Here is a 56,351-nt window from a genome sequence, read left to right on the forward strand (position 1 = left end):
CGACGAGGTGGTCGCCGAGGTGCTGCCGGAGGGCAAGGTCGAGGCGGTCGAGCGCCTGAAGGCCGCCCACGGCCGCCTGGCCTACGTCGGCGACGGCATCAACGACGCGCCGGCGCTGGCCGCGGCGGACGTCGGGGTGGCCATCGGCAGCGGCACCGACGTGGCCATCGAGGCGGCCGACGTGGTGCTGATGTCCGGCGACCTGGGCGGCGTACCCAAGGCCATCGCCCTGTCCAAGGCGACCATCGGCAACATCCGGCAGAACCTGTTCTGGGCCTTCGCCTACAACACCGCGCTGATCCCGGTGGCCGCCGGCGCGCTCTACCCGCTCAACGGCACCCTGCTGTCGCCGATCTTCGCCGCCGGCGCCATGGCCCTGTCCAGCGTCTTCGTGCTGGGCAACGCCCTGCGCCTGAAGCGCTTCCGGGCGGCCTAGAGGCGGCTCCCCGCCCCGTCGCCCGGATACGCCTCGGGCTCGAGCCCGAGGAAGCGCCGCAGCGGCGGGATGCGCGACAGCAGCCCGCGCTCCAGGAGCAGGAGCAGCAGCATGGACAGCCCGAGCAAGGGCATGTACAGCCCGAGCAGCGCCAGGATGAGCAGCACGAGTGCCGGGTAGCGCGCCTCGGCCTTCGCCGGCGGCGCGCCCAGCACGCCCTGCGGACGACGGCGCCACCAGAGCACCAGGCCGCTGACGGACAGGATCACCAGGCCCAGGGTGACGAATACGCCCAGCAGCTGATTCGCCAGACCGAAGAGCTGCCCTTCGTGGGCCGCCACGCCATAGCCGATGACGCGGTCGAGCAGCGGCCGCTGCGCGAAGTCGACCCGCTTGAGGACGCTGCCGTCGGCCGGGTCGAGCACCAGGTTGACCCGCAGCGGGCGGTTGGCCGCGTCGGAACGGGCGGTCCAGTTCGCGGCCTTGGCCGAGGGCGGCGCCAGCAGGACCGGTGCGGGTAACGCCAGAGCCTGCACCGCCGGGGCCAGGCGATCCAGCGGCCGGTAGTCCAACCGGGCAGCCGGCACCGGCATGTCATGCCGCATCCCCGGCATGCCGGCGTGTTCGTCGTGTATCGCCCCGTTGGCCGCCCGCCGCTCGGCCAGTTCGGAAGCCCGCCCGGTGGTCCAGTCCTGCTGCACCGGCTGGTCGGCCGCCCACTGGCGCAGGTCCCTCAGCGCGCCGCCCCAGAAAGTCGCCCAGGGCAGGCCGGTGAGGATCAGCAGCAGGGCGAAGAGCGAGACCCAGAAACCGACCACCGCATGCAGATCCCGCCAGAACAGCCGGCCGTCTCGGCCCAGCCGGGGATAGACGACGCCGGCCAGACGGTTGCCGCGCGGCCACCACAGGTAGAGGCCGGTGAGCAGCATCACCACCGTCCAGCAGGCCGCCAGCTCGACCAGCGCCGAGCCGGTCTCGCCGAGCAGCAGCTCGCCGTGCAGGTGGAACAACTGGCGGCTGAAGCGCTGGTCCTCGGCCACGCTGTGCAGTACCTCGGCGGTCACCGGATCGACGTAGACCCGGTACAGCTCGTTGCCCTTGCCGACCAGCACCTGAGCGGCATGGGTCGGTCCCTCCGGCAGCTGGTAGGCGTTGAGCACCGTGCCCGGCACTGCCGCCAAGGCCGCCCGGACCTGCTCGCTGACCGGCCGTCTCGGCGCGTCGGCGCCGACATGGTTGTAGGGGGCGTCGAGCCAGGCGTCGATCTGCGGCCGGAACAGATAGACCGAGCCGGTCAGCGACAAGGCCAGGACGAAGGGAATGCAGAACAGGCCCGCATAGAAATGCCAGCGCCAGATCAGCCGGTACAGGACGGCGCGGCGGGCTGCTCCCGATGCATGGGCGCTCGGCGACGGGGCATGGGATTCGTCGGGCCGGCGGGTGGCGGTCGTCGGTTTCATCGGGGAGCCCTCAGTAGTCATAGTTCAGGCCAACGAACGCGGTGCGTTGCGAGTAGGGATGCGGGCTGACGAAGTACTTCTGGTTGCCCAGGTTGTCCACCCCGGCCGAAGCGGTGAAATGCTGGCCGATCCGGTAGCTGGCCTTGGCGTCGAAGACGCTGTAGTGGCTGATGCCGCCATAGGTGTCGTGGTTGCGGTCGGTGTTCAGCAACGTACTGTAGGCGCCGCTGGAATAGCGGTAGCCCAGGGAGTAGGTCAGGCGTTCGTTCTGGTGGTAGGTGACCGTCACGCGGCTACGCCAGCGCGGAATCCGCGGGAAATTCCGGCCCTCGGCGGCGGGCACCTGGCTGTCCTTCTGCACCGTCGAGTCGGCGTAGGTGATGCTGCCGGACAGATCGAGCCCCTCGATGATCACGTCGTGCGCGTCCAGCGCGGTTTCGATGCCGCGGATCCGGGCGCGACCGATGTTCTCGATCTGCGTGAGATTGGGGCTGACCGTGGTGTCGGTCTGCGAGAACAGGGCGTCGCGGCGATTCTCCTGGAACAGCGACAGGCGCAGCAGGTACTGGCGCCAGCTGTACTGGGTGGTCCAGTCGTAGGAAAGCACGTCCTCCGGCTTGAGGTTGGGATTGTTCTGCACCAGCTGGTTGCCGCTGGTGACCTGCTGGTACAGCTCGGTGACGGTCGGATAGCGCACGGCGCGGCCGAAGGAGAAACGCGTCTGCAGGGCGTCGGTGACGTCGAAGGTCAGCGCCGCCTTGGGCGAGAAGTCGATGCGATGCTGGTTCGGGTACTTCGCCAGCGAGGGCGTGGTCTTGTTGTTGTAGTTGAAGCCGTCGAACGCCTGCCAGTGCTCCAGACGCCCGCCCAGGGTCAGGGTCCACTTCTCCGCCAGCGACCAGACGTCCTGCAGGTACAGGGCCTGGGTCCGGGTTTCGCCGCCGGACTGGGCGCTCTTCTGGCCGCTGGAGCCGGATCGCCAGTCGTCCTCCTGGTAGGTGCTCTGCTTCAGCAGGTAGTCGTCGATGTGGTAGCCGAAGGTGATCTCGTGATCCTGGTCGAACAGCGGCTCCGGCCGCCAGATGCCGCGCAGCTCGCCGGTCTGCCAGCCGGTGCCGTCCTGTACCTGTCTGCTCCCCGCCTGGCTCTGGCCGTAGTTGGAGGCCGAGCGCGACACCTCGTTGATGAAGCGGTAGTTGCTGTAGGCCACGTGCCAGTCGAACGGGCCGTGGGTATGGCTATCCAGCGACAGGGCGTTGAGGATGTGCAGCTCGTCGGTCTCGCCCGGGTTGAGGCCGGAAACCGTGTAGGCGTGGCCGCCTATGTTCACCGAGCCGTTGTAGAAGGTCTGGCCGGTCGCGCTGTTCTTCAGGTAGCTGTCGACGTCGGTACGGGACTGGTCCGACCACAGGCCGAGGGTGTAGGTCGCGGTGATGTCCGGGTTGATGTCCCAGCCCAGCTTGATCTTGCCCTGGTCCTGGATGCTGTGGTCGATGGCGTAGGCGCCGAACACCAGGCGCTGCCTGCCGTTCTGGTCGGTGTCCTGGTAGGCGCCGCTGACGGCCGTGGCGCTGGCCCCGGCGGCCTTGCTCGACAGCGCGGCGGTGGAAAAGCTCATCGGGTGTCCCTGGGCGTCCAGGTGGTTGAAGGAGGTCCAGATCGAAAAGGGCCCGCGCCGGTCGCCGCCGGCCAGGCTGATGTTGCCGCTGCCGTAGTGCTCGCCCGTGCCGTAGAGATGGGAGTCCTCCAGCGAGCCGGTGATCGAGGCGTGGAACTCGGGCTTGGTCGGCGTGCGGGTTTCCAGGGTCACCACGCCGCCCATGGAGTTGCCCGGATACAGGGCGCTGAACGGGCCGTACATCACATCGACCCGGGAGATCTCGCTGGGCGACACCAGCCCCCAGCGGGGCGGAAAGCTGTAGCTGTTGCCGAGCAGATTGGACAGCAGCAGGTCGTCGGCATAGAGCAGCGACTGGGCGCTGGAGACGGTGCCGGTGGTGCGGGTGGCGATGATGCCGTTGCGGTCGCCGACATAGCGTTCGCGCACCTCGATGCTGGGAAAGTACTTCAGCGCCGCGGCCGGGGTCATCAGGTTCACGGTGTCGCGGATCTGCTGGGCCGTACGGCTTTCCACCACCGCCGGAGCGCTGGCGATCGCCGGCGGCAGCGGATGGCCTTCTGAGGACTGGCCTTCCGCGGTGATGACATCGCCCGACAGGGTGACCGGTTCCTGCTCGGACTCCGCCAGCGGCGCCTGGTCGGCGGCTTCGCTCGTCGGGCGGGCGGCCTCGGCGCGCACCGGTACGGCGACGGGCAGCAGCATCAGGCCGGTGGCCAGGGCGCAGAGCATCGCCGAGCCGAGCAGCGGCGGCATCGGCGGCCTGCCATGGAGGTTGGCTGTTCGCAGGGGAAGCAAGGGATTCCCCCACGGGATCAAGGGTTCGGGCATGTTGGCGAATCCAGAAATGGCGTACGACAAGGCTCGCCAGACGGCGTGGGTGCTAGAGCATCCCTGGCGACTGGCGTCGATGGACTACAGGTGTCAGCGCTTGCTGGATCAGGCCGTGGGCGGCCCTCTGGAACAGACGTCCAGTGGCCTCAGTTCGGGAGCGGGAGGGGCTCGGCAGGATGGTCGTTCGGGGCGCGGCGGGGGCAGCGGGGGTAGCCCCGCCACGACCCAGGGCAGCGCCGGGTTGTCGTACAGCAGCGTGCAGTAGCCGCAGGCGGCGAACTCGTACGAGCCGGCGTGGCTGGCATGGTCGCCATGGGTCGAGTGCTCCATCCGCCGCAGGCCGTGGACGGCATGCGCCTCCTCCTGCGAGAAGGCCTCCAGCGTGCGGGAAAAGGTCGGCGCGAACAGCAACAACCCCAGGGCGGCCAGGGCCAGCCAAGTGGCGAATGCCAGCCTGGCCTGGCGGCGCGACCGGGGCCTGCCCGCTCGACGTCGGTTCAACGGGGGAACGCCCCGGATGCGGAGCCCATGCCGGACGGACGGGGACCGCCGGTGGCCGGCGACATTGCCGGGAAGGCGGTCGGGGTCCTGCGCGTCGTCTCTCCAGGCACCATGGGAAATTCTCCTGAGCTACCGGTCGCCTCGGCCCGGGGCGGTTTTCTGCTGCGCTCGCCGGCGCTGGGCGGTTGTTTCGCCCGTGCCGGGGATGGCGTCCGTACTTCCTAGATTAGAGCCTTCATGGCGCCAGCACTTGCCAAGGCGTCGAAAGAAGCGGCTCCTGGCGGTGCAGTCCAGTCACTGCATGAATGATATTTTTTACTATATGAAACGAATATTCATTCATGCATGTTTTCGATCAAGTTTTGCAGCCAGGACCAAACAGCCACGATGCGGCTCATAGCGGGCATCGCCCCATCGGGGAGCACTCACTTTTCCCCGCGCCATGTTTTGGCTCAGGCTTGCGCAAAGCGGAGAGTCGCCGTGCTGGCCGCTTTTCCAGCATCCCTGTTTTTCTCACCGAGAATCAGTACGTTATGGACGGCCGATGAAACCGGCAGGAGAAAAAGCTAAGCAAGTGGTCAACTTTTTGCAGAGGCAGGGGCAACCGCCCAGCCAGGCACCGAGCCTGCTGCCGCCCCTGCCGAGGTGACCTCCATGCAAGACCAGTCCCCCGTCGAGCTGCTCTACGGACTCGACGACCGCCCCGCGCCGCTGCCGGCGCTCTTCGCCGCCCTGCAGCACCTGCTCGCCAGCTTCGTCGGGGTGATCACCCCACCCCTCGTGATCGGCGCGGCGCTCGGCCTGGGCGAGCAGCTGCCCTACCTGATCAGCATGGCACTGATGGTCTCCGGCGTCGGCACCTTCATCCAGGCCCGCCGGCCGTTCGGCATCGGCGCCGGGATGATCTGCCTGCAGGGCACCAGCTTCGCCTTCCTCGGCACGGTGCTCTCGGCCGGAATGCTGGTCAAGAGCCGCGGCGGCGGCCCGGAGGAGATCCTGGCGATGATCTTCGGCGTGTGCTTCTTCGGCGCCTTCGTGCAGGTGCTGCTCAGCCGCTGCATCGGCGCGCTGCAACGGCTGGTCACGCCGCTGACCACCGGCATCGTCATCACCCTGATCGGCGTCAGCCTGATCAAGGTCGGCATCACCGACCTCGGCGGCGGCTTCAAGGCCCCGGACTTCGGCGCCCCGCGCAACCTGGCCCTGGGCGCGCTGGTGTTCCTGCTGATCCTCCTGCTGAACCGCTCGCGGCAGCCCTGGCTGCGCCTCTCGGCGATCGTCGTCGGCCTGGCGGTGGGCAGCCTGGCAGCCTGGGTCAGCGGCAAGCTGGTGCCGCAGCCGCTGCCCGACCTGCCGTTGGTCAGCGTGCCGCAGCCGTTCCGCTACGGTTTCGCCTTCGACTGGACGGCCTTCGTGCCGGTGGCGCTGGTCTACGTCATCAGCACCATCGAGACGGTCGGCGACCTCACCGCCAACTGCATGCTATCGCGCCAGCCCATCGAGGGGCCGGGCTACCTCGAGCGGCTCAAGGGCGGCGTGCTCGGCGACGGGATCAGCTGCCTGATCGCCGCCACCTTCAGCGCCTTTCCCAACACCACCTTCGCGCAGAACAACGGGGTGATCCAGATGACCGGCGTGGCCAGCCGCCATGTCGGCCTCTACATCGGCGCCCTGCTCTTCGCCCTCGGCCTGTTCCCGCTGCTCGGCGCGGTGCTGCAGCAGATTCCCAAGCCGGTGCTGGGCGGCGCCACCCTGATCATGTTCGGCAGCGTCGCCGCCGCCGGCATCCGCATCCTCGCCGGCACCCGCCTGGACCGCCGCAGCATGCTGATCATCGCCGCCTCCTTCGGCGTCGGTCTGGGCATCGCCGCGCAGCCGCAACTGCTGCAGCAGATGCCCCGGCTGGTGCAGAACCTGTTCGACTCGGCGATCACCTCGGGCGGCCTGACCGCCATCCTGCTCGACCTGCTGCTGCCGCGGGAGCACGGCGAACCCGCCGCCGTGACCGGTGCGCGACGCGTCTGAGCGCAGGCGCAATCCGCGTATCCGGCGGCCCCGACGATTTCGATGTCTTGACCCGGCCAGCGACGAATCGGCGCCGCCTGGGGCGATGGGGCCACCGGACGGCGGCCCCGGGGAGTCAGAGAGAGCCTTTCCGGCCCGACTGCGAGCGCAGTGCCCGCAGGGAAGCGATGCGCCCGCTCATATAGCGGATCAGCTCGGCGATGGTCTCGTCCCGCGGTGCGAGACGGCCGGCGCCGCGTCCCGCCCCCTCCCGGCGGCAAGTCCGCCGTCTCTGTTCGGCCCTGTAGCGGGCCAGTTGTGCGATGGTCATGGTGTGTTTTTCCTCCAATCGAAAATGCATGCAAGTCTAGGGCCGGTGCGGGCGATGGCCGTGGAGGATGGTCGCGGCGATCTCGCCCAGCGGCAGCACCAGTTGGGCGGCGCCGCGGGCGATGGCCTCCTTGGGCATGCCGAACACCACGCAGGAGGCTTCGTCCTGGGCTGCCGTCACGGCGCCGGCCTGGCGCATCTCCAGCAGCCCGTTGGCGCCGTCGTCGCCCATGCCGGTCATGATGATACCCATGGCGTTGCGGCCCGCGCTGCGAGCTACCGAACGAAACAGGACATCCACCGAGGGCTTGTGACGGTTCACCGGCGGGCCGTCGAGCACTTCCACGTGATACTGCGCCCCGCTGCGCTTGAGCTGCATGTGCCGACCGCCGGGGGCGATCAGCACCCGGCCGGGCCGCACCCGGTCGCCGTTCTTCGCCTCGCGCACCTCGCAGCGGCAGAGGCGGTCGAGCCGGGCGGCGAAGGCGGCGGTGAATTTCTCCGGCATGTGCTGGACCACCACGATGCCCGGGCAGACCGCCGGCAGCGCCCCGAGCACCGCCTCGAGGGCCAGGGTGCCGCCGGTGGAGGTGCCGATGGCGACCACCTGGTCGGTGGTCCTGGCCAGCGCCGCGGGAGCTGCCGGCAGTGCTGCCGGCTGGCGCAGCAGCGGCGCCATGCGCGCCCGGGCCGCTGCCTTGATGGCCTGGACGAATTCCTGGGCCGTATCGTGGAGGAAGCCGCCGAGGCCCAGGCGCGGCTTGGCGATGATGGCGACGGCGCCGGCCTGCAGCGCCGCCACCGTGGTTTCCGCGCCCTGCTCGGTGAGGGTCGAGCAGATCACCACCGGCGTCGGACGCTCGGCCATCAGCTTCTTGAGGAAGGTGATGCCGTCCATGCGCGGCATCTCCACGTCCAGCACGATCACGTCCGGCCAGCCGGCGGCCATCTTCTGCTGGGCGAACAGCGGATCGGCGGCCGAGCCGATCACACGGATGCCGGGGTCGCGTTCCAGCAGCCCGGTGAGCACCTGGCGGACCACGGCGGAGTCGTCGACGATGAAAACGCGGATCGGGCTGTTCACGCCGGGCTCCGCTCGGAACCGGGGATCGACGGCGGGTTGCCGGGGACGGGACGACGCATGGCTAGGGCGTCCCGTGCGGCGCGGGCTCGTGCCCCTGGCGCATCCACAGCGCGCCGCTCTCGAGGTCGAAGACCAGCTGGCGGTAGCCCTCGCCGCCCAGGCTCTGGGCCTTCACCGGCAGCCCGTGCTCATGCATCAGGGCCAGGGCCTCGGCGACGTTGCGCGCCGGCACGTCGTCCGGCCGGCGCTGGCCGGAGGGGAACATGTTGGCCCCGCCGAACAGCTTGAATTCGTAGTCGCCGGGCTGGGTGTGACTGCGCCGGACTTCCCCCAGCAGCAGCTCCAGCGCCTCGTCGGCGTAGCGGCCGTTGAGCGGCTGGCTGCCGCGGTCGCTGCGGTTCGGCAGCATGTAGTGGCACATGCCGCCGAGCTTGAGCCGGGGATGCCAGAGCACGATCGCCACGCAGGAGCCCAGGGTCGTGCGCAGGCGCACGGCGCCGGAGCCGAAGTACCACTCCCCCGGCCGCAGGAAGATGTCGCGGGTGGCAGGGCCGGGGCCGCTCACGCCGCCCTCCGGTAGACCGACGGGCGCACCGGCTGCAGACCGGCGGCGATGCCGTTGAGGCTCTCGGAGTGGCCGACGAACAGATAGCCGCCCGGCCTCAGTTGCTGGACGATGCGCTGCACTACTTGGCGCCGGGTCTCCTGCTGGAAATAGATCATCACGTTGCGCAGCAGGATCAGGTCGAAGTTCCCCAGCCCGCCGGGCAGGGCGGCGTTCAGGTTGATCTGGCGGAACTGCACGCGGGAGCGCAGGGACTGCTGCAACAGCAGCAGCCCCTCCTGGGCGCCGATGCCCCGCAGGCAGTAGCGGCGCAGGTACTCGCCCGGCATCAGCTCGATGCGGTTGACGCCGTAGAGCCCGCGCCGGGCCTTGTCCAGCACCTGGGTGCTGATGTCCGAGGCCAGCACCTCCCAGCCGGCGTCGCCGAGCCGGTCGTCCAGCAGCATCGCCAGGCTGTAGGGCTCCTCGCCGCTGGAGCAGGCCGCGCTCCACACCCGGAACGGCCGGCCGCGCGGGTGCCCGGGCAGGATCTGCTCCTGGAGGAACTCGAAGTGCTTGGGCTCGCGGAAGAAGTAGGTCTCGTTGGTGGTCAGCAGGTCCACCGCCAGCTGCCGCTCCTCCTGGCGCTGCTGCAGCAGCTGGAAGTAGTCGCCGAAGCTGGCCAGGCCGAGGTCGCGAACCCGCCGCCCGAGCCGGCCGGCGAGCATCAGCTTCTTCGCCGGGGCCAGATGGATGCCGGCGACTTCGCAGAGCATCCGCTGGAACTGGGCGAATTCCTTTTCGGTCAGGGATTGCGCAAGCACGGTCGAATGCCCCTCAGTCCTCGGCTTCCGCCGGCTGCCGCTCGGGCTCGTCGAGCTGCGCCAGCATCGCCATCTCGTCCACCGCCAGCACGTTCTGGGTGTTGAGCAGGATCACGAAGCGCTCGTCGACCTTGCCCATGCCGGCGATGAAGTCGGTGCGGATCCGCGCGCCGAAGGCCGGCGCCGGCTCGATCTGCGAATCCGGGATCTCCAGCACCGCGGACACCGCGTCCACCACGATGCCCAGCACCTGCTGCTCGCCCTCGTTGTCCAGCTCGATGATGACGATGCAGGTACGCCGGGTGATCTCGCTGGACGGGCGGCCGAAGCGCGCGGCCAGGTCGATCACCGGCACCACCGCGCCGCGCAGGTTGATCACCCCGCGGACGAAGGCCGGAACCATGGGCACCGTGGTGATGCCGCGGTATTCGATGATCTCGCGGATGTCGAGGATGCCGATGGCGAACATTTCCTGCCCCAGGGAGAAGGTCAGGTACTGGCGCGGCTCCCGCCCGACCTGGGCATCCTCGGGCGTCTGGCGTTTGCTTGCTTTGTTCATGTGTACTCCTGGGAGCGCCGCACGGTCCGGCTCCTGCGGCGGCTCGCGGCCCCGGCCGGGCGCAAGCGGCTATTACCGTGACAGTACGGCCGTGCCGACGGAAAGTCGATGCGAAAGCGGCCCGGCGAGCGCGCCGCGGGATTCGCGGCCGCTCGCCGGACGGCTGGGGACGGCCTAGTAACGCACGAAGCTGGCTTCGTCCACTGTCTCCGGCGCCGTCAGCGCGCGCCGGCCCTCGGCCCGGACCAGCCGGCCCGAGGTCTGGGGCTGGGCGCCGGGGGTGGCGCCGCCGTTGCCGGAGGTCTCCAGGCGGAAGAAGCCCATCAGCTGCTGCAGCTGCTCGGCCTGGGCCGACATTTCCTCGGCGGTGGCGGCCAGTTCCTCGGAAGACGAGGCGTTCTGCTGGGTCAGCTGGTTGAGCTGCTCGATCGCCGCGTTGATCTGGCCGACCCCGGCCGACTGCTCGCTGGAAGCGGCGGCGATTTCCTGAACCAGATCCGAGGTTTTCTGGATCGCCGGGACGATCTCGTCGAGCCGCTGGCCGGCCCGGGCCGCCAGTTCCACCGAGGAGCCGGCCACCTCGCCGATCTCCTGGGCCGCCACCTGGGAGCGTTCGGCCAGCTTGCGCACCTCGTCCGCCACCACGGCGAAGCCCTTGCCGTGTTCGCCGGCGCGCGCCGCCTCGATGGCCGCGTTCAGCGCCAGCAGGTTGGTCTGGTAGGCGATGTCGTCGATGATGGAGATCTTCTGGGCGATGGACTTCATCGCCGTCGAGGTCTGCGTCACCGCCTGGCCGCCTTCCACGGCGTCCTTGGCGGCACGGCCGGCCATGCCGTCGGTGACCTTAGCGTTCTCGGTGTTCTGCTGGATCGAGGCAGTCATCTGCTCCATAGAGGCGGAAGTCTCCTCGACCGAGGCCGCCTGCTCGCTGGAGGCCTGCGACAGGCTCTGGCTGGTCGCCGCCACTTCCTCGGCGGCCGAGGCCAGGTTGTCCGCGCCGCGGCGCACCTCGCCGATGATCTGCGAGAGCTTCTCGACCATGCGCTGCATCGCCGAGAGCAGGATGCCGACCTCGTCGCGGGAGGTCGATTCGATGCGCACCGAGAGATCGCCGTCGGCCAGCGAGTTGGCCACCCGCAGGGCCTGCCCCACCGGGCGGGTCAGGCTGCGGGTGATCCAGAAGGCGATGGCGCCGGCGAGCAGGAAGGACACCGCGCCGAGGATCAGGATCAGGCGCTCGGCCTGCACGGCGACCTGTTCGACCGTGTCGGCCGCGTCGTTCATCATGCCGGACTGGAAGTCGATCATTTCCTTGACCGCCGCCAGCGCGGCCAGGTTGAGCGGACGCACTTCGTTCAGTCCGAATTCTATGGCGCGCTGACGGTCGCTGCGCAGCATCTCCAGCACCTGGTCGACGCCCCGGCCGAACTTGGCGCGGCTTTCCTTCATCTGTGCCAGCAGCACCTTGCCGCGCTCGGTATGGATGGACTGGTCCAGCCAGGCGCTTCGCTCGTCGATCCGCTTACGCACGGCGGCGATGCGGTTCATCTCGCTTTCCTGGAAGGCGGGATCGCTGCTCAGCATGATGTTGCGCAGCGCCAGGGAGATCTCGTTGATACCGTCGATGAAGTCGTTGCTGGCCACGGTGTTGGGCCAGCGCTCCCGGGTGATGGTTTCGGTGGACTCGGCGACGCTCTTCACCTCGAGGATGCCGATGGCGCCGACGGTGGCCATCATCGCCAGCACGATGGCGAACCCCAGGGTTAGCCTGATACCGATGCGCATGTTGCGGAACATGGTGACTCCTTCTTCCTCGAGGTGTTGCGTCGTTGCACCCGTCCGGAGCATGACGGCCGTCGCCATGAGCGAAGGCGAGGCGCTCCGCGCGCCGGAAAGCCCGACGCGGCGCGGCGCCCATGGCACCAGCCAGGACTGCTTGATAAGGGTGCGACATAATGTCCATATGCCCCATTTCTGAACATCGGTGCCAACCCAAATCGCTGTCGGAGCGCCGGCAGCGGGACTAGGACGATTCCTAGGCGATGGGTAAGAAAGCCTCGGCCGCGGCACGGAGCGGCCGCGGCCGGCACGGGCGGACGGGATGGAGTCAGGACGCCCTCAGGCGTCCGGGGAAGGCAGCACCGCCTCGACACGGTTGCGCCCGGCGCGCTTGGCCTTGTAGAGCGCCTGATCGGCCTCGCCGAGCAGGCGGTCGAGGTTCAGGTCGGCGGCGCTGCCGGCGGCGACGCCGAAACTGGCGGTGAAGCGGATCGGTTCGGGCTCCTGCTCGACGGCCATGGCCTCGACGACCCGGCGCAGGCGCTCGGCGATGGCCGTGGCCGGGCCCAGCCCGGTATCGCTGAGGACCACCGCGAACTCCTCGCCGCCCAAGCGCCCGAGGATGTCCGCCTCCCGTAGCAGCGGCCGCAGGGTGTCGGCCAGGGCCTGCAGCGCCCGGTCGCCGACCTGGTGGCCGTGGGTGTCGTTGATCCGCTTGAAGTGGTCGATGTCGAGCATGATCACCGCCATGGAGCGGCCGGAACGCCTGGCCTGCCTGAAGCTCTGCTCGCCCAGCTCGAAGAAGGCCCGGCGGTTGTTCAGGCCGGTCAGCTCGTCGGTGCTGGCCATCTCCCGGGCCCGCCCCAGCGCGGCCTGCAGCTCCTGCTCCAGGCGCTTGCGCTCGGTGATGTCGGTGGCGATCTCCAGGCGCACCAGGCGGCCGTCCCACCAGCGGATGGCCTGGTCCCGGCACTCGTACCAGCGGCCGTTGACGGTGTTGCGCATCTCCCAGACCCAGACCCCGGTCGGCTCGCCGCGCTCGTCGAGCAGCTTGGGGTTGCTGCAGAAGCGGCAGGGGCCGGTCTGCTCCGACTGCAGCAACTGCCAGCAGAGCTTGTCCTTGAAGTCGCCCCAGACTTCCTTGCCGTAGCGGTTGAGGAACAGCACCTCGTGGGTGTTCATGTCGGCCACGTAGACCAGGGCATCCAGGCTGTCGAGGATGGTGGCGATGCTGCGGTAGTGCTCGGCACCGCCTTCGAGGCCGGTGTCCTGGGGTACTGCGTTCTGTTGCGAGATGGACAAGGTGCTTCCCTTCCGAAGTGACTGGGCCTCTGGGTGTGCGCTCAGGACCGGTCGTAGCCGGCGCTGCAGGACACCCAGGGAATGTCGACGGTGATGATCGTACCCGCTCCGGGGCGGCTGTCGACCCTGAATTCGCCGTTCAGGGCGAATACCCGCTCGCGCATGCCGAGAATGCCGAAGGAGCGGGTGCGCAGCGCATCGACCGGGAAACCGATGCCGTCGTCCCCGACCACCAGCTTGAGCACCCCGTCGACCACCTTCAGGACGATCTCCACCCGGCGCGCCCGGGCATGCCGGCTGACGTTGGTCAGGCTCTCCTGGACCAGCCGGAACACGGCGGTGGCCACCGGCTCGTCCAGCGCCACGCCGTCCAGATCGATCTCGAGATCGCAGGCGATGCGGTTGCGCGTGCGGAAGCTGTCCACTAGCCACTCGACCGCCGCCTCCAGGCCGAAGTCGTCGAGCACCGCCGGGCGCAGATCGGTGGAGATGCGCCGCACGGTGCGCAGGGTGCTGTCGATCAGGCCGGTCATGGCGCGGGCCTTGCGGATGACCGGGCCGTCGTCGTCGGGCAGGTGGCGCTGCAGCCACTCCACGTCCATGCGCAGGCCGGTGAGCAGTTGGCCCAGTTCGTCGTGCAGCTCGCGGGCGACGTGGGTGCGTTCCTCCTCCCGAACCCGCTGCAGGAAGGCCGACAGCTCGCGCAGCTGGCGCCGCGACGCCTGCCGCTCCAGCTCGGCCAGCTTGAGCTCGCTGCGATCCTGGAAGGCCTTGATGAAGCGCGTGGCGCCGTCGCTGCCGGTGATCCGGCTGGCAACATAAGCGACCGGCAGCAGGCTGCCGTCCTTGCACAGGAAGAGCTCGTCCTCCACCAGACAGCGTTCTCCGTCCCGCTTCAGGGCATGCATCGGGCAGCGCTGGGTCGGGTCGAACGAGCCGTCGCTGTGCCGGTGCACGATGTCGTGGATCGGCAGGCCGAGCAGCTCGGCCTCGCTCCAGCCGAGCAGGCGCTCGGCCTCGGGGTTCATGAACAGCACCCGGCCGTCCGCATCCAGCACGGCGATGCCTTCGCACAGGGCCGAGGTGATGTCGCGCAGGAAGCGCTCCTGTTCGGCCAGCGCGCGGATCGCCTCGCGCCGGTCGCGCCGGCCCCGGGCTTCGCGCAGCTCGCGGCGCACGGCCGGGGCCAGGCGGGCGAGATTGGCCTTGGGAACGAAGTCGCTGGCGCCGCTCTTGAGCAGCGTCACCGCCGCCTCCTCGCCGATGTGGCCGGAGACGACGATCACCGGGATGTCCCGCGGATCGGCGCGCACCAGCTCGACCACCTCGGCGGCGGAGAACGCCGGCAGATGGTAGTCGGCGAGCACGATGTCCCAGTCCTGGCGGGCCAGCGCGGCGCACAGATCGGCCTCGCTGCACAGGCGCTCGCAGAGAAACTGGCAGCCCTCCTCCAGCAGCGCGCAGACGATCAGTTCGGCGTCGTCCGGCGAGTCCTCCACCAGCAGGATGCGCACCGGGCGCGGAACGGCCGCAGGAGCGGCGGGACGGGTGAAAACGGGGCTTTGCATGGTCGCGATGTCGTTCGGCTGCGGCTTCCCGGCCTGCGGGCAGGCCTCAGGGAAGCATGAAAAAGAAAGTGGCGCCCTCGCCCACCCGGCCTTCGGCCCAGATCCGTCCGCCGTGGCGGAGGATGATCCGCTGCACCGTCGCCAGGCCGATGCCGGTGCCTTCGAATTCGCTGGCCGAGTGCAGGCGCTGGAAGGGCTTGAACAGGCGGTCGACGTAACGCTCGTCGAAACCGGCGCCGTTGTCGAGGACGTACAGCACGCGCTCGCCGTCACGCTCGTCGCGGCCGAAGCGGACCCGGGCGCCGGGCCGGCCGGCGCTGAACTTCCAGGCGTTGCCCAGCAGGTTCTCCAGCACGATCCGCATCAGGCGGGCATCGGCGCGCACCTGCAGTCCGGATTCGATGTGCACCTCCAGCGCCCGCCCCGGCTCGGCCTGGCGCAGCTCCTCGAGCACCGCGGCGGCCAGCGTGGAGAGACAGACCTCGGCGGGCTGCAGCGCCTGCCGGCCGATCTGCGAGAGCTTGAGCAGGTCGTCGATCAGCTGGCCCATGCGCTGGGAAGAGCGGCGGATGCGGCCGAGGTAGTCGTGGCCGACGGCGCTCAGCTGGCCGCCGTGCTGCTCCTGCAGCAGGCGGCTGAAGCCGTCGATGCGGCGCAGCGGCGCGCGCAGGTCGTGGGACACCGAGTAGCTGAAGGCCTCCAGCTCGCCGTTGGCCGCCTGCAGCGCGCGGGTGCGCTCGGCGACCCGCACCTCGAATTCCGTGTGGAGGCGCTGCAACTCGTTTTCCGCCTGCCGCCGGCGCCGCTCCTGCGCCAGCGCCTGGAGGGCGAAGGAGACGTCGTCGGCCAGCGCCTCCAGCAGCTGGATCATGTCGGCGCTGAAATAGCCCGCCTGCCAGGAATGCACGACCAGACAGGCCACCACCTCCCCGTCCTGGCGCAGCGGCAGCGCGACCAGGGAGCGCAGTCCCCATTCGGCGGCCCGCTGCCGCCAGGGCTGCCCCGCCTCTTCCGCGGCGAGGTCCTGATGCACCCGGGTGGCGCCGCTGAGCAGCGCCTCGACGCCCGGCTCGCTGCCGGCGCCGGCATCGGCCAGGGAAAAACGCCGGTCGCGCACGCAGCCGGCGGCCATCCCGGCGACGGCCGCCGGCGCCAGCCAGGCGCCCTCGGCATCCGCGGTGCCGATCCAGGCCAGCTGCAGGTCGCCGTGATCGACGATGATCCGGCAGACCCGGCCGAACAGGGCCTGCGGGTCCCGCTCGCCGACCATGGCCTTGTTCACCTCGCAGAGCACGGCGTACAGCCGGTTGATGCGGGACAGCGCCTGACGCGCCTGCCCGCTATCGGTGATGTCCTGCACGATGCCGTAGAGGCGCCGCGGCGCGCCGTCGGCATCGCGCTCGGTGCGGCCCTCCTTGAGCACATGGCGGACCGTACCGTCGGAGCAAAGGATGCGGTGCTCGACCCGGTAGGGGGCATCGCCGTTGAGCGCCGACACCAGCGCCGCCACCACCCGCGGGCGGTCCTCCGGGAAGATCCGCTCGAGCATGGCCGGATAGCTGACCCGGAACTCCCGCGGGTCGAGGCCGAAGATCGGGTAGATCTCGTCCGACCAGGACAGGCTGTCCTCGTCGAGCGACCATTCCCAGTGCCCCAGCGGCCCCGCCGTCGGCTCCGGCAAGGACTCGCTCGCCCGCGGCAGCGGCCTGGGCTGCGCCGGCCTGCGCCCGAGGTCGACGACGGACAGGCGCAGGCCCAGCTCCTCGCCGCTCTCGCCGCGGACCCAGCGCCAGCTCAGGCGGACCTGGCGGGTCTCGCCGGAACGGGTCCGCACGCGCAGCTCATCCCCGGCGCCGCTCTCGCCGGCCCGCATCCGCTCGAAGCGCTCGTGATCCTCGGGGTGGATCAGGGGATAGGGATAGTCCGCCATCGCCAGGCATTCGGCCGGAGAGTAGCCGGTGATCGCCAGTACCGAGCGGCTGACCCAGCGCAGCCGGCCATCGCGCCCGACCCAGGACTCCCAGGTATCGCCGTGCTCGGCGATGGCGACGAAGGCCTGGCGCGCCAGATGCAGGGCCAGGGTCAGCCGGTCGAGGGCCAGCGCCGCCCGCCGGAGCCCCCAGGGCAGCCGGCCGACCGAGTCCTCGCCGAGCAACTGCGCCAACTCCAGCGCATCGCTGGAGTCCCAGGCCGCGGCGGCCTGGCAGAGGATGTCGAAGCGCTGGCTGAGCCAGCAGCCGATGCGGTCGAGCACCAGCAGGGTCGTGGTCAGCAGGACGACCATCAGCAGCAGGCAGCCGACGAGCAGGGACAGCGGCTCGCCGAAGCCGCCCGCCCCGGCCCAGCCCGCCAGCAGCACCATCGAGGCCAGCACGGCGATCGCCAGCAGCAGCGCCCGGCCGGGCGAGACCAGGCCGGGCAGCGGCGCACGGGCCCCGGCGGTCGCCACGACGGAGGGCCTGGGCGTGCCGATCATCAGCGGCGCGCCCGGTCGCCGCGGGGCGTCGACCGCCCTGCGCAGCCGGCGGCCGGCCGTGGCGAGGGCATGCGGCACGTCTTTGAACAACTTAGCCATGACAGCCGGCGAAAATCGCTGATGAACACTGATGATGCAAACCCGACGAGATCTCTAGTGTTTGAATTCCAGCTGCTCCGGCGGTAGCGGGCGGCCGAGGTGGTAACCCTGCCCGTGCCGGCAGCCGTGCTTGTGCAGGAACTCCAGGTGGGCCGCCGATTCTACTCCTTCCGCCACCGTGACCAGATCCAGCGCCCGGGCCATGCCGATGATGGCCTGGACGATGGCCCGGTCGCGCGGATCGCGGTCGATGCCGCGGACGAACGACTGGTCGATTTTCACCTTGTCCACCGGGAAGTTCTTCAGGTAGGCCAGCGACGAGTAGCCGGTACCGAAATCGTCGATGGCCAGGCTCACCCCCAGCTCGCGCAACTCGTGCAGGGTGGCCATCACCCGCTCCTGATCGTTCATCGCCACGCTCTCGGTGATTTCCAGCTCCAGCGCGTTCGGCGGCAGGCCGCTGTCGGCCAGGGCCGAGCTCACCATGCGGACCAGCGAGGCCTCCTCGAACTGGATCATCGCCAGGTTGACCGCCACCCGCATCCCGCTGTGGCCCTGGTCGTGCCAATGGGCGGCCTGGCGGCAGGCGCTGCGCAGCACCCACTCCCCCACCGGCACGATCAGGCCGGTCTCCTCCAGCAGCGGCACGAAGCGGGCCGGCGAGACCTGGCCGCAGCGCGGATGGCGCCAGCGCAGCAGCGCCTCGGCGCCGATGCAGGCGCCGCTCTGCAGGTCGAACTGGGGCTGGTAGTCGAGGGAGAACTCCTGGTTGCGCAGGGCCTGGCGCAGTGCGTCTTCGAGGTCGTAAGGCTCGGCGGCAGGATTCAGCCAGGCGGTGTCGAACAGCTCCCAGTCGGTCTGCTGCTGCAGCGCCCGGCGCACGGCGACCTCCGCATGGCGGTGGAGCTGGGCCACGCTGCGGCCGTGGAGCGGATAGAGGCAGGCGCCCAGATGCCAGGCCAGCGGCACGGTGGCCCCCTCCACCACGATGCTGCCGGGCAGGCTGGCGCTGAAGCGCTCGATCCAGGCCCGCAGCGCCGCCGCGCCGGGGATGCCGCGCAGGGCCAGGGCGAAGCGGTTGCGGCCGATCTGCGCGAGGAAGCCGTCCTGGCCGACCTCGGCGCGCAGGCGCTCGGCCAGCTGGACCGCCAGCCGGCTGCCGGCGCGCGGCCCCAGGCAGCGGACGATCTGCTGGAAGCGGCTCATGTCGGCCAGCACCAGGGCGAAGCTGGCGCCGCCGGTGCACAAGCGCTCCAGCTCGCCGAGGAAGCGGTGCTCGTTGGGCAGTCCGGTGAGCGGGTCGTAATAGGCCAGCCGCTCGAGATGCTGATGGGACGCCACCAGTTCGTGGCGCATCCGTCGCTCGCTCAGTTCCCGCCGCAGTACCGGGCCGAGCTTGGCCAACTTGTGCTTGTCGACCACGTCCACCGCGCCGGCGGCGATGGCCTCGACGGTCATCTGGTCGCTGCAGGCGCCGGAGACGATGATGAACGGCAGCTCCGGCTGCAGGCGCCTGGCCAGCGACATCGCCATCTGCGAATCGAAGGCCGGCAGGTTGTGGTCGCAGATGACGAAGTCCCACGTGCGCTCGACCAGGGCCGCTTCCAGGTGGGTCGCCGTCATCACCTGACGGCATTCGGGTTCGAAGCCGCCCTGGCGCAGGGCGGCCTCGATCAGCAGATAGTCGTCGTCGCTGTCCTCGACGATCAGCCCGCACAGGGGCTGGCGATGGGTCCGGCCGGACACGTGACACCTCGCTGCATTCGGACGGTGGTCGGCATTCGGGCGCCCGCCGCTCACCGCTGCGCCCGTTCCAGCCGCGCGGCCAGTTCGCCTTCGCGCTGGCAGAGCCGCTGGATCAGGTTCGGGATATCCAGGATCAGCGCCACCCGGCCGTTGCCGAGGATGGTCGAGCCGCTGATGCCGCTGATGTGGCGGAACAGCGCGCCGAGGGGCTTGATCACCGTCTGGTGCTCGCCCAGCAGGGCATCCACCAGCAGACCGACCTTGTGCCCGGCATGCTGCACCACGACGATGTTCTCCCGCCGCCCGGCCGCCTGGTCGATGCCGAAGTACTCGCGCAGGCGCACGAACGGCAGGACCTCGCCGCGCAGGTTGATGTAGTTGCGCTCGCAGGATTCCTCGCGCTGCACGGCGCTGAGTTCGATGCACTCGGTGACCAGCTCCAGCGGCACCACGTAGCTCTCGCTGCCGACGCGCATCAGGAAGCCGTCGATGATCGCCAGGGTCAGCGGCAGGCGGATGCGGAACAGGGTGCCGGCGCCGGGCTCCGACTGCACTTCCACGGTGCCGCGCAGGGCTTCAATGTTGCGCCGCACCACATCCATGCCGACGCCGCGTCCGGACAGGTTGGTGACCTGCTCGGCGGTGGAGAAGCCGGGCTCGAAGATCAGCTGGTGGATCTCCTGGGTGGACAGCTCCTGGTCGGCGCGCACCAGTCCGCGCTCCCGGGCCTTGGCCAGGATCCGCGCGCAGTCGAGACCGCCGCCGTCGTCGCCGACCTCGATGACGATGCTGCCGGAGTCGTGGAAGGCGTTCAGCCGCAGATGCCCGCGCGCCGGTTTGCCCCGCTCCAGGCGCAGCGGCGCCGGCTCGATGCCGTGGTCGACGGCGTTGCGCACCAGATGGGTGAGCGGGTCGCCGATCTTCTCCACCACCGTCTTGTCCAGCTCGGTGTCGGCGCCGTTGATCTGCAGGTCGATGTCCTTGCCCAGCTCGGAGGCGGCGTCGTGGACGATGCGCACGAAGCGCTGGAAGGTCTCGCCGATGGGCACCATGCGCATCTGCAGGGAGCTGTCGCGGATCTCCTCGACCAGGCGCGACATTTCCGCCGCCGCCTCCATGGTCGCGCTGTCGCCGGAGGCGGTGGCGTTCAGCTCGGTGGCGGCGCTGGCGATGACCAGCTCGCCGACCAGATTGATCAGACGGTCCAGCTTGTCCGACTGGACGCGGATGAACTGGCTGGCCTGGGCCCGGTTCCGCGGCACCTGGCGCTGGCGGGCGGATGTCTCGTCGGTTTCCGCCTCCGGCACCGGCTCCTCGGCGATGGCCGCGACCGTCGCGCGCCGCCCGGCGAAGCCGCGTTCGAGCGCCTCCTCGCTCAGGCTGCCGCAGGTCACCAGCAGCCGGCCCAGGCGCTCGTCGTCCTCGGGGCGCTCGGCGATCAGCTGCATGAAGGCCTCCAGCGGGCTGCCCGGCGGCAGGATGGACAGTTCGCAGTCGTCGCGGACGAACTCGAACACGCCTTCCAGGGTCTCCCGGGTCACGTCGCCGCGGAAGGCGATCTCGAAGCCCAGCCAGCAGTCCTCGGGATCGAACGCCTCCACCGGCGGCAGGGCGTCGGCCAGCGTTTCCACATGGACCAGCTGGCCCAGGCTGCCCAGATAGCGGATGAAGGCGATCGGGTCCATGCCGTTGCGCAGCACCTCGCGGCCGAAGCGCACGGAGAGATGCCAGGCATCGCCGCCGGCGTCCGCCCCCTCGCCCGGGCCGTCCCCACCGACGGGCTCGGCCGTCCCGGCGGACAGGCAGCGCTCCAGCTCGGCGATCAGCGCCGCACCCGCTTCCAGCCGCGCGGGGCTCGGCGGCTCGCTGGCGGTCTCCACCAGGCCGAGGATGTGGTCGCGGCAGCGGAGCAGCAGCTCGGCCAGCGCCGGGGTCAGGCATAGGGTCAGCTGGCGCAGGTTGTCGAGCAGGTTCTCGACCACGTGGGTGAAGGCGACCACCTGGTCGAGGCCGAAGATCCCGGCCGAGCCCTTCACCGTGTGCACGCTGCGGAACAGGGCGTTGAGCAGTTCGGCGTCCTCGGGCCGGCTCTTGAGCTGCAGCAGGTCGGACTCCATCTGCTCCAGCAGTTCCCGGCTCTCGGCCAGGAAGGTCTGATAGGCGGCTTGCAGGCTCATTGCAGGTCACTCCCGGGTGCCGGCGGCACCTCGTCCAGCAGTCCCGAGGCACCGACCAGGGCCAGCGTCTCGACGACGGCGGCGCCCGGATTGCTCAGCCGCAGCCCGCGGCCGCCGGCGATGGCGGCCTGCCGGAGCATCAGCAGCAGTTGCAGACCGGCGCTGTCGAACTCGCCGACCCCGGCCAGATCCACCTCGAGCGCCCGCGCCTGCTCCAGCGCCTCGCCGAAGGCCTGCCACAGCTGCGCGGCCTGGAAGATGGTGAGATCGCACTGCACGCGCAACCGGCCCTGCCCGGCATCGAGACTGTACATGCCCCGCCCCTCAGGCCATGACCAGCTTGGAGACGGCCGCGAGCATCTGCGCCGGCTGGAAGGGCTTGACCATCCAGGCCCGGGCGCCGGCGGCCTTGCCTTCCTGCTTCTTATCCTCGGCCGATTCGGTGGTGAGCATGATCACCGGGGTGAACTTGTATTCCGGGCGCTCCTTCAGCTTCCTGACGAAGCTCAGTCCGTCCATCACCGGCATGTTCACGTCGGAGATGATCAGGTGCACCCGCTGGCCGGTGAGCTTGCCCAGGGCGTCGCTGCCGTCGCATGCCGTGATCACCTCGTAGCCAGCGCCGCTCAGGGTGATCGACACCACCTGGCGGATCGCCGCCGAATCATCCACCACCAATACCGTCTTGCTCATGGGTCTGCCTCTCGCTCCGCGACCGGGCGGAGCCGTCCGTGTTCTAGAAGAATGTGATGCCGTCGTCGGCGGATTCGGCGCTCTCGCCGCTGTGGTTGTGCCGCTCCTCGGCCATGGCGTAGGACCTGTCCAGTTCCTCCAACAGGGCCTGCACGTCCGGCGCGGCCAGCACCCGCTGGGTGGCGTAGCGCTCGGCGGAGGATGCGATGGCCGCCGCCGCGGCACGGATGCTGTCGCGGGTATGGCTGAGGATCTGCCCGGTGCGGTCCTGGAACTGCAGCTGGACGATGGCGTCCGTCACCTGGGCCTGGATGCTCGCGTTGCTCTCGCGCAGCCGGGAGCCGGCCTCGGTCAGGCCGTCGGTCACCCCGCGCAGGTCGCCGAGCACCCGACCGATGGTCTCTTCAGTGGTCGCCGCCAGGTGGCCGTCCCGCTCGGCCGAGGCCGCGCCGGACTCGACCACCGCGTTGATCGCCTGGCCGATCAGCGCCACCCGCTCGCCGATGCGCTTGCCGGTCTCGCCAGAGAGGCGCGACAGCTGGCGCACCTCGCCGGCCACCACGGCGAAGCCGCGGCCGTGTTCGCCGGCGCGGGCGGCCTCGATGGCCGCGTTGAGCGCCAGCAGGTTGGTCTGGTCGGCGACCCGGCCGACGTCCCGGGCCATCTGGTCCAACTCCTTGGTGAAGGCCTTGAGCTGGTCCAGCTCGCCCATCAGAGCGATCTTCTCGTTGACCACTTCCTGCAGGGTGTCCACCACCTGCAGCAGGGCCCTCTGGCTGGCGGCGAACACCTGGGCGGCGCCCTGGCCCTGCCCTTCGCCGACGAAGCGCGCGGAGATCCGGATGGTCTCGTCGAGTTCCTGCACGATGCCGGCGAACTGGGCGGTCAGGGCGGAGACGGCGGCTTCCGCCTGGGTCCTGGCGGTGTCCACCTGGCGCTCCCAGACCGGCGCCAGCTCGCGGCTGAGCTGTCCGACGCCGTCGACGTAGTCGCGCACCCGGGCCGCATCGACCATGGCGGAAAGCGGTACCGGCACCGGCACCGAGGCGCGTCCTCCGGGCAGCGTACGCCGCCACACGACCAGCGCGGTCGGCGCCACCAGCAGGGCCACGACGAGCGCCGAGACGATAGTCCCGCCGCTGACGAACACGGCCAGGACACCCGCCAGCGCCGGCAGCAGGGACAAGAGCATCAATCGTTTCGAAGGAACCACGGCAGAACGCCTCCGCTTTCTGGCATGCCGAACGCTTGCGCCCCACGGCGGAAGCGCGGGGCATGATCGGAAATTAGCGGCGGGGAAAGTATCGGCCTGGGCTTATTTGCCCTTAGGAGTAGCACCTTGCCAGCTCGGAGCGGAACCGAGCCAGGCCGGAATGCGCTGATGAAGTCCTAGGAATAGTCCTAGGCCGGCTGCAGGGTCTGCATGTTCACCAGGCCATGCTCGATGGCGTAGCGGATCAGTTCGGACATGTTGGCCAGGTTCATCTTCTGCATGATGTTGGCCTTGTGGGTGCTGATGGTCTTGACGCTGAGGGTCAGCGCCTTGGCGATCTCCGACACGGTCAGGCCTTCGGCCAGCATCAGGAACACCTGATGCTCGCGGTTGGACAGGCCGGAATGCGGCAGCTGCGCCCCACCGATCGCCTGTAGGGCCAGTTTCTCCGCCACGTCCTCGTTGATGTAGAGACGGCCGGAATGGATCCGGCGGATGGCCGACAGCAGCTGCTCGGAGGGGCAGGCCTTGGTCAGATAGCCCATGGCGCCGGCCTTGATGGTGCGGATGGCGTACATGTCGTCCTCGTGGACGCTGAGCACCAGCACCGGCAGAGAGGGCCACAGCGCCTTGACCGTCTTGATCAGGTCGATGCCGCTGCGCCCGGGCATCGACATGTCGCACAGGAGCACGTCGGGCAGCCCCTGGCGCAGTGCCGCCAGCAGGGAATCGCCCTCCGCCGCCTCGCCGTGGACCTGCATATCCCCCTGTTCGGAGATGATCTGTTTCAAGCCATCCCGCACGATGGGGTGATCGTCGGCAATGAGGATGTTGATCATCGTTCAGCATTTCCTTCGCAATTTCGAGAAAAAGGGCAACCGCGGGATAGTAACGAATCGCGGCGGTCTGTCGCAGCCGGGCGACGGCAATCGGTGATTGCCTACGCAAAAAATGCGCCTTTCTCCCGAAACGATCGATTCGGAAGGAAAAGACCCTATCATCGCGCCCATCGCCCCCTTATGCCGGTACCGGAATCGCCGCATGCTGTCCGCCGTCAAGCGCTACCGATCACTCCTCGCCACCGCGCTGGCGCGTTACTTTCCGCGCACCGCGGCCCATCTGCGCGCGACGAAGGAGCCGGTCGAGCCGACGCGCAAACCCGGGCCGAAGGCGAAAAAGGCCGCCGCCCCCGCCGGCAAGGGCGGCCGGAAACCGGCGGAAAAGCCGGCCGGCTCGAAGAACAAGGCTCCCCGCCCGACCGGCGAGGGCATCTACGGGCCGGCGCCGATGCCGGTGGACGACGCCCGCATCCAGGCCATGCGCGAACGGGTCGCCACGGCGGTGGCGGCCGGGCTGATCGGCGCCCCCTCGGACGAGCAGTGGGCGATGATCCTCGGCCGCCACTCGGTCACCCGGATCTTCGCCGGCGCGGGCTCGGGCAAGTCCACCACCCTGGTGCTGCGCGTGGTGTTCATGCTCTGCCACCTGGGCATCGCCCCCGAACGGCTGACGGTGATCTCCTTCACCAACGCCTCCTGTGCGCAGCTGCGCGAGCGGCTGATCGAAGTCCTCGCCTTCTGGGGCCACCCCTTCGACGAAGCGCGGGCACGGCAGTGCGTGCGCACCTTCCATTCGGCCATGGGAGTTCTGGCCCGCGACCTGCTGGACGAGCCGCGCTGGTTCGAGCAGCTGGACGCCCGGAACGGCTCGGCCGAACCGGACAACCCCCTCGCCTCCGCCCGTCTGCGACCGGCCCAGCTGCGCCTGCTGAAACAGGCCTATCAGCGCTGCTATGCCGCGCAGCCGGACTTCCGCGCACGGGTGCACGCGCTGCTGGATCTGCCGCCGCCCGGCAGCGACGCGGGCCGACGAGCGCCGCTGGACGGTTTCAAGCTGGCCGGCGAGTTCGCCCCGCTGCCGCTGTTCGAGGCCTTCCACGTGCAGGCCGGCTTCATGGAGAGCCTCGGCATCTGCATCGAACGGCTGGACGTCAGGGCCCTGGCCTGCCCCGAGCGCGAACGGACCTTCGTCGAGGCCCTGCTCCCGTTCTGGCGCTCCTTCCAGGACTGCCTGCGGGAACAGGGTCTGACGACCTTCAACGGCGCCTTCCAGCGGCTCACGGAAAGCCTGGCGGCCGGCGGCCAGGGCGTCCCGACCGCGAGCCTGGCGCCCTTCACGCATCTGCTGATCGACGAGTTCCAGGACATTTCGCCGCAGATCGTCCAGTGGCTGCAGGCCGTGCAGCGCACCCTGGCGCAGCGGGGCGAACCGGTCAGCCTGATGGCCATCGGCGACGACTGGCAGTCCATCTACGGCTGGCGCGGCAGTTCCCCGGAGCTGTTCATGGACTTCGACCGCCATTTCCCGGCCCGGGGGCGGTCGAAGAAGAGCGCCGTGCTGACGCTGGAGACCAACTACCGCTCCATCGAGCCGGTAATCCGCGATGCCGAGGCGGTACTGGCGGACGTCGCCTTCAAGCAGACCAAGACCAGCCGGGCCGCCAGAGCCATGCAGCCGGGAGACCACGGCGTCAGGCTGGTGCCGCGCTTCGACCTCAAGACCCGCCTGCCCGAGCTGCTGGCAGAGATCCGCGCCCAGTGCGCACACGTCGCCACGCGCCAGCGGGCCGACCGCAATGCCGTGCTGCTCCTCAGCCGGCGCAACGAACCGCTGCAGCAGGTCCAGGCGCAGCTGGACCGCCGGCTGCCGGTCAAGGCCTACACCATCCATCGCGCCAAGGGCCTGCAGGCCGAAGTGGCGATCATCCTCGACGACTGCCCGCCGCCGGAGCCGCATCCGCTGCGCAACGCGCTGTATGCCCATTCGGGATTCTTCCGCAACAGCTACGACCAGGCGATGAAGGACGAAGGCCTGCGTCTGGCCTACGTGGCTATCACCCGCGGCGTGAGCCGGGTGATCTGGTTCAGCCGCAAGCCCCAGGGCGCGACCCGGGTGCTGGCGGAGCGCAGCGGCGCTCATGCAGACCCGATCTAGCGAAACAGAAGCCGCGCCGGAGACGCCTCCTGCTCCGTCCGTCGGCCACCTCCGGCCGAGTCCGTTCAGTTTGGCTTAAGTCGCTATCAGTACAGTGGCGGCCAATTGAAGCCACTGCCCGCCAGCCTACCGAGCCAGCGGCCGGTGCTTCGCACGAGAAGACGCTGGCCGGCGGCCCGATTCGCGCCCCGGCCAGGAACAGTCGGACAGTCCATCGCGCAAGGGGAAACCAGCAACATGAAACAGGCGTCACTGGCCCTGGCCGTCACGGCCGGAATCCTGTCCTCCAGCCCGCAGGCGATCGCCGGCGGCTTCATCGAAGACAGCAAGGCCAGCCTCCACCTGCGCAATTTCCACATCGACCAGGACATCCGCCACCAAGACGCCCCCGGCATCAACGAATGGGGTCAGGGTTTCTTCCTGAAATACCAGTCGGGCTTCACCCAGGGACCGGTGGGCTTCGGCGTCGACGTGCTGGGACTCTATGGCCTGCGCCTGGACGGCGGCGGACGGGCCGGCAAGGAAGACCTCTCGCGCAGCCCGGGCTCGGTGTTCCCGCTGGACGGCGACGGCAACGCCAAACACGGCTTCGGCCGCCTCGAGCCGACCGCCAAGATGCGCCTCTCCAAGACCACGGCCCATGTCGGCAACCTGATGCCCAAGCTGCCGGTGCTGACCTACGGCGACAGCCGCCTGCTGCCGCAGACCTTCCGCGGCGCGCAGATCGCCTCCCACGAGATCGACGACCTGAGCCTGATCGCCGGCCGCCTGACGCGCGTGGCGGAGCGCAACTCCTACGACCATCAGGGCATGTCCATCGCCGGCGCCAACGACCCGCAGACCGGCCGCTTCAGCCACGAATTCCTCTACGCCGGCGCCGACTACAAGGCCGGCAAGAACCTGCTGCTGCAGTACTACTACGGCAACCTGAAGAACTTCTACCAGCAGCACTTCTTCGGCCTAGTCCATGACTGGAACCTGCCGGCGGGCTCGCTGAAGACCGACCTGCGCTACTTCCGCAGCACCTCCGACGGCCGGAACGCCAGCGCCGCCGGCCGTGCCGAGGGTTACCTCAGCAGCGGCTACTACGGCAACAGCGTGACCGCCGGCGAGGTCGACAACCACCTGTGGAGCGCGATGTTCACCTACAGCCTGAAGGGCCATGCCTTCAGCGCCGGGTACCAGCAGATCAGCGGCCCCAGCGACTTCCCCCACATCAACGAGGACGAAGGCCGCACCCTGCACCTGATCACCAACGCCCAGATCGCCCGTTTCACCAGCGCCGGCGAGCGGACCTGGGTGACCGGCTACGCCTACGACTTCAAGCAACTCGGGGTGCCCGGGCTGAAGTTCAGCACGGCCTACTACAGCGCCCACAACATCCACGCCCAGGGCCCTGACCACCGGGAATGGGAGCGCGACATCCGCCTCGACTACGTCGTGCCCGACGGCCCCCTCAAGGGCGTGGGCCTCACTTGGCGCAACGGGGTACAACGCGGCAACGACAGCAAGGACAGGGACGAGAACCGCCTGATCGTCAGCTACACGCTTGCACTATTTTGAAATCGTACCCGCTGGTCAGGGGTGAGTATGGCCCCGGGGCCTGGCTTGGCGCCGGCGCGCTCCTTCGGCGGATATGGCCTCCTGCAGAGGCGGTCCACCGGCCCGCGTCAAATGCCAGAGGGATGATATTTGGTGTATAAAGCCGGTTTTCTGTTTTCCAACATGCTCCGTTTTTGATGCCCACCCTCTACGCACTTCGCTCCTTGCCCCGACCGAGCAGGACGCTCCAATTCACTCCTCAGGAAGACATGCAAATCATCATGAACAACAAGCTGCCCGGGGCTCCGGTAGCAATCCCAGCCGCGTCGTCGCATCACATCGAGAAGAGCGGCCGCCGTCCAACCGAGCGACAGTGGTGCGCATGCCGATGAACAACCCCAAGGTCACGGTATTCATTCCCGTCTACAACCGGCAGCACTACATCGGTCCCGCGGTGGACAGCGTGCTGGCGCAAACCTACGGCAATTTCGAAGTTCTGATCGTCGACGACGGCTCGACCGACGGCACTCTGGCGAAGCTGGCCGAGTATCGCGACCCGCGCCTGCGCGTCGAGCGAAATCCGCACAACATGGGCATTCCGGCCACCCGCAATCGCGGTCTGGAATTGGCGCGCGGCGAGTACATCGCCCTGCTCGACAGCGACGACCTCTGCTATCCGGACCGTCTCGCCCGCCAGGTGGAATTCCTTGACCGGCATCCGGACATCGTCCAGATCGGCAGCGCCTGCAACTTCATGGACGCCGACGGGCATCCGCTGAAGCGGGTGCGTCGCCAGCCCCTCGATCCCGACGACGTGGCCGCCAGCCTGCTGTTCTACTGTGCCCTCACCAACCGCACCATCATGGCGCGCACGGCGATCCTGAAGGAGTACGGCTACAGCTTGGACTTCCGCCGCTGCCAGGATTACGAACTGCACCAGCGCCTCTCGCGCAAGCACCGGATGGCCAACATGGGCGACATCCTGGTCTGCGGCCGCGAGCACGACGGACGCATCACCCGCAACACCGACGACCTGGGACGCGACCGCAAGCAGGCGATCTATCGCCGGGGCATCGAGGAACTGGGGATGGAAGTCAGCGACGAGGATCTCGCCCGTCACTATGCTCTGACCCGGGTCAAGACGCTCGGCGCCCAGTTCGACAATGCTTATCTGGACTGGGCCGAGCAGTGGCTGCTGCGCCTCGATGCCGCCAATCGTCGGAGCGGGCGCTTCGCCTCGGACGCCTTCGCCCGTACCGTCGGCGTTTGCTGGCTCGATCTGTGCTGGAAAGCCCGCCGGCGCGGCGGTCTGCACGCCTACCGGAGAGCCTTGCATTCGCCGTTGAGTCGACGCCTGCCCGGCGCCATCGGCTGGCGCTCCGCTTTCGACGAGCTCAAGCAGCGCTGGTGCACGCCCAATCGCCCCCGTCCGCCCTTGAACCACTGACGGAGATGAAGCCATTCCGTCCCCTTGGCAACAGCTCCCGTATGGGTGACGATCCTCCGGTTACAGGGCAGCACGCAATCGGCACCACAGCCACCAAGCGACGCGTCTAAAGGAATAATCCATGCAGTACTTGAATACCAAGGCTCTCGATCAAATCGATGCTCATGCTTTCCAGACCCAGCATCCTTTTCCCTGGGTCAATCCGGCCGGCTTGCTGACCGCGGAAGGTTTTCAGGCGCTGTGCGAATCGATGCCGACTCTCGACCAGTTCGAGCGGATCTTCGGCAAGAGACGTCGCTACGGCCAGAAACCGCATGACCGCATGTCCCTGGAGTACTCGCCCGACATGCACAAGAGCCTGTCGCCGGCCTGGCAGGCTTTCATGGATGAGCTGAAGAGCCCGCTCTATCAGCGGTTCATGGCGCGCCTGCTGGGCACCTCGGACTTCGAACTGCAATACCACTGGCACTACACGCCGGCCAGTTGCTCGGTTTCGCCGCACTGCGACGCCAAGTACAAGCTGGGCTCGCACATCTTCTACTTCAATACCGAGAAGGACTGGCGCCCCGAGTGGGGCGGGCAGACCGTGGTCCTGGACGATGGCGGCCGCTTCGACTATCGCAGCGCCCCGGCATTCGAGGACTTCGACAAGGCCATCGATGCCACCGCCATGGGCAACTACAGCTTCATATTCGTCCGCAACGGCAACTCCTGGCACGGAGTGCGCGAGATCACCTGCCCGGAAGGCCATTATCGCAAGGTCTTCATCGTCGTGATCCGCAAAAAGCTCTCCGCGATCGAGCGCCTCGCCTCCGTCGTCAAGCATCTCGGTACCCGTCGCGCCTACGCCTGAGACCCTGCGAATCCGTCCCGCGGGGACGCCCCTGGCGGCTGATCGCTCAGCCGCCCCGAAATACCGAGGCCGGTCTCCCGCGAGACCTCCGACCGGCCTCCCCTCCTGCGGGAACAGCCCGCCCCGATGCACCTCCCATAATAAGAAGACCCAGCAGAATCAGCGGATTGACCGAGCCTGCGGACCTGCCGCACCGGCTCGCGCAATCGAACGTCCCCCATATGGAGAAGAACCATGGCAATGCAAAAAGACAAGGGCACGGCCCTGATCACCGGTGCCTCCGCCGGCATCGGCGCCCTCTACGCCGACCGGCTCGCCCGGCGTGGCTACAACCTGCTGCTGGTCGCCCGCGACCGCCAGCGCCTGGAGGCGATGGCCGAGCGCCTCAGCCGGAGCTACGGAGTCGAGGTGGAAGTACTGCCGGCGGATCTGACCGACAAGCACGAACTGGAGCACGTCGAGCGGCGTCTGCGCGGCGACGCCTCGATCAGCATGCTGGTGAACAATGCCGGCGTCGTGATGGAAGGCCCGCTGGCCGAGGCCGATCTGGGCAAGACCGACCAGATGATGCAGCTCAACGTGGTGGCTCCTACCCTGCTGGCGGCATCAGCCGCCGCCAACTTCGGTGCGGCGGGGCGCGGAGCGATCATCAACCTGAGCTCGGTGGCGGCGCTGGCTCCAGACATGCTCAGCGCCACCTATTGCGCCACCAAGGCCTACATGCTCAGCCTGAGCCAGTCCCTCGAAGGCGAACTCGGCAAGCTGGGCGTGCGGGTGCAGGCCGTTCTGCCGGGCGTGACCCGTACCGAAATCTGGGAACGGAGCGGCGCCAATCTGGCCGCCATTCCCGAGAGAATGGTGATGGAGGGCGAGGTGCTGGTCGATGCGGCACTGGCCGGCTTCGATCTGGGCGAAACCGTCACCATTCCCTCACTGCCAGACAATGCCGATTGGGACGCTCTCATGGAAGCCCGCTCCCGTCTACGGCCGAACCTCTCCCACAGCAAGCCAGCCCCTCGCTATTCCCGGTAGCCATTCGAGAAAGGCGTCGAGCCTCCCAAGGCCTCGCTCGGGCGCCCCGACCACACGGCTAGCGTCACGGTTGAGGCCGGACGCTAGCTCTCCCGGTTCCCACTACCTGGACGGTGGCGTGCTGGGATTGCGATTCGGATTCACCTGGTCGCTGCCGGGAACCCGGGAAGCCGGACTGTCGGGCGTGTCCGGCGCGACCGGGGCAGCAGGCGTGTTCGGCGTGGCAGGAGCCGTCGGAGAGGGCGGAACGGCTGGCGTGGTGGGAACGGCCGGTTGCTCGCTGGCCGGAGGCGTCACCTCGTTGGCCTTCTTCTCCTCTTTATTACCTCCACAGCCGGCCAGCAGCAGAGCGAGCAAGAGGGGGGACAGGTAAGCAATTCTCATGATGGGCTCCTTCTGGATGAAATGGCCTGCAGTGGACACCTTCTGCAGTACCGAGTGCCGCGCCTGCGGCCGGCCTCTTCGTGAAGGCCCGGCAGAGATCGCATCGCCTCCCTCGGGCTCGGCAGCCATGCATGAGAATAGTCCCTCTCCGTCATGACTGTGGCGCCGGATAGCATCGGCCACCTACCTGCGGCCATACCCGCGACGAGATTCGCGGTCTGGACGACTCCATCGAACCGAGGCCCCGGAACCGGCTCAGCTGAAGCCGATGGATGTTTGATTCGACACGGCGCAGCCTTCGCCGGCTTGGCGGGTTTACGACAATGCCGGCAATCGACGATCGTGCGCCAGTCTGAGCGGAGACGGGCCGATGAGACGACCGACTGGCAAAGCACCTACGCAAACGCCCCTGACGGAAACAGCGAAACATCCCAGGGAATGCCACTCCCCTTTCACCAGGAAAAAACCGGCGGCGATAGCTCCCGCCCGGCGATCCTGTCCCGCTGTGAACATGTGTCGGCGGGCGAGCCGCGCTGCCTTGCTGACAGCGAGCCTGCTAGCTCTTAGGCAGACCGCTCTGGCTCGCGGCTTGTAGAGCGACTGGTTACGAACCGAAAGTGAAGAACATGTGACGAAAGATCACATTAAGACAACAAACTTTTGACAAACAATGGCATAAAATCAGGCGCGTGACTGCCTGGCATTGGCCTAATGCTTGCATTCACTCTACCGCATGGATTTGAAATGTGGCCGGGCAACAAGGTCATGGTTCATGAATTGCTGAAAGAGGGCTCGTCCGATAGCGCTTTACAGACTGCAGTAGATCATCCCGCTTCCCGCAACAGGGATGCCCCCGGCATCCAATCGCATCACTCCAGTTATACAAGGGTTTTCCATGTCCGTATCATCAAGCGCCACCGCAACTCACTCAACCGCCTTTGCCAACCCAGCACCGCTGGGTCTCCTCGGCTTTGGCATGACCACCGTCTTGCTGAACATCCACAATGCCGGCTTCTATCCGCTGACCAGCATGATCCTCGCCATGGGCATTTTCTATGGCGGCCTGGCTCAGCTGATCGCGGGCCTGCAGGAATGGAAGATGGGCAACACCTTCGGTGCCACCGCCTTCACTTCCTACGGCTGCTTCTGGCTGACGCTGGTCGGCCTGATGGATCTGCCGAAACTGGGCTTCGCCGCCGATAGCGGCACCTCGATGGCAGCCTACCTGGCGATGTGGGGCGTATTCACGCTGTGCATGTTCTTCGGCACCCTGAAGATCAACCGCTGCCTGCAGGTCATTTTCGGCTCCCTGGTGGTGCTCTTCTTCCTGCTCGCCATGGAAAAAGCCACCGACAGCGAACTGCTGGGTCACATCGCCGGCTTCGAAGGCATTTTCTGCGGTCTCTCGGCCATCTACGGTGCGATCGCACAGATCCTGAACGAAGTGTACGGACGCACCGTACTGCCCCTGGGCGCTCCTCAGTCCAAGTGATGACTGCCTGCTTGCCATCACGATAGGCCGAGGACGCGGCCAGTTGGCAAGGCTTCACGCTGCGAATCGGTTGCGCGCAGCAGGGCTACCCCTCAAGGTGAACGGCCCACTCGAACAAGAAAACCCAGGGTAATAGCCCAAAACGAAAAGACCGGCTCCAAGCCGGTCTTTTCGTTTGGCCATGCGGGCCAGCCGCTCAGTGTCCCAGCGCGCTCAGATCCAGATGCCCCTCGCGCAGCGGCGGACACCAGTAGTAACCGCCGCTGGTCGGGCGGCTGAAGCGAAACAGGGCATCCACGATGCCGTCCTCCAGCCCGGCCATGCGGCGCATCTGTGCCTCGTAGGCATCGAGGGAATGGCCGAAGGCGAGGAACAGCAGTCCGGCCTGATGTCCATCGGTCCAGGGCATGGAGCGGCGCAGCACGAAGGCTTCGGGACTGAAGCTCTCCTGCGCGGTGCGCTTGACGTGGGCCGACTCGGGGGCGTCCTCCAGCTCCTCGTTGTCGCTCTTGCGCCGGCCCATGATGTTGTCCTGCTCGTCCGGAGCGAAGGCGGAGAAGCGCTCGAGATCGTGCGCCCAGTGCTGCACCGCCGCGAAGCTGCCGCCCAGCAAACCGACCGGCGCACCCGCGACGAAAGCAGCGGCTAGCGCTTCCTCGCCCTGCGGGTTCTCGGTGCCGTCCTCGTAGCCGGTCAGGTCGCGGCCGGTCTGGTAGCGGAAGGCATCGGTCATCTGCACCAGGTGCAGAGCCGGTGCCAACGCGGCCTCTATGGCACGAGCACGATGCAACAGCTCGCCTCGATCGTCCCCGCGCAGCCAGCACCAGAGCGCATGCTGAATCGAAGGCACCTCCACTCCGGTCCCACCCAGCGCCGGGAAAACCCGCAGCCCGTCGATCCGCCCGCCGAGCGCACGCACCAGGGACTCGCCCAGACCGATCACGGTGGCGTCACCGTCGGCAAAATGAGCCAGCCGATCCAGGGCCGCCGCCAGGTCCTCCGGGGATTCGAGCGTGAAGAACAGATGGCGCGCCAGTGGCGGCACAGGAGCCAGGATGCCCGGCTGGTAGTGACTCATGGGAACTCCTTGATGGAAGAACGGCTCAGCGAAGCGGCCTGCACCCGGGCGCGAGCACGGCCGGCCCATACGGCCAATGGCTCGTCGTAGGTTTGGGACGATGCGGAGCGATGGTCCAGACGGAACTAAAGCTACCACAGCACACAGGCACCGGCTGCCTATCGGCAGTCAGCCATCCAGAATCGCCAGCGGAAACACTCACGCTGTTTCCGGATGTAGCTTCCGTCCTCGCGAATCGAACGTAGGAGCTCCGAGACTCGCTCCAAACCTATCCGCCCGTGGCTGGCCTGGGGAGCGACCAGCCGCCGTTATCCTTGATCTGAAACAGGAGTACAAAAGACTCAAGTCGGGGATAATTCCCGCAACCATTCCGGACCGAAGAGAAGTCGCGCTCGACGCCTTTGCCTTCGAGCCCGGTCTTCTGCCCTTTCGCCAGGTGTCCCCATGGACCAAACGCCCCGTTTCAACCGCGCTCTGGTCGAGAAATACGATCGTCCAGGTCCGCGGTATACCTCCTACCCCACGGCTCCGCAGTTCCATACGGCCTTCGCCATCGACGACTACCGCCACGCCGCCGAGGCGAGCAACGCCGTCGCCTGTCCGAAACCGCTGTCGGTGTACATCCACATACCGTTCTGCAAGAGCCTCTGCTATTACTGCGCCTGCAACAAGATCATCACCCACAAGACCGAACGGGCCGCCGAGTACCTGCGTTACCTGAAGCAGGAAATCACCCTGCAGGCCGCGCTGTTCGACAAAAGCCGCAAGCTGACCCAGCTGCACCTGGGCGGCGGCACGCCCACCTATCTGACCAGCGAGCAGTTGGCCGAGCTGATGCAGGCCCTGCACCAGGCGTTCAACCTGGACGACAGCGACGAACACGAGTTCTCCCTGGAAGTCGATCCGCGCACCGTTACTCCGGCGCAGATCCATGAGCTGCGCCAGCTCGGCTTCAATCGCCTGAGCTTCGGCGTACAGGACTTCGACCCGGCCGTGCAGGCGGCGGTCAACCGTCTGCAGAGCGAGGAGCAGACCCGCGCGCTGGTCGAGGCGGCCCGCGCGGCCGGCTTCAAGTCGGTCAGCGTCGACCTGATCTACGGCCTGCCGCTACAGACCGTGGACAGCTTCGATGTCACCCTGGACAAGATCATCGCCCTGCGCCCTGATCGCATCGCCGCCTACAGCTACGCGCACCTACCCGAACAGGTGGCCGCCCAGCGCCTGATCCGTCCCGAGGACATGCCGCCGCCCGAACGCAAGCTGGAACTACTCGAATTGAGCATCCGTCGCCTGACCGAGGCCGGTTACGTCTACATCGGCATGGACCACTTCGCCCTGCCGGACGACGAACTGGCCCTGGCCCGGGCCAACGGTACCCTGCAACGCAATTTCCAAGGCTATTCCACTCATGCCGACTGCGACCTGATCGGCCTCGGCATCTCCTCCATCGGCAAGGTCGGCGACAGCTACAGCCAGAACGTCAAACTGCTCTCGGAGTACTACGCGCGTCTTGATGCCGCCCAGCTACCAGTACAGCGGGGCTATCGGCTGAACGAGGACGATCGCCTGCGCCGAGAGGTGATCATCGGCCTGATGTGCCACGGGCGGGTGAATTTCGCCGAGATCGAGGCCCATCACGGCATCGACTTCAAGACCTACTTCGCCGAGTCGCTGGCCAAACTGGAGGAGCAGGTCGCCGACGGTCTGGTGGAAATCCGCGACGACGCCCTGGAGCTGCTACCCCAGGGACAGCTGATGATGCGCAGCGTGGCCATGGCCTTCGACGCCTACCTGGGAAGCAAACAGAAGGGACGCTTCTCGCGCACGGTTTGAACGAAGGAGCGGACTACCGTTTCGGCAGATAGATGCGGCTGTCGATGAAGGTATTCATGGGAACGGATTCCCCCTGGGCCAACCGCTTCAGCACCCGATAACTCTCGCGCCCTATCTCCGTGAAGTTCATCGACAGGTAGCCCTGCACCAAGCCGTCGTCGAGCAAGGCGAGCTCCGCTTCGCTAGGCTCGCCGATGCCGATGATGAGGTCCGGACGCCGTCCCTTGGCCTCGAGCTCGGCGAGCAGAGGACCGAGGCGCTGGCGGAATTTCCCCACATCGAAGATCGGCCAGGAGCCAAGGGAGATGATGATGTCGATTTGTCCGCTCTGAAGTATGGTCGTGAGCTGCTTCAGGACCAACTCTTGATCGTCAGCGCCATACAGAGGACAGCGCTCATGTGAGATCCAGCCATTCTCGCCGCTCAATCGCTCGGCAATGCCTGGTCGTCCGCTGAGCTGCTGACGGACGCCTTGCAGGCGGGCGTTGAGATTAGGATCGGAGTGGCCGCCACTCAGCAGACAGACTCGCCCGCCCCCCGGCCTCAAACGCTGAGCCAGAAGGCCCAGGCGCCGACCGACTTCGAGGTTGTTCTGCCCGACATAGGCGCGGCGCAGATACTGCTCCTCCGGCTCCAGATCGGAGTCGAAGGTGATCAGCGGCGTCAGTCCGAGCCGCTGCAGCGAATGCAAAGCCAGCCAACGGGAGTTGGTCACCGAGAGTGCGATCCCGTCCAGGCCCAGAGCCAGTGCCTCGCTCAGGACGGGATCCTGCTTGCGGAAGTGCGTAGGTCCCGAGGGCCCCAGCAAGATGCAGGTGTCGCCCTCTGCCTGGGCGGCCTCGGCACAGCCCCGGGCAGCATAAATGAACGGCTCCTCGTCCACGGTCTTGGCCACCAAGGCGAAATGCAGCGGCCTGGCCATTGCAGGCAGCGCAAGGGAAAAGCCACAGAGCAGACCGAGGACGAGACAATGGATAGATCGAGAGCGATTCAAAGGGAATCCCTTACCGGCTATGCATACGGGCCGGAACCTTCGGGTTTTTCCATAGTGTCAGCGTTTGCGGCGTCAATAAGCTTATGGCACCGGAAAAGAAAAAGGCGGGGATTCCCCCGCCTTTTTTGGTTCTTCCCTGGGTCATCATCCTGATGAATCGCATCCTGCGATGTCCCTGACCGCCTTCCCTGGAAGCCTGTGTCGTTCCCTTGACACGGTGCCGATGTTGTATGGAGCGCTTGCCCGAAACAAGCCGGGGAGCGGCACCAGCCTTTTCCACCCTCCCATTCACCAACTCGAATATCTCCTCAATATTCAACCGGATAGCCGATAGTACCGCCATCCGCCCCCGTATCTCTGGATCCTGGCTTACCGATCTTGTGAGCGATGGAGTACAAGACCTGCCGCTTCGCCACTCGACATGGCAGACATCCGGGAAAACCGAAAGAACATCGCCGCTGCAGCCTTTTGGGCGAATGTGCATCCGTCAGAAGTCTTCGTGCCGAACTCTCGAACGCGGGCAGTCAATCCCCATTGCCATGATTGGGCATATCCAAGACAACTGGGAGAATTTGCAAGCTCGGGTCGTCATGCAGATGATCTGATATCGATCAAACGAATCGGCTCGAGGCTGGCCTAGGATGAATCCACCACCTTTGACAACAGGTAGTAGCGTCGAAGTGGTGATAAACAGTCTGAACTTGAAAACAGGTTGATCAGCCCGGTCGCCGCATTTAACGTTTCATCGCCCGGTTCGCTTATCGGGTCAATCAAGCAAGCCGACGAGCTTGCCCCATTAGCCTATGAGGAAGTCACTCATGAAGAAGATTGTGGTTTCACTGCTCGCCCTCGGCGGCGCGCTGGCCCTACAATCGGCCATGGCCGAGGACGGCGAAGCGCTGTACAAAGCCAAGGGTTGCGTCGCCTGCCACAACGTCGACACCAAGCTGGTCGGCCCTGCCTACAAAGACGTCGCCGCTAAGTACGCCGGTCAGGGCGATGCGGTAACCACTCTGGTCAATAGCATCACCAAGGGCAGCCAAGGCAAGTGGGGCCCGATCCCGATGCCGCCGAACGCTGTGACCGAGGCAGAAGCCAAGACTCTTGCCGAGTGGGTTCTCAGCAAGAAGTAATGGCACTCCAGGACGCCATGCCAGGACTCTGGTCATGACGTCCCCCAAGCCCATGATCCTGCAGCATCAGCTCTCCCTTCTCCGACGCTCCCTACCGTCACGATTTCAGTTGGTCATCACCAGCCGGACCATCGCCTCTGTACCGAAGGTTTGTCCAAACCTATCCATCGATGGCGGGAATGACCGTAACGAGCGATCGCACGATCTGGCTCATCCCCCCCTGCCCGCCTATCCCAAGACTATTCCCGATTCGTTTGCCAATGCAGGAGAACATGTCATGGCCAGCAATGCTGATCCGGTGGAAATAGACGGTAACGCACACGCCCCGAAAAGAGACGACGTCTCGGCTGGCAGGCGAGCACTCAGGCGCGATCAAGAGATCATTGGAAAAGGCATGGCATCCAGGATCAGGAGCCTGTTTGCATTGCAGGGGGGCGATCATCCGCCTAGATGCTGGCCTGGCGACCGCAGTAGACGACGAGGCACCAGCGGCACCTCGCGCACAGGAAAGGCCGGTCGAACGGGCCTAAACGCGGGTTCGCTCACTTGGGCTTCGGGGGACCTACTGCACTGAAGCAGTCAGCCAGAAAGCATTCGTCAGGACACGGCCTTCTCAAGCAAGGGGCTCATGCATGAAATGCCGCTGCCCCCCTGCTCCAATCCCCTGACGCCCAAGCCCGCGCAGCTATTATCTCATTTTGCCGCCGGCCGGGCAGTGCCCTGTACGTCTTTACCGTCGTGCCCGGGCGGGGAAAGCATGTACAACAATGCCGGGAGAAATACGAAGGTGGACAGCAGCACCGCGAACAGGCTCAGCAGCAGCAGCGTTCCCATGCTGGCCGTGCCGGGATGGCGTGCTATCGCCAAGCTACCGAATGCGGTTCCCGTCGTCAGCGCGGAGAACAGGATAGCGCGTGCGGTCGGTGATCCCAGGAACTGGCGCATGCCACTACGCCAGTTCATGACGAAATAAACGTTGAAGGATACGCCTACCCCCAGCAACAACGGCAAGGCGATGATGTTGGCGAAGTTGATCGTCATGCCGAGCAGTCGGGCCAGCAACGCCGTCAGCAAAGCCGACATGAGCAAGGCCACCATCACCAAGGCGGCATCGCGGAACTGACGAAGCACCAGCATCAGCACCAGAGCGATGGCCAGGGTGGCGTACATGGCTGCCTGCTGGAAGGCCTGCAAGATGGTATCGGCCGACTTGATGGTATCGAATGCCGAACCGACAGCCTCAGGTGCCACGGATTGAGCGGCCTGGACAAAACTGCGCAGCCCGGCGGTATGTTGCGCCTCATCGCCAGGCGTCAACTGTACCCGTACTTGACCGTCAGGAGTGAACCAATCCTGCCTCAACTCGTCCGGCAGGTTCTTCGGAGTGATGCGTTCGGCCGATAGCGAATCCTTCAGCCGCTTGAAAGTCTCCGGAAGAAACCGCGACAGTGCGTCGTTAGCCATCAGTACCGCGCTATCCGGTGCTTCGGCCAGGCGGCCCAGCGACTGTCCGATATGAGTCAACGGGGCATTGGGCGGTAGCTCGCCAGAGACACTGGCGATCGCCACGCTGGTTTCACGTGCGGCCGCACGCAATTCGGCGACCGTGGGTGCGTTCTTCACTTGATGAGGGCTTAGGACTGAATACATCAGATCCATCGCCTGCCTGATCTGGTCCAGCTTATCGTCTTGCCCGCCAGGAACGAAATCGGCGCCGGAGACCACCTGCGCCACTTCGGGCAAGGTACCGAGGCGATCGCTCAGTTTGCGCGCGGCGTCAACGTCCGGAACCATGACGTTAAGGTTGAAGGGATTGGTGTTCGGGTCACCCATCAGCGAGTTCAGGGTCTGCATAGCTTCGCTGTCCGCGCGCTTGGTATGCAGCGGGTTGGCATCGAAGGGAATGGTCATGGCACTCCACAGGCCGGCCACGCCCAGCAGTGCGAAGGCGACCAGAACCGGTACGCGACGTCTTGCCAGCCAGGTATCGGCGGCAGCGCCACCGGGCAAAGCGACGTCCGCATGTTGCGCTCCACCGGCCATCAATCGCAGCAGTGCCGGTAGAATAGTCAAGGTGCACAACAAAGCCACCAGCATACCGATGCCGGCGATGATGCCGAGCTCGGCCATGCCACTGAAGTGAGTCGGTGCGAAGGCAAGGAAACCGCAAGCAGTCGCCAGTGCCGCCAGGCCGATCTGCCCCCCCACCTGACTGCCCGTGTGGTGAAGAGTGTCGGAAATACCCCGATCCCGGCTTTGCAGAGCATGCAAACGTACGGCGAACTGGATGCCGAAGTCGACAGCAAGGCCGACGAAGAGCACCCCGAAGGCAACCGAAACCAGATTCAGACGACCGACTGCGTAAGCGGCAAAACCGAGGGTGAAGAGCAGCCCCACGATCAGGGTAATCACCACCGGCACGATCAGCCGCCAGGAGCGCAGAGCCAGCACCAGCAGGATAATCATCAGTAATGTGCTGCCAACCGCAATCGGCACGGCATGATCGGTCAAGGAACTGAACTCCTCGTCCGATAGTGGCACCGAGCCAGTGTAATTGACCTTCACGCGTCCTGCTTTTACGCCGGGCAGATCGGCAACTAAATCCAGCATCGCCTGGGTGGCAGCATGACCAGGCTCGAGCGCATCGCGGTCCAGTACGGGATGGATCAGCACGAGCTCCATTCCGCCGCTACGGCCGATTAGCTCGGGAGTCATCAGAGCCTGCCAGGACAACGGCGAATTATGCCCGGCCAAGGCGTCGTCCAAAGTCTTCGCGATGTTGTTGAGCGCGCCATCATAGGCCGTGAGATAGTCGGCCATCCCATAGCGAACGCCCTCGACCATCATGTCCATGCCCTTGAGCAATCCGCGAGCGGAAGGGTCGGCCGCTAGTGGTTCGAGCAGTTGCCCAGCTTGCAGCATGCTATCGATAACGTCGAACAAATCCTTCGACGGCAGCAGCAGCAGGCCCTGGCGGTCGAAGAACGAGCTGATTCCAGGCGTGGAAACGGAGCGGAAGTGCGCTTCATCGGCAGCTAGCCCGCTGGCAAGGGCCAGGGCGTTTTCACGCGCTTCCTCGGCCGTCGGCGCGCGTACTACGGCAATGAGCGTATCGCTGAACTGGGGAAACTGCCGGGCGAACTCGGCGCTTTGCTGGCGCCACGGCAGTCGATCGGAGAAGAGGTGATCCGAATCGGTATCTATACTTAGACGCGAGGATGCCCCCATCAGGCTGACCGTCGCCAGCAGCGCCGCCAACAGTAGAACGATGAAGGGGTGACGCCCACTGGAATCCACCAGCCAGACGAGACATTGCCGCACTAACCTAGTCATAACAACCTTAATATTGCATGGTCTCGGACTGCTGTCGGACGAAGCAGATCCTCGGCCACGCTGAGCACCCAAAAATTGGTGGCGGATCTTATCACGACTGGGTGCGGTTAAGGGATTCGGGCGCCTCCAGGCTCGGGGCTATGGCTGCCGCTGTGCGTAGTGCACGAACGGCTTTGCCCATGCGGGAAGACAATCCGGGTAAACGGGCCAGCAGGCTTGGATGCCTCACCAGAGCAGAGACCATCGGCAATATCCTCGGCTGCCCCCACGGATCGATGGCAGCCTGCAGCGCCTCGGGAAGTGAATCATCCCGCTCGTCGACAATGGCTCGAAGCGCGACGAATGGCAGTTTCCGCTCTGCAGCCACTGCGGCTACCGAGGCACTTTCCATATCCACCGCCGCAGCCGAGTAATGACGCTGAGCTGCAACCTTTCCTGTCACGGTGGAAACAGATGCTGGCATGCTGAGCAAGGCAATATCGGAAACCGTCGCCAACGCTGCAGCGACTAGACGCCGCTGCAGCCGATTGCACCAAGCAGGATCAGCCAGGTAAACACGACCTTGCTCATCTAGTATCCGTTGCGGACAAAGCAACGTGCCACTGCGCAACCCCGGAACCAAGGCGCCGGCGACACCGAAAGTCGCCAATGCTTGGGCCCCAGCGTCAGCCAAAGAATGTGCCGCCTTCAGAGCTGCATCCGGCCCCATCCCACTCAGCAACAGACCGCAGCCATTGGCGATTGGCAGGATGCTCTCCGGATATGCCGTTTGTTTTGTCAGTGCGGCAGCTTCGGCCTTCAATGCCACAACAACGCCGAGCGACTGCAATCTCACGACTGCGCCCTGGAACAATTCAGTAGATAGCGATAGCGAGCAAGCGCGTATAGGGGGAAATACGCCGCATAACCATGATATTTGAGGTAATAGACTCGCGGGAAGCCTGGCGCGTTATGCGAGGGATGAGACCAAAGCCCATTAGAATCTTGCGTGGAAAGCAGGAATGCCACGCCACGCCGGACTGAATCGGACTCGACTTCTCCCACGGACAGTTGAGCTAGCACGGCCCAGGCTGTCGAATGTGGCGTGCTGACTCCTCCATTCATGCCAGCCAAAGCCTGATCGATGTAGCTATCATTGGTCTCGCCCCAGCCGCCATCCTCGTTCTGCCGCACCCGCAGCCAGTCGATGGCCTTGCGAAGATAGGGCTGCCTCGGGTCCTCCCCGGCAAGGGACAGGCCGGAAATGGCACTCCAGGTGCCATAGATGTAATTGCTACCCCAACGCCCCCACCAACTGCCATCGGGTTGCTGGGTTGCACGCAGGTAATCGACACAGTGACTCAGACCGAAACGATCCTGACTGCGCCCCAACACCCCCAAACAAGCCGCTACGCGACCGGAAACGTCCTCGGTCGGCGGATCTAGCAGCGCGCCGTGATCGGCGAAGGGAATAGCGTTGAGGTAGTAGTAGGTATTGTCGGCATCGAAGGCGGCGAAACCGCCGTTCCTCGACTGCAGGGCGAGCATCCAGTCGACAGCGCGGTCGGTATTATAGCTGTGCTTCCCGGGTTGACCTCGACGCCGATCCATCACATGTAGCAACGCCGCGACCAAGGCCGTGTCATCGATGTCCGGATAGTAACCATTCGCATACTGGAAGGCCCAACCACCCGGAGCTGCCTGTGGGGCACGTGCAACCCAGTCCCCCTTACACATCAACTCTTGCCGTTGCACCAGCCAATCGCAGGCACGGACGATCGCCGCATCGGTGCTCGCATCGTCACTACTGTGGATCAGGGCCATGGCGCTCCAGCCGGTATCCCAAACTGGCGAAACACAAGGCTGACAGTAGGCCGAGCCGTCCTCTCGATGCACTACCAGCTTCTGGATAGAGCGCAGGCAAGTCTGACGGTCAGGATGATCCTTGGGATAACCGAGCAGAACCATGGCCTCGTAGCTATTGACCATGGGTGGAAAAATGGCGCCGAGACCATCATCGCCATTCATCCGCGGCAGGAACCAAGCTTCGGCCTTACGAATGGCTTTCTTACGCAAAGCACTTGGCACGAAGCTGTCTACCGCGCGACCAAGCTTATCCAGTGCGAGGAATAAACGGTTCAAGGCTCCGCCACGAACGAAGTAGTCCTGCTCCAGCTCCGGAGCAGTGACAAACAGCTCTCGGATATGGACTCGCTTCGGATTGACAGCTCGAGCCTTGAGCGAACAGAGAATGGTCAGGGGCACCAGGGTAGTCCGCGCCCAGTAAGACATTTTCTCGATGTGGATCGGAGCCCAACTCGGCAGCAGCATGAGCTCTACTGGCAAGTAGGGCACCGCCCTCCACGGCACCTGCTCGAACATGGCCAGCAGGATTCGAGTGAACACGTTGCTCTTCGCTGCGCCGCCAAGCGCTAACACCGCCTCCCTTGCACGACGCATATGCGGAGCCTCGGGTGCGTCGCCGGCAGCCTTGAGAGCGTAATAGGCTTTGACCGTACAGGAAAGATCAATCTCGCCCCCCACGTACTGGGACCAGCCACCATGGGTATCCAGATCCTGGATAGCGCGCAGGTATCGCGCCATCTTTTCCTGAAGCAACTCGTCGATCTCATCCGTGAAATGCATCATCAAGATGTATTCAGCAGTGATCGTGCAATCGGACTCCAATTCGAAGCACCAATGGCCATCGGCATCCTGCCTCGCCAGAAGCGCTTCGCGTGCACGTTCAATGCCCTGATCCAAACCGGGCATTTTCGGCTCTTGAAGATGGCTATCGGCGGCAGCCGGATCAAGAAGGGGAGAACTTTCCAACATTGCTGACATCACTGTTTGAATGAAGTTGCTCTAGGCTGTTTCGGCGAAATATGCGATCGCGCTCTTGGGCCAAATGAGATTCGCGTGCGGTGGCGCACTCCACTCTGCCGATAATGGAGTCAGCGGAAGCTTGCGCGCAGCTATCGCGAACAACCAACGTAAAGCGGTGTTGGACTTCCCGCTCATCTTGCTGAGCGCGATGGTATAGGTTACTGCCCTGCGGGAGACCTTTACTTGCTCGCCAGCGGAGAAATCGAGATTCTTCTGCAGCTTACTCAGGGTCAACACCGCGAGCCCGATACTCCACAGACAGAATTGGCGGTAGCCGGCATGCTTGCTCACGGGAATCATCAACGTGTAGTCGAGCGCATTACGCAGGTGAGCGTGAGCCACGCCGATCAACTCGATCATCGCTGCCTCGTAGCGAGAGTCCTTCTGACCGGCCTGTAGACTCTCTAAGCGCACGCCATATTTGGCGAATATATCCTGAGGCAACCAGCTGACACCGCGACGGTAGTCCTCCCACTGGTCCTTGAGGATGTTGGTCATCTGCAGCCCCTGGCCGAATGAAACTGCAAGACGCATAAGGGTGTCACGCTGACTGACCAAGGCCGGATCGAAATCGATCAGCAATTCCGTCAACATTTCGCCTACAACGCCAGCTACGCAGTAGCAGTAGCAATCCATGTCACGCAGAGTGGCAAGCCCATGACGACCCACGTTGCGCTGGAAGTCATGCATCCCGTGGGACATGATCTTGAGGCACTCCACGATGGCCTGACGCTGGGCCGGCCTTAAACTCCGAGTGACTTCAAGAACCAAAGGCAACTGGCCAACCAACTCGCGCTCAGCCTCCAAGGTCGCCTTGGAGAACAGGGGGGCCACCTCTGCGGAGAATTGTTGAGAATCGATGCGGCCAGTCACTGCATCTATGAAGGCATCCTCATACCGCCGCTTATCCTCAGCAGAGAAAACGGGTTCATCCTCAATGGTATCGGCGATACGGCAAAGCAGATAGGCATTGGTTACCGCACGGCGTAGCAGTGGCGGCAACTGAGGGATGGTCAACGCGAAACTTCTGGATACTTTTGGAAGGATGGCGTCTTGGTAAGCATCAGCACCGTTTTTTGAGGTCACAGTAGCTTGTTGGGGGTCGAACATGGATCTGCCTTAGCCTTCCTCTTTATCCAGTTAGCGATGATCTGAATAGCCCCGATTTTTTTGCTTTCCATTGGTACGGGCCAGCAAAAACCTGGGCTTATGCATGAGTCGAGGGCTATTTCACGCCGCCGGCTTCAATTTTGTATTTCATAGGAGTACTGCAGGGGGATATCCCACGCCCCGAGCGAGTATTCTCTCACCATTCAGGAAATCCGACAGGACAAACAGTGTGACCAGTTGAATTTGAAACGACCGCTTGACCCTGCCTATACATCAAAGTCGGCTCCTCAAGAGAGCTTCTCAGCCTCATTTTCCCCCTCTCCAGGCACTTTCCTGTAGGGGAAATCAGGCAGTAACAAACCTAGCCAGGCAAACACCAGGCACCCGGGGCGTCTCTTTACATGTACACGCCCTGCATTGCAAGCTAGATCTGGCTGACTGCGACGCAGAGACAGTTTTAGCCGGGCTGCAGGCGAGGTCCTTCTGGCCCTTCCCTAGCATGCAGACACTACGGCAGGGACAGGAGCCGTTATGCCGAAACAGTGCTGCTTAGTATCTCCGGCGTAATGCACCTCAGGGCTGCTGCATCTCCCGCTCACTCGTGCCATCCCGTGCGCCACCTGAATCATCATCCGGGATTGCTTATGGTAAGTCTGCTTGCCTTCACCGTTGCACTCAGCACTGGCAAAGGACAGCTGCTTCGAGTCCCGGCGAACGGGATGAATTGAATGTAATCAAAGATCTTTCCAGACTATTTCCTAGGAGGCACTGTAGTTATGTAGGAAAATTTAGTCCATACTGAAAAATGCAAAGCTGTAAATAAATGCTGGAAATATCCGCAGCCCCCCCTTCTGCAGAGTGAAATAGCAGCGCACAATCGCCCCTCTCGATGAACCGCGACCATCACATTAGGCGAGCGGAAAGTGCCGATCAAAGCAACTCCCACAGCACATCAATTAAGGCTTTTTTATCAATGGTTAATGCCGTAAAGACACTGGTGACCGGAGCCACCGGTTTTGTCGGCTCGGCCGTAGCACGCCGCCTCCTGCGCGAAGGTCACCAAGTCCGCGTTCTGGCAAGAGCGTCATCGGATCGCCGCAATCTACAAAACCTTGAGGTAGAGGTCTATGAAGGAGACCTCACCAAGACTGACTCCCTGCAACGAGCATGCGATGGCTGCGATGCACTCTTTCATGTGGCCGCCGACTATCGTCTATGGGCGCCGAACTCAGCGGAGCTTTATCGAAACAACGTAGATGGCACACGCGCGATACTCAATGCAGCGAAGATAACCGGGGTTTCACGCATTGTTTATACGAGCAGCGTTGCCACTCTCGGCATTCCCGGAGATGGTCGGTCCGGCGACGAAAGTACACCGGTCTCGCTGAGCAACATGATCGGGCACTACAAACGCTCCAAGTTCCTTGCCGAAGAGGTGGCCAAGGAATTTGCCAGAGACGGCCTGCCAGTAGTGATCGTAAATCCCTCAACCCCGATTGGACCGCGCGACATCAAACCTACCCCTACCGGACGAATCGTACGCGATGCCATGGCAGGACGCCTGCCCGCCTATGTCGATACCGGCCTGAATGTAGTGCACGTGGATGATGTCGCAGAAGGGCACTGGCTCGCCTACCAGAAAGGTACAGTGGGCGAGCGCTACATTCTGGGCGGCCAGAATCTCAGCTTGCGGGAGCTGCTGGCGGAAATCGCCGACATTGTCGGACGCACACCTCCCCGGTGGAGATTGCCGCACTCCGTGGTGATGCCCATAGCTTACGCAGCAGAAGGCTGGGCGCGTCTCACCGGCACCCAGCCGATCGCCACCGTAGAAGAAGTGCGCATGTCTAAGAAACGCATGTTCTTCTCCAGCGCCAAGGCCGAGCGAGAGCTAGGCTATGCGCCCGGCTCATTCCGCCGAGCGCTGGAGGATGCAGTAACTTGGTTCAAGCAGAACCAATAACGATCAGCGTATGAAACGGCGCGCTATGCGCGCCAAGCGCGGCATCAGGGTCGGACGCAAGAGGCGCTTGTCGTAGCCATCCGTGCGGCGCCTATCCTCAGCCAAACACATATCCAACAGCTCGGATAGCGTGAGATCGATACCAATCTGTTCATGCCCCGTCAGAGTGAAATTGGCATCCTGCATCTCGCCATTGTTATCCAGTCCCCTGGCGATACCTATCCGCTCCCAGATCAGGAAAGCCCACACTCGTGCAACCTTAAATTCGAAGACAAGCCTTTGCCACCAGGATAGCTGGCGGCGATACCAGCCAATCCAGTTGACGAAGAAAAGGATATGCCGGGCCTCTTCCTGCATCACCGGCTCAAAGGTCTCCACCAGCTCTGGCGGGAAATAGCCTGTCCTCTTGGCAGCCTCGAACAATCCGAAGCCGAAGAAGCTATCGACACACTCGCTGTAGCCAGTGACCAGCCAAGCCCACTCAGGGTCCTTGGGCAAATGGTAGGCCGGCTCCGGCTCCAAGCGAATTCCATAGGCCTCGACGAGCTTACTGAGGACCACCTTGTGCCGCGCCTCTTCGCCACCGTCCATGACCAACGCCTCACGCAGGAGCGGATCACTGACCGTGTTGGCATAAGCCTGCACCCTCAACTGCGCCCTCCCCTCCGTCTGCACAGCGATGTCCCAAATGGGCAGCGAGGTAATCCGCTGCAAAGCGTCGGGAGAAAGCTCGGGCCAAACCATTACGGCCGGCTTGTAAGGATTGTGAGTATCCAACAGCATACGACAGAACAGCTGCTTGTGCGCATCGGAGCCGACCCTGATTCGACCGAGACGCTCGCCGCGCCAGTTGCGCATGGCGTAATCAGCATCAGCTACGGAGGCGTCAGTCTGCATTACAACTACTCCTAATCATCACTCATGACTAATATTGATCACACAGTCTCGTCGCATCGTTGCTGGGCCAGCCGCCGCACTTCAACCCAATGCCAAGAAATGAGAGCCGGCACGCCGAACCCCACCTCACGCATACGCTTGACCAGCGATAACGCCATGCCGGCATCGGGCGGCAGCCCAATCATGCTTCCGAACAGAATCAATCCCCCCTCTTGAACGCCTATGCCGGCGGGAACGATAAAGATAATGTTACGTATAGCCTGAGTTACTCCCTCGATAGCGATGGCGTCCCAAACGCTGACCGAATGCCCCAACAACTCCAATGCCAGCCAAGTCTCAACACTACCGACCACGAAGCCGGAAAACTGCCAACCACAGGAGCCGATTAGACGCCACGGACTAGAGCTGAGCCTGCGAATGTCCCGATCCAGGTTCTTGCCATTGATTAGCTCCGTGAGCCGTGAACGCCCACCCAAGATCTTCTCGGCCACCTCCTCCAAGCGCGAGAACACCCGCCCATGACGAAGCAGCATGAACAGACCTATGGGGAGCGGCAGACTGGCAGCCAAAGCAATCAGGACCGTGTCTAAAGCTCCGACATTCCGAATCAGGGCGATCAACAGTACGATGCCCAGCGCTGTGAAAAGGTATTGAGTGAGGAGGGTCAACAGGACTTCGATGACAATGCTCGCCGCAGCTGCCGCGCCATCGACTCCACGCCACTTGACCAACCTGATACCGACAATCTCACCACCGATATTGGCGACTGGCAGCAGGCGGTTACAAGCCTCGCGGATTGATGCGATCCAAAAGAGGACTGGAATGCTGGCTCGCCCTTCCGGATCACTTGGAGCCAACAGCATACGCCAGCCGATCACATCGAGCAGAAGGGGCAGCGCATGGAAAGGCAGTAGCCAAAGCAGCCCCCATCCTGCGTGATCGAAAGCGTTAAGGATGGCGTCCCCGTCTTGGCGCACCACCATGGCAATAACGGCAACCAGACCGATAAAACCGGCCAAATAACTAAGTCGTTTCATGCCGAAACGGCCTCCGGATCAAGAAAGCCGCAACATAGCTTGTAACGTCCCTCAATCACCCGGCGCACCGCTGGCGATAGCAGGGCAGCCAACTCGTCAGCATGCCGGTAATCGGCCATGCTTTCAGTCAAGCCACCATGAACAGCCGGATGGAGATACAACTCGGAGAGGCCATCGGGCAATTGCCGAAGCACATCCATCAGAACCCTCTCATCCATACCACCGCTATGCTGGAGACCGAAAACGTGGTCGTTATACATGACCTTCGCCCGATTGAGACGCCAGCGCATCAAGCCCAGCCAAGGACGCAACCAAGGCCCCATGCTCGGCTCGGCAGGCAGGCGGATAGCCCTCATGCCATAGTCTCGCCCAATGGAGAGCAACAGCGACAAGATGGTCGGATGGAGATGGAAATGTTTATGCGCGTTGACATGATCCAACGTCAAACCAGTTGCAGCGAAAGCTTCGAATTGCGCCCGAATCTCGGCCGCCAGTTGACGACGAACCCGGGGAAGGAAAAAGAAGCGAAAACCATTGCGCACCATATTGATGTCGAACCAGCCCCGAGCATCCACCAAGTCAGGGATCCGCCCTGGCGGAAGCATTGCCTTGCCATCGGCAAGCACCAAGTGCAGACCGACAGCAAGCCCCGGCAGGCGCCGAGCACGGGCGACGGCGTCTCCTGCCGCAGGGGCTGCGACCATCAAACTGGCAGCACTTAGCACGCCATCACGATAACCATGTTCGACAGCCTCGTTGACAGCCTCGTGCAGGCCATAATCGTCCGCGGTCACGATCAAACGTGGCCGCGACGCTAAAGCTGGATCACACACATTGGAGGCAGAACGTTGCGCACTCGGGCGATGCCCGGCAAACACCCCTCTCAAGCCTCGTGCGCACGCAGGAAGCGGAAAAATTCCACACCTTCACGCAGACGGCGCTTCGTCATTTCCCAGCTACCCATCATTTCTCTGACGATCTCCCAGATCTTCGAGGGGCGGAAGTAGAAGCTTCGATAGAAGTTCTCGACACCATGGAAAATATCTTCCTTGGACAGGTGCGGATAACTGATCAGAGCCAACTGCACCCCTTTGTCATTGACCAAGTTGACCGCCTGGTTCGGCTCAAGCCAGCCGTTCTCAATGGCCTGATCGTACATCTTGGTGCCCGGATAGGGCGCTGCAAGGGACACTTGAACGGTATGCGGATTAATTTCCTTGGCGAACTGGATAGTCTTGGCGATGGTTTCCTTGGTCTCGCCAGGCAGACCAAGAATGAAAGTACCGTGAATTTGGATACCAAGCTTGTGGCAGTTCTCGGTGAATTTGCGTGCAATATCGGTACGCAGGCCCTTCTTGATGTTGTGAAGGATCTGATCGTCGCCGGATTCGTAGCCTACCAGCAGCAGACGCAGGCCATTTTCCTTCATGATCTTCAGGGTTTCATAGGGCACGTTCGCCTTGGCGTTGCAGCTCCAGGTCCAGCCCAGAGCATGGAGTCCACGAGCGATTTCGTGCACGCGCTCAAGGTTAGAACTGTCGGTGAAGGTATCGTCATCGAACATCAATTCCTTCACTTCGGGCATGTTCTCCTTGATCCACTTAGCCTCGGCGATGACATTGGCAGCCGAGCGGACACGGTAGCGATGTCCCCCAACAGTCTGCGGCCACAGGCAGAAAGTGCACTTGGAGCGGCAGCCCCGCCCGGTGTAGATGGAGACATAGGGATAGTTGAGATAACCGATGAAATAGCGGTCGATCTTCAGGTCGCGCTTATAGATGGGAGCAACAAAGGGCAGCTCATCCATGTTCTCGATCATTGCCCGCGGCGGGTTGCTTTTTACCGTGCCATCCGCCAGTTTGTAACTGATCCCAGCAACCTCTTCCAAGGGACGCCCTTCGGCGATCTCTTTGCAGGTGTAGTCGAACTCTTCACGTGCCACGAAATCGATTGCAGGCGAAGCCTTCAGTGAATCAATGGGGTCAACCGCAACCTTGGCACCGACCAGACCAATCAGAACGTCAGGACGACGAGCCTTGAGAAGCTCGGCAAACTTGGCATCGGTCGGGAAGGAAGGCGTGCTGGTATGAATGATCACCAGCTCGTACTCAGCGGCGATCTTCAGGGACTCTTCCACTGAAAGCTCTTCCACCGGGGCATCCAGCAGGCGCGAGCCGGGAACCAGAGCAGCCGGCTGAGCCAACCAAGTCGGATACCAGAAGCTCTTAATCTCGCGTTTAGCCTGATAACGCGAACCGGCACCGCCGTCGAAACCGTCGAAAGACGGAGCCTGCAGAAAAAGCGTCTTCAAAGACTTCATAGAAAATCTAAGCTCCAACGGCCACCAGGCCGAGATTTTACCAACCGCCTACCCACACACCATGGCGAGAATAGGTCAAAACTAACGTGTAGGCTCATCCTTGCGCGCATGCAGAACCTGACCGCGCCACTGAACCCGCCAACTGGTCAGAGCCACGGCCCATTCTGCCAACAGAAGCAAGTCACGGAGCGGGGTCAGCAGGACCTCATACCAAGGCACCGATGGCCGACTGACTCGACGACCAAGAATAAAGCGCCCAATACGCGCAGAACACGCAACCGCAGCCAGCGAGGCATTCAACATTGTCGGCGCCATCGCCAAACCGAGCAGGGACATCGGCCAAGAGAAACAGACGAAGCTCATGAAAAAGCCGCTCGGCGCGATTGCTCGAATCGTACGCAACCACCGCAACTCATGGGCCCACAACTCGGCCAGTCTGGTTTCGATCACCTCGGTACCGACCACCAAATCCGAAAGCACGGTACGTAGTCCAGCCTTCCGAGTCAGCTCACCTAACCAGAAATCGTCAGCCAGAGTATCACGCAGAACCTCAAAGCCGCCAATGGCCTGTAACGATTCTCGGCGCAGCGCGATGGTTGAGCCGAAAGCAAAGCGGGTAGATCCGAACGAATGCGATAGGCGTACCGATGGCGCAAACCAGTCGTCAATGAACAAGCAACCTAAGCGCGACCAGAAGCTGTCCTGTGGTACACCATAGTAAAGACAGGTGACTATTCCCACCCCTGGGTCCGCCAGCGGGGCCGTCACCCGTACCAAGTAATCCTCGGGCACGCTGATATCGCTATCAGCCAGCACCAGCCAATCATGTCGAGCCAATGAGAGGATATTCATCAGATTGCTGACTTTGAAATTGGCACCATACACGCGCGGATCGACAACCAAGTCGATGTCTACCTGTGGAAACTCATCGCGCAGCCGCTTCACCACAGCGATGGCAGGATCCTGAGGTTCGCGCACACCGAATATCAGTTGGTAGTTCGGATGAGTCTGCCGGCAGAAACTACGCAGATTCTCATACAGCTTCGGCTCTGCTCCATGCAGCGGCTTGAGCACACTGACCGGTCGCACATGGGATCGAAGCCACGAGGACGAGGTTCGACTGAGAGTGCTTTTGAGAGCGACACCAAAGGTGGCGATGGCATAACCGGAGGCTGCAGCGACTAGTCCAGTGCCCAGCCAGAATATGAATGCACTGACGAAAGAATGTGTCGACATGAGAGTGCTTGATGAGGCATTTGCCCAATAATAACATGATGATAGCAGTCTGAGTTTGCTCAAATTAAGAACCGATCAGGCATATAACTACTAACTTTATGGTTAATCCCAACCACCCGCACCGCCCCACGAAGGCTCTTCGAGAAGGCTGTTATGCGCTATCATGCTGCGGTAGATTTGGTGAGGAGTTTGATCTTTGGCTAGTCAGGAACAAGAGTTTTGCCAATGGCGTCACTCAAGGAGTGTGGTTTCCTTCAATGATGAACCGTTGGTGCTTGTTGACGAGCACGATCAAGAGATTGGCTTCCTAGACAAGGCCTCTGCACACCAAGGGCAAGGCTTGCTGCATCGGGCCTTTTCGCTGTTTGTGTTCAATTATAAAGGTGAGCTCCTCCTTCAACAGCGAGCTGCAGGCAAGCGATTATGGCCGGGCTTCTGGTCCAACACCTGCTGTAGCCACCCTCGCCGGGGCGAGGCGATCAATGAAGCCATAGATCGGCGCCTCAGCGAAGAACTGGGCATGCAATGCTCATTCAGCTTTCTATTCAAGTTCGAATATCATGCCCAATTCGATGCCGAAGGTGCGGAACACGAATTATGCTGGGTCTATGCCGGCCGCAGCGACGAAGCCCCCACTCTCAACCTGAACGAGGTCTCGGCACTGAGATACATTTCCCCCGAAGCGCTAGACAAGGAAATGGCCGAAAACCCGCAAATTTTCACACCCTGGTTCAAACTCGAATGGATGCGCCTGCGCCAAGAACATGCAGAGGTATTCACTCCTCTCCCTTAGAATTCTGATCCGCTCAGCGCACCCCATTTCAATCGACGATCAGGCGCTGACGGATGAATTAACCACCGGCGAAGTAGGCGTATGGCACCTGCCATCTGTTCACGTGCGCACCGGTTTTACACTTAGCAGACCGACATTGCGGAGATCCCCATTGGGCATTCCCCTTATTCAGCAAATCAAAATCGCTCGCTACATCATCGGCAAGAAGCTGAGCGGTCAGCATCGCTATCCCTTGGCCATGATGCTGGAGCCACTATTCCAGTGCAATTTGGCCTGTGCGGGCTGCGGCAAGATTGACCACCCCAAGAATATCCTGCAGAAGCGATTGAGCGTCGAGGAAGCCTTGCGCGCCGTGGATGAGTGCGGAGCCCCGGTAGTTTCCATTCCCGGCGGCGAGCCGCTCATCCACAAGGAAATGCCGGAGATTGTGCGCGGCATCGTCGCACGCAAGAAGTTCGTCTACCTGTGCACGAACGCGATTCTGCTGCAGAAACATATCGACGAATACGAGCCTTCTCCCTACTTCACCTGGTCGATCCATCTCGACGGACTAGAAAAGCGCCACGATGAGTCCGTGTGCATGGAAGGCGTGTTTGACAAAGCCGTAGCAGCGATCAAGCTGGCTCTTTCGCGCGGCTATCGCGTGACCATCAACTGCACCCTGTTCAACCAGGAGCCGCCAGAGGAAGTCGCCGACTTCTTCGACTACGCCATGTCCTTGGGCATCGAGGGGATTACCGTATCGCCGGGCTACAGCTATCAGCACGCGCCGCGCCAAGACGTCTTCCTCGGACGCACCGAGAGCAAGAATCTGTTCCGAGAAGTATTCAAGCGCGGCAAGCAACGCAAGAGTAAGTGGGTATTCAACCAGTCATCGATGTTCCTCGACTTCCTGGCCGGCAATCAGTCGTACCAGTGCACCCCCTGGTCCAACCCGACCTACAACATCTTCGGCTGGCAGAAGCCCTGCTATCTGCTGGTGGATGAGGGGTACGCACCGACCTATAAGGCACTGATGGAAGAAACCCAGTGGGAAAACTATGGTGTCGGCATAAATCCCAAATGCGACAACTGCATGGCGCACTGCGGCTTCGAAGGTAGCTCCGTCAACGATACCTTTGCTCACCCGCTGAAGGCACTGCGCGTGGCCTTGTTCGGACCGCGCACCGACGGCGCCATGGCTCCCGATCTACCGGTGCTATACGGTGACCGCGCCAGCTTCAACGCCTCACGCATTCCAGTTCGAACCATCGAGGAACATGACCCGGGTTTGAGTGAGGGCTAACGCGCATGCTTAGCGTATTAGAGCACGCCGGGGTGATCGCCTTCCTCCCGGTCCTGATCTGGGGGGGACTGTTGCTGGTCCCGTGGCGACCATGGAGCACCCGTGAACAACTTGAGGCAGATCCTCAAGCCGTGCGGACGGCTGACCTCAGCGATATCACGGTACTGATCCCGGCGCGCAACGAAGCTGACACGATTGGCTCCACTCTGTCTGCCCTGCAGGCCCAAGGGAACGGACTGCAAGTAGTGGTCGTGGACGATCAGTCCAACGATGCTACGGCGAGTATCGCTGCAGCCTTTCCCAATACCCGAGTCGTGAGCGGCCAGCCTTTGCCGGAAGGCTGGGCTGGCAAGTTGTGGGCTCTGGAACAGGGAAAATCCCATGTGCGCACAGCCATGACACTTCTGCTCGACGCCGACATCCAGCTACAGCCCGGCCTATTGCCAGCCCTGCTGGCTTTCAAAAGACGCGAAGGGCGGAATTTCGTCTCGCTGATGGCAGATCTCCGTCGCACCAGCTTCTGGGATCGTCTGCTGCTGCCAGTATTCGTCTACTACTTCAAACTGCTTTATCCCTTTGCCCTGTCCAACTCCCGCAATAAGTTCGTCGCCGCAGCGGCAGGAGGCTGCGTGCTGGTGGATACTGACGTCCTGCATCGGATAGGCGCCTTCGCCAGTCTTCGTGGCGCCCTGATCGATGACTGCACCTTGGCACGTCAAGTCAAGCAAGCCGGCTACCGCACCTGGGTTGGCCTGAGTCGTAGCGTGGTGAGCCTTCGCCCTTATGGCAATTTGGCCTCTATTCACGACATGGTTGCACGCTCCGCGTATACCCAGCTCGGCTACTCCGTCTGGGCATTATTGGCAGTCACGGCGATATTTCTCGTTGCCTATGGCGGGCCGTTCGCTTTCATGAACTTACCCACCATGTGGCCTTGGGCCCTCTCCGCTTGGGCTGCCATGACAGTCAGCTATTTGCCGATATTGCGTTACTACCGCATGTCTCCGCTATGGGCTTTGCTGCTACCGATCAGTGCTGCGTTCTATCTCGGCATGACCTGGAGCTCGGCAATTCGCTATTGGCGCGGCGTACGCTCACGCTGGAAGGGAAGAATCTACAGTCATTAAGGGTAGACATTTCGCTCACACGGCATGACTGTCGGTCGATGTGCCCACTGACCAAGTGGGCACATCGACTCTCCTGCGGCAAACGAAGCAACCCCTCACCTCCCAATACCAATCTATCCGTCTGCATCACGCATAACCCCAGCTCAAAACCCTAAGCAACCGTCCCTCTCCAAGTTTTAGCGTTTGCTGTAGCGCCATCGCTCTGCTAGTGTCTTGCCGTTTTTTTGAGCTCCCGCCGCCCCCTAGGTCCCCCCATGGCCCGCAAGAAAGCCGCCCTCGACTTCGAACAGTCCCTCACCGAGCTGCAGACCCTGGTCGAGCGGCTGGAGGGCGGCGAGCTGTCGCTGGAGGACTCC

Annotated in this window: 45 protein-coding genes (1 of these 45 only partly in view); 15 read left to right on the plus strand and 30 right to left on the minus strand. The window is 64.2% G+C overall.

Translation table 11 applies throughout. The annotated features are described in order from the left end of the window. A protein-coding gene (locus tag ACFOJE_RS02935) for a heavy metal translocating P-type ATPase (protein WP_377812753.1) crosses the window boundary here: on the plus strand, positions 1-436 show its final stretch. It extends 2,030 nt beyond the left edge of the window; 436 of the gene's 2,466 nt are visible here — the last part of the coding sequence; its start codon lies off the left edge, out of view; it ends in the stop codon at positions 434-436. Here ACFOJE_RS02935 and ACFOJE_RS02940 read toward each other — a convergent pair. The 3 genes from ACFOJE_RS02940 to ACFOJE_RS02950 form a co-directional block, all read right to left on the minus strand. After that, positions 433-1,896, minus strand: a complete 1,464-nt coding sequence (locus ACFOJE_RS02940; RefSeq protein ID WP_377812754.1) for a PepSY-associated TM helix domain-containing protein — start codon at positions 1,894-1,896, stop codon at positions 433-435. The genes ACFOJE_RS02935 and ACFOJE_RS02940 overlap by 4 nt on opposite strands. A 10-nt stretch (positions 1,897-1,906) precedes the next feature. Then, positions 1,907-4,345, minus strand: coding sequence for a TonB-dependent receptor (locus ACFOJE_RS02945; protein WP_377812755.1), 2,439 nt, complete (start codon positions 4,343-4,345; stop codon positions 1,907-1,909). Positions 4,346-4,453: 108 nt separating this feature from the next. Continuing rightward, positions 4,454-4,849, minus strand: a complete 396-nt coding sequence (locus tag ACFOJE_RS02950; protein WP_377812756.1) for a DUF2946 family protein — start codon at positions 4,847-4,849, stop codon at positions 4,454-4,456. 654 nt (positions 4,850-5,503) lie between these two features. Here ACFOJE_RS02950 and ACFOJE_RS02955 point away from each other — a divergent pair. Further along, positions 5,504-6,874 (plus strand): uracil-xanthine permease family protein, encoded by a 1,371-nt coding sequence (locus ACFOJE_RS02955; protein WP_377812757.1) that lies wholly within the window; start codon positions 5,504-5,506, stop codon positions 6,872-6,874. Between the two features lie 115 nt (positions 6,875-6,989). On the opposite strand, the gene ACFOJE_RS02960 is transcribed toward ACFOJE_RS02955, so the two are convergent. The 15 genes from ACFOJE_RS02960 to ACFOJE_RS03030 all read right to left on the minus strand — a co-directional run bounded on the left by ACFOJE_RS02960 (position 6,990) and on the right by ACFOJE_RS03030 (position 24,086). Then, entirely contained in the window at positions 6,990-7,184 is a 195-nt protein-coding gene (locus ACFOJE_RS02960; RefSeq protein WP_377812758.1) for a hypothetical protein, read from the minus strand. Between the two features lie 36 nt (positions 7,185-7,220). After that, the gene (locus ACFOJE_RS02965; RefSeq protein WP_377812759.1) at positions 7,221-8,267 is read right to left on the minus strand and encodes a protein-glutamate methylesterase/protein-glutamine glutaminase; all 1,047 of its coding nucleotides are present in this window, start codon (positions 8,265-8,267) and stop codon (positions 7,221-7,223) included. A 61-nt stretch (positions 8,268-8,328) separates the two neighbouring features. Further along, on the minus strand, positions 8,329-8,832 hold the full coding sequence (locus tag ACFOJE_RS02970; RefSeq protein WP_377812760.1) for a chemotaxis protein CheD: 504 nt from the start codon (positions 8,830-8,832) through the stop codon (positions 8,329-8,331). Then, positions 8,829-9,635 carry a CheR family methyltransferase gene (locus tag ACFOJE_RS02975; RefSeq protein WP_377812761.1) on the minus strand — a complete coding sequence of 269 codons (807 nt, stop codon included), beginning with the start codon at positions 9,633-9,635 and terminating at the stop codon, positions 8,829-8,831. Before ACFOJE_RS02975 ends, ACFOJE_RS02970 begins: the two co-directional genes overlap by 4 nt. A gap of 13 nt (positions 9,636-9,648) precedes the next feature. Then, positions 9,649-10,194, minus strand: a complete 546-nt coding sequence (locus tag ACFOJE_RS02980) for a chemotaxis protein CheW (protein WP_377812762.1) — start codon at positions 10,192-10,194, stop codon at positions 9,649-9,651. A 174-nt stretch (positions 10,195-10,368) separates the two neighbouring features. Further along, positions 10,369-11,991: a methyl-accepting chemotaxis protein gene (locus tag ACFOJE_RS02985; protein ID WP_377812763.1), complete on the minus strand. Its 1,623-nt coding sequence runs from the start codon at positions 11,989-11,991 to the stop codon at positions 10,369-10,371. A gap of 321 nt (positions 11,992-12,312) precedes the next feature. Further along, positions 12,313-13,275: a sensor domain-containing diguanylate cyclase gene (locus ACFOJE_RS02990; RefSeq protein ID WP_377812764.1), complete on the minus strand. Its 963-nt coding sequence runs from the start codon at positions 13,273-13,275 to the stop codon at positions 12,313-12,315. Positions 13,276-13,316: 41 nt separating this feature from the next. Continuing rightward, the gene (locus ACFOJE_RS02995) at positions 13,317-14,843 is read right to left on the minus strand and encodes a hybrid sensor histidine kinase/response regulator (RefSeq protein WP_377812765.1); all 1,527 of its coding nucleotides are present in this window, start codon (positions 14,841-14,843) and stop codon (positions 13,317-13,319) included. A gap of 46 nt (positions 14,844-14,889) precedes the next feature. Further along, positions 14,890-17,418: a PAS domain-containing protein gene (locus ACFOJE_RS03000; protein WP_377812767.1), complete on the minus strand. Its 2,529-nt coding sequence runs from the start codon at positions 17,416-17,418 to the stop codon at positions 14,890-14,892. A gap of 54 nt (positions 17,419-17,472) precedes the next feature. After that, the gene (locus ACFOJE_RS03005) at positions 17,473-19,164 is read right to left on the minus strand and encodes a putative bifunctional diguanylate cyclase/phosphodiesterase (protein WP_377812768.1); all 1,692 of its coding nucleotides are present in this window, start codon (positions 19,162-19,164) and stop codon (positions 17,473-17,475) included. Between the two features lie 50 nt (positions 19,165-19,214). Then, on the minus strand, positions 19,215-21,341 hold the full coding sequence (locus ACFOJE_RS03010; RefSeq protein WP_377812769.1) for a chemotaxis protein CheA: 2,127 nt from the start codon (positions 21,339-21,341) through the stop codon (positions 19,215-19,217). Next, positions 21,338-21,655: an STAS domain-containing protein gene (locus ACFOJE_RS03015; protein WP_377812770.1), complete on the minus strand. Its 318-nt coding sequence runs from the start codon at positions 21,653-21,655 to the stop codon at positions 21,338-21,340. Before ACFOJE_RS03015 ends, ACFOJE_RS03010 begins: the two co-directional genes overlap by 4 nt. 10 nt (positions 21,656-21,665) lie before the next feature. Next, complete coding sequence (locus tag ACFOJE_RS03020; protein ID WP_377812771.1) at positions 21,666-22,034, minus strand: response regulator; 369 nt, start codon at positions 22,032-22,034, stop codon at positions 21,666-21,668. Positions 22,035-22,077: 43 nt separating this feature from the next. Beyond that, positions 22,078-23,226 carry a methyl-accepting chemotaxis protein gene (locus ACFOJE_RS03025; protein WP_377812772.1) on the minus strand — a complete coding sequence of 383 codons (1,149 nt, stop codon included), beginning with the start codon at positions 23,224-23,226 and terminating at the stop codon, positions 22,078-22,080. A gap of 209 nt (positions 23,227-23,435) precedes the next feature. Beyond that, entirely contained in the window at positions 23,436-24,086 is a 651-nt protein-coding gene (locus tag ACFOJE_RS03030; RefSeq protein ID WP_377812773.1) for a response regulator, read from the minus strand. A gap of 202 nt (positions 24,087-24,288) precedes the next feature. On the opposite strand from ACFOJE_RS03030, the gene ACFOJE_RS03035 reads away from it, so the two are divergent. The 5 genes from ACFOJE_RS03035 to ACFOJE_RS03055 all read left to right on the plus strand — a co-directional run bounded on the left by ACFOJE_RS03035 (position 24,289) and on the right by ACFOJE_RS03055 (position 31,115). After that, the gene (locus tag ACFOJE_RS03035; protein ID WP_377812774.1) at positions 24,289-26,241 is read left to right on the plus strand and encodes a UvrD-helicase domain-containing protein; all 1,953 of its coding nucleotides are present in this window, start codon (positions 24,289-24,291) and stop codon (positions 26,239-26,241) included. 237 nt (positions 26,242-26,478) lie between these two features. Next, positions 26,479-27,804, plus strand: coding sequence for an OprD family porin (locus ACFOJE_RS03040; RefSeq protein ID WP_377812775.1), 1,326 nt, complete (start codon positions 26,479-26,481; stop codon positions 27,802-27,804). A gap of 367 nt (positions 27,805-28,171) precedes the next feature. After that, positions 28,172-29,230 (plus strand): glycosyltransferase family 2 protein, encoded by a 1,059-nt coding sequence (locus ACFOJE_RS03045; RefSeq protein ID WP_377812776.1) that lies wholly within the window; start codon positions 28,172-28,174, stop codon positions 29,228-29,230. A 121-nt stretch (positions 29,231-29,351) separates the two neighbouring features. Then, positions 29,352-30,083 (plus strand): hypothetical protein, encoded by a 732-nt coding sequence (locus ACFOJE_RS03050; protein ID WP_377812777.1) that lies wholly within the window; start codon positions 29,352-29,354, stop codon positions 30,081-30,083. Positions 30,084-30,317: 234 nt separating this feature from the next. Then, positions 30,318-31,115, plus strand: a complete 798-nt coding sequence (locus tag ACFOJE_RS03055; protein ID WP_377812778.1) for an SDR family NAD(P)-dependent oxidoreductase — start codon at positions 30,318-30,320, stop codon at positions 31,113-31,115. Positions 31,116-31,217: 102 nt separating this feature from the next. Here the strand turns inward: ACFOJE_RS03055 and ACFOJE_RS03060 are convergent, their stop codons facing one another. After that, the gene (locus ACFOJE_RS03060) at positions 31,218-31,499 is read right to left on the minus strand and encodes a hypothetical protein (RefSeq protein WP_377812779.1); all 282 of its coding nucleotides are present in this window, start codon (positions 31,497-31,499) and stop codon (positions 31,218-31,220) included. An 895-nt stretch (positions 31,500-32,394) separates the two neighbouring features. Between ACFOJE_RS03060 and ACFOJE_RS03065 the strand changes: the two genes are divergently transcribed. Continuing rightward, positions 32,395-32,991, plus strand: a complete 597-nt coding sequence (locus ACFOJE_RS03065) for an acetate uptake transporter (protein ID WP_377812780.1) — start codon at positions 32,395-32,397, stop codon at positions 32,989-32,991. A gap of 196 nt (positions 32,992-33,187) precedes the next feature. On the opposite strand, the gene ACFOJE_RS03070 is transcribed toward ACFOJE_RS03065, so the two are convergent. After that, complete coding sequence (locus tag ACFOJE_RS03070) at positions 33,188-34,069, minus strand: Dyp-type peroxidase (protein ID WP_377812781.1); 882 nt, start codon at positions 34,067-34,069, stop codon at positions 33,188-33,190. Between the two features lie 444 nt (positions 34,070-34,513). On the opposite strand from ACFOJE_RS03070, the gene hemN reads away from it, so the two are divergent. After that, on the plus strand, positions 34,514-35,902 hold the full coding sequence (hemN, locus tag ACFOJE_RS03075; RefSeq protein ID WP_377812782.1) for an oxygen-independent coproporphyrinogen III oxidase: 1,389 nt from the start codon (positions 34,514-34,516) through the stop codon (positions 35,900-35,902). Between the two features lie 13 nt (positions 35,903-35,915). Here hemN and ACFOJE_RS03080 read toward each other — a convergent pair whose 3' ends face one another. Next, a complete protein-coding gene (locus ACFOJE_RS03080) occupies positions 35,916-36,797 on the minus strand; it encodes a substrate-binding domain-containing protein (RefSeq protein ID WP_377812800.1) in 882 nt (293 codons plus the stop codon). 917 nt (positions 36,798-37,714) lie between these two features. Here ACFOJE_RS03080 and ACFOJE_RS03085 point away from each other — a divergent pair. Continuing rightward, complete coding sequence (locus ACFOJE_RS03085; RefSeq protein WP_377812783.1) at positions 37,715-38,029, plus strand: c-type cytochrome; 315 nt, start codon at positions 37,715-37,717, stop codon at positions 38,027-38,029. 693 nt (positions 38,030-38,722) lie between these two features. On the opposite strand, the gene ACFOJE_RS03090 is transcribed toward ACFOJE_RS03085, so the two are convergent. The 4 genes from ACFOJE_RS03090 to ACFOJE_RS03105 all read right to left on the minus strand — a co-directional run bounded on the left by ACFOJE_RS03090 (position 38,723) and on the right by ACFOJE_RS03105 (position 45,337). Then, entirely contained in the window at positions 38,723-41,362 is a 2,640-nt protein-coding gene (locus tag ACFOJE_RS03090) for an MMPL family transporter (RefSeq protein WP_377812784.1), read from the minus strand. Between the two features lie 91 nt (positions 41,363-41,453). Continuing rightward, positions 41,454-42,197, minus strand: a complete 744-nt coding sequence (locus ACFOJE_RS03095) for a phosphorylase family protein (RefSeq protein WP_377812785.1) — start codon at positions 42,195-42,197, stop codon at positions 41,454-41,456. After that, positions 42,194-44,176, minus strand: a complete 1,983-nt coding sequence (gene shc, locus ACFOJE_RS03100) for a squalene--hopene cyclase (protein ID WP_377812786.1) — start codon at positions 44,174-44,176, stop codon at positions 42,194-42,196. The genes ACFOJE_RS03095 and shc overlap by 4 nt, the downstream gene beginning before the upstream one ends. Positions 44,177-44,206: 30 nt before the next feature. Further along, positions 44,207-45,337 (minus strand): phytoene/squalene synthase family protein, encoded by a 1,131-nt coding sequence (locus ACFOJE_RS03105; protein WP_377812787.1) that lies wholly within the window; start codon positions 45,335-45,337, stop codon positions 44,207-44,209. Between the two features lie 889 nt (positions 45,338-46,226). On the opposite strand from ACFOJE_RS03105, the gene hpnA reads away from it, so the two are divergent. Further along, a complete protein-coding gene (gene hpnA / locus ACFOJE_RS03110; RefSeq protein WP_377812788.1) occupies positions 46,227-47,300 on the plus strand; it encodes a hopanoid-associated sugar epimerase in 1,074 nt (357 codons plus the stop codon). Between the two features lie 3 nt (positions 47,301-47,303). On the opposite strand, the gene ACFOJE_RS03115 is transcribed toward hpnA, so the two are convergent. The 5 genes from ACFOJE_RS03115 to hpnI form a co-directional block, all read right to left on the minus strand. Continuing rightward, complete coding sequence (locus ACFOJE_RS03115; protein WP_377812789.1) at positions 47,304-48,197, minus strand: ferritin-like domain-containing protein; 894 nt, start codon at positions 48,195-48,197, stop codon at positions 47,304-47,306. 38 nt (positions 48,198-48,235) lie between these two features. Further along, positions 48,236-49,234 (minus strand): lysylphosphatidylglycerol synthase domain-containing protein, encoded by a 999-nt coding sequence (locus tag ACFOJE_RS03120; RefSeq protein ID WP_377812790.1) that lies wholly within the window; start codon positions 49,232-49,234, stop codon positions 48,236-48,238. Further along, on the minus strand, positions 49,231-50,028 hold the full coding sequence (hpnK, locus tag ACFOJE_RS03125) for a hopanoid biosynthesis-associated protein HpnK (protein WP_377812791.1): 798 nt from the start codon (positions 50,026-50,028) through the stop codon (positions 49,231-49,233). The genes ACFOJE_RS03120 and hpnK overlap by 4 nt, the downstream gene beginning before the upstream one ends. Positions 50,029-50,117: 89 nt before the next feature. Continuing rightward, positions 50,118-51,554: a hopanoid biosynthesis associated radical SAM protein HpnJ gene (hpnJ, locus tag ACFOJE_RS03130; protein ID WP_377812792.1), complete on the minus strand. Its 1,437-nt coding sequence runs from the start codon at positions 51,552-51,554 to the stop codon at positions 50,118-50,120. Positions 51,555-51,635: 81 nt separating this feature from the next. Further along, positions 51,636-52,790 (minus strand): bacteriohopanetetrol glucosamine biosynthesis glycosyltransferase HpnI, encoded by a 1,155-nt coding sequence (gene hpnI / locus ACFOJE_RS03135; protein ID WP_377812793.1) that lies wholly within the window; start codon positions 52,788-52,790, stop codon positions 51,636-51,638. Positions 52,791-52,986: 196 nt separating this feature from the next. On the opposite strand from hpnI, the gene idi reads away from it, so the two are divergent. The 4 genes from idi to ACFOJE_RS03155 form a co-directional block, all read left to right on the plus strand. Continuing rightward, a complete protein-coding gene (gene idi / locus ACFOJE_RS03140; RefSeq protein ID WP_377812794.1) occupies positions 52,987-53,583 on the plus strand; it encodes an isopentenyl-diphosphate Delta-isomerase in 597 nt (198 codons plus the stop codon). Between the two features lie 151 nt (positions 53,584-53,734). After that, the gene (hpnH, locus tag ACFOJE_RS03145; RefSeq protein ID WP_377812795.1) at positions 53,735-54,868 is read left to right on the plus strand and encodes an adenosyl-hopene transferase HpnH; all 1,134 of its coding nucleotides are present in this window, start codon (positions 53,735-53,737) and stop codon (positions 54,866-54,868) included. 5 nt (positions 54,869-54,873) lie between these two features. Next, a complete protein-coding gene (locus tag ACFOJE_RS03150; protein ID WP_377812796.1) occupies positions 54,874-55,995 on the plus strand; it encodes a glycosyltransferase in 1,122 nt (373 codons plus the stop codon). A 254-nt stretch (positions 55,996-56,249) separates the two neighbouring features. Then, a partial coding sequence (locus ACFOJE_RS03155; RefSeq protein WP_377812801.1) for an exodeoxyribonuclease VII small subunit occupies positions 56,250-56,351 on the plus strand: 102 nt, incomplete at its 3' end.

This window comes from Azotobacter bryophylli (assembly GCF_042643485.1).
Lineage (GTDB): Bacteria > Pseudomonadota > Gammaproteobacteria > Pseudomonadales > Pseudomonadaceae > Azotobacter > Azotobacter bryophylli.

Bases quoted from the DNA above. Each gene is read 5' to 3' on its own strand.
- ACFOJE_RS02940 (WP_377812754.1), bottom strand. From the start codon at position 1,896: ATGAAACCGACGACCGCCACCCGCCGGCCCGACGAATCCCATGCCCCG.
- ACFOJE_RS02945 (WP_377812755.1), bottom strand. From the start codon at position 4,345: ATGCCCGAACCCTTGATCCCGTGGGGGAATCCCTTGCTTCCCCTGCGA.
- ACFOJE_RS02955 (WP_377812757.1), top strand. From the start codon at position 5,504: ATGCAAGACCAGTCCCCCGTCGAGCTGCTCTACGGACTCGACGACCGC.
- ACFOJE_RS02960 (WP_377812758.1), bottom strand. From the start codon at position 7,184: ATGACCATCGCACAACTGGCCCGCTACAGGGCCGAACAGAGACGGCGG.
- ACFOJE_RS02980 (WP_377812762.1), bottom strand. From the start codon at position 10,194: ATGAACAAAGCAAGCAAACGCCAGACGCCCGAGGATGCCCAGGTCGGG.
- ACFOJE_RS02985 (WP_377812763.1), bottom strand. From the start codon at position 11,991: ATGTTCCGCAACATGCGCATCGGTATCAGGCTAACCCTGGGGTTCGCC.
- ACFOJE_RS02995 (WP_377812765.1), bottom strand. From the start codon at position 14,843: ATGCAAAGCCCCGTTTTCACCCGTCCCGCCGCTCCTGCGGCCGTTCCG.
- ACFOJE_RS03000 (WP_377812767.1), bottom strand. From the start codon at position 17,418: ATGGCTAAGTTGTTCAAAGACGTGCCGCATGCCCTCGCCACGGCCGGC.
- ACFOJE_RS03010 (WP_377812769.1), bottom strand. From the start codon at position 21,341: ATGAGCCTGCAAGCCGCCTATCAGACCTTCCTGGCCGAGAGCCGGGAA.
- ACFOJE_RS03015 (WP_377812770.1), bottom strand. From the start codon at position 21,655: ATGTACAGTCTCGATGCCGGGCAGGGCCGGTTGCGCGTGCAGTGCGAT.
- ACFOJE_RS03020 (WP_377812771.1), bottom strand. From the start codon at position 22,034: ATGAGCAAGACGGTATTGGTGGTGGATGATTCGGCGGCGATCCGCCAG.
- ACFOJE_RS03025 (WP_377812772.1), bottom strand. From the start codon at position 23,226: ATGCTCTTGTCCCTGCTGCCGGCGCTGGCGGGTGTCCTGGCCGTGTTC.
- ACFOJE_RS03030 (WP_377812773.1), bottom strand. From the start codon at position 24,086: ATGATCAACATCCTCATTGCCGACGATCACCCCATCGTGCGGGATGGC.
- ACFOJE_RS03035 (WP_377812774.1), top strand. From the start codon at position 24,289: ATGCTGTCCGCCGTCAAGCGCTACCGATCACTCCTCGCCACCGCGCTG.
- ACFOJE_RS03040 (WP_377812775.1), top strand. From the start codon at position 26,479: ATGAAACAGGCGTCACTGGCCCTGGCCGTCACGGCCGGAATCCTGTCC.
- ACFOJE_RS03045 (WP_377812776.1), top strand. From the start codon at position 28,172: ATGAACAACCCCAAGGTCACGGTATTCATTCCCGTCTACAACCGGCAG.
- ACFOJE_RS03050 (WP_377812777.1), top strand. From the start codon at position 29,352: ATGCAGTACTTGAATACCAAGGCTCTCGATCAAATCGATGCTCATGCT.
- ACFOJE_RS03055 (WP_377812778.1), top strand. From the start codon at position 30,318: ATGGCAATGCAAAAAGACAAGGGCACGGCCCTGATCACCGGTGCCTCC.
- ACFOJE_RS03060 (WP_377812779.1), bottom strand. From the start codon at position 31,499: ATGAGAATTGCTTACCTGTCCCCCCTCTTGCTCGCTCTGCTGCTGGCC.
- ACFOJE_RS03065 (WP_377812780.1), top strand. From the start codon at position 32,395: ATGTCCGTATCATCAAGCGCCACCGCAACTCACTCAACCGCCTTTGCC.
- ACFOJE_RS03070 (WP_377812781.1), bottom strand. From the start codon at position 34,069: ATGAGTCACTACCAGCCGGGCATCCTGGCTCCTGTGCCGCCACTGGCG.
- hemN (WP_377812782.1), top strand. From the start codon at position 34,514: ATGGACCAAACGCCCCGTTTCAACCGCGCTCTGGTCGAGAAATACGAT.
- ACFOJE_RS03085 (WP_377812783.1), top strand. From the start codon at position 37,715: ATGAAGAAGATTGTGGTTTCACTGCTCGCCCTCGGCGGCGCGCTGGCC.
- ACFOJE_RS03090 (WP_377812784.1), bottom strand. From the start codon at position 41,362: ATGACTAGGTTAGTGCGGCAATGTCTCGTCTGGCTGGTGGATTCCAGT.
- shc (WP_377812786.1), bottom strand. From the start codon at position 44,176: ATGTTGGAAAGTTCTCCCCTTCTTGATCCGGCTGCCGCCGATAGCCAT.
- ACFOJE_RS03105 (WP_377812787.1), bottom strand. From the start codon at position 45,337: ATGTTCGACCCCCAACAAGCTACTGTGACCTCAAAAAACGGTGCTGAT.
- hpnA (WP_377812788.1), top strand. From the start codon at position 46,227: ATGAACCGCGACCATCACATTAGGCGAGCGGAAAGTGCCGATCAAAGC.
- ACFOJE_RS03115 (WP_377812789.1), bottom strand. From the start codon at position 48,197: ATGCAGACTGACGCCTCCGTAGCTGATGCTGATTACGCCATGCGCAAC.
- ACFOJE_RS03120 (WP_377812790.1), bottom strand. From the start codon at position 49,234: ATGAAACGACTTAGTTATTTGGCCGGTTTTATCGGTCTGGTTGCCGTT.
- hpnJ (WP_377812792.1), bottom strand. From the start codon at position 51,554: ATGAAGTCTTTGAAGACGCTTTTTCTGCAGGCTCCGTCTTTCGACGGT.
- hpnI (WP_377812793.1), bottom strand. From the start codon at position 52,790: ATGTCGACACATTCTTTCGTCAGTGCATTCATATTCTGGCTGGGCACT.
- ACFOJE_RS03150 (WP_377812796.1), top strand. From the start codon at position 54,874: ATGCTTAGCGTATTAGAGCACGCCGGGGTGATCGCCTTCCTCCCGGTC.